General features: G+C 52.8%; 54 protein-coding genes, 1 tRNA gene and 1 riboswitch (1 of these 56 running past the window's edge). Of the genes, 34 read left to right on the plus strand and 21 right to left on the minus strand.

What is annotated here, in order from left to right; all coding sequences use genetic code 11:
• Positions 1-150 precede the first annotated feature (150 nt).
• The 3 genes from ald to B5G10_RS06780 form a co-directional block, all read right to left on the minus strand.
• A complete protein-coding gene (ald, locus tag B5G10_RS06770; protein WP_087423979.1) occupies positions 151-1,251 on the minus strand; it encodes an alanine dehydrogenase in 1,101 nt (366 codons plus the stop codon).
• A gap of 162 nt (positions 1,252-1,413) precedes the next feature.
• A complete protein-coding gene (locus B5G10_RS06775; RefSeq protein WP_087423980.1) occupies positions 1,414-1,689 on the minus strand; it encodes a putative quinol monooxygenase in 276 nt (91 codons plus the stop codon).
• A gap of 182 nt (positions 1,690-1,871) precedes the next feature.
• Positions 1,872-2,255, minus strand: coding sequence for a DUF3127 domain-containing protein (locus tag B5G10_RS06780; protein ID WP_087424082.1), 384 nt, complete (start codon positions 2,253-2,255; stop codon positions 1,872-1,874).
• Positions 2,256-2,476: 221 nt separating this feature from the next.
• Between B5G10_RS06780 and rsfS the strand changes: the two genes are divergently transcribed.
• The 7 genes from rsfS to B5G10_RS06815 all read left to right on the plus strand — a co-directional run bounded on the left by rsfS (position 2,477) and on the right by B5G10_RS06815 (position 10,054).
• Positions 2,477-2,833 carry a ribosome silencing factor gene (gene rsfS / locus B5G10_RS06785; RefSeq protein ID WP_087424083.1) on the plus strand — a complete coding sequence of 119 codons (357 nt, stop codon included), beginning with the start codon at positions 2,477-2,479 and terminating at the stop codon, positions 2,831-2,833.
• Between the two features lie 52 nt (positions 2,834-2,885).
• Positions 2,886-4,946 (plus strand): ATP-dependent zinc metalloprotease FtsH, encoded by a 2,061-nt coding sequence (ftsH, locus tag B5G10_RS06790; RefSeq protein WP_241147730.1) that lies wholly within the window; start codon positions 2,886-2,888, stop codon positions 4,944-4,946.
• Between the two features lie 298 nt (positions 4,947-5,244).
• Positions 5,245-6,090 (plus strand): phosphatidate cytidylyltransferase, encoded by an 846-nt coding sequence (locus B5G10_RS06795; protein ID WP_087423981.1) that lies wholly within the window; start codon positions 5,245-5,247, stop codon positions 6,088-6,090.
• Positions 6,091-6,152: 62 nt separating this feature from the next.
• Positions 6,153-7,322: an AIR synthase related protein gene (locus tag B5G10_RS06800; protein WP_087423982.1), complete on the plus strand. Its 1,170-nt coding sequence runs from the start codon at positions 6,153-6,155 to the stop codon at positions 7,320-7,322.
• 30 nt (positions 7,323-7,352) lie between these two features.
• Positions 7,353-7,964 carry a uridine kinase gene (udk, locus tag B5G10_RS06805; protein WP_087423983.1) on the plus strand — a complete coding sequence of 204 codons (612 nt, stop codon included), beginning with the start codon at positions 7,353-7,355 and terminating at the stop codon, positions 7,962-7,964.
• 4 nt (positions 7,965-7,968) lie between these two features.
• A complete protein-coding gene (locus tag B5G10_RS06810; protein ID WP_087423984.1) occupies positions 7,969-9,363 on the plus strand; it encodes a transglycosylase SLT domain-containing protein in 1,395 nt (464 codons plus the stop codon).
• Between the two features lie 133 nt (positions 9,364-9,496).
• Positions 9,497-10,054 (plus strand): DUF3332 domain-containing protein, encoded by a 558-nt coding sequence (locus B5G10_RS06815; protein WP_087423985.1) that lies wholly within the window; start codon positions 9,497-9,499, stop codon positions 10,052-10,054.
• Positions 10,055-10,181: 127 nt separating this feature from the next.
• On the opposite strand, the gene B5G10_RS06820 is transcribed toward B5G10_RS06815, so the two are convergent.
• Positions 10,182-11,639, minus strand: a complete 1,458-nt coding sequence (locus B5G10_RS06820) for an aminoacyl-histidine dipeptidase (RefSeq protein ID WP_087423986.1) — start codon at positions 11,637-11,639, stop codon at positions 10,182-10,184.
• A gap of 316 nt (positions 11,640-11,955) precedes the next feature.
• Here B5G10_RS06820 and B5G10_RS06825 point away from each other — a divergent pair, with 316 nt between their 5' ends.
• From B5G10_RS06825 to B5G10_RS06835, 3 genes are all read left to right on the plus strand, one after another.
• Positions 11,956-12,147, plus strand: a complete 192-nt coding sequence (locus B5G10_RS06825) for a hypothetical protein (RefSeq protein ID WP_087424084.1) — start codon at positions 11,956-11,958, stop codon at positions 12,145-12,147.
• Between the two features lie 29 nt (positions 12,148-12,176).
• Positions 12,177-12,776 carry an OmpH family outer membrane protein gene (locus B5G10_RS06830; protein WP_087423987.1) on the plus strand — a complete coding sequence of 200 codons (600 nt, stop codon included), beginning with the start codon at positions 12,177-12,179 and terminating at the stop codon, positions 12,774-12,776.
• Positions 12,777-12,847: 71 nt separating this feature from the next.
• Positions 12,848-13,708: an SGNH/GDSL hydrolase family protein gene (locus B5G10_RS06835; protein WP_087423988.1), complete on the plus strand. Its 861-nt coding sequence runs from the start codon at positions 12,848-12,850 to the stop codon at positions 13,706-13,708.
• 27 nt (positions 13,709-13,735) lie between these two features.
• On the opposite strand, the gene radC is transcribed toward B5G10_RS06835, so the two are convergent.
• The 3 genes from radC to efp form a co-directional block, all read right to left on the minus strand.
• Positions 13,736-14,437, minus strand: a complete 702-nt coding sequence (radC, locus tag B5G10_RS06840; protein WP_087423989.1) for a DNA repair protein RadC — start codon at positions 14,435-14,437, stop codon at positions 13,736-13,738.
• Positions 14,438-14,439: 2 nt separating this feature from the next.
• Entirely contained in the window at positions 14,440-15,435 is a 996-nt protein-coding gene (locus B5G10_RS06845) for a glycosyltransferase (protein WP_087423990.1), read from the minus strand.
• Between the two features lie 147 nt (positions 15,436-15,582).
• On the minus strand, positions 15,583-16,146 hold the full coding sequence (gene efp, locus B5G10_RS06850) for an elongation factor P (RefSeq protein ID WP_087423991.1): 564 nt from the start codon (positions 16,144-16,146) through the stop codon (positions 15,583-15,585).
• 191 nt (positions 16,147-16,337) lie between these two features.
• Between efp and rpmH the strand changes: the two genes are divergently transcribed.
• Entirely contained in the window at positions 16,338-16,493 is a 156-nt protein-coding gene (rpmH, locus tag B5G10_RS06855; protein ID WP_008862477.1) for a 50S ribosomal protein L34, read from the plus strand.
• Positions 16,494-16,567: 74 nt separating this feature from the next.
• On the opposite strand, the gene B5G10_RS06860 is transcribed toward rpmH, so the two are convergent.
• The 3 genes from B5G10_RS06860 to B5G10_RS06870 all read right to left on the minus strand — a co-directional run bounded on the left by B5G10_RS06860 (position 16,568) and on the right by B5G10_RS06870 (position 21,595).
• Positions 16,568-17,899, minus strand: coding sequence for a phosphatase PAP2 family protein (locus tag B5G10_RS06860; RefSeq protein WP_241147731.1), 1,332 nt, complete (start codon positions 17,897-17,899; stop codon positions 16,568-16,570).
• A gap of 86 nt (positions 17,900-17,985) precedes the next feature.
• Positions 17,986-21,240: a UvrD-helicase domain-containing protein gene (locus B5G10_RS06865; RefSeq protein ID WP_087423992.1), complete on the minus strand. Its 3,255-nt coding sequence runs from the start codon at positions 21,238-21,240 to the stop codon at positions 17,986-17,988.
• Positions 21,241-21,250: 10 nt separating this feature from the next.
• Positions 21,251-21,595: a translation initiation factor gene (locus B5G10_RS06870; protein ID WP_087423993.1), complete on the minus strand. Its 345-nt coding sequence runs from the start codon at positions 21,593-21,595 to the stop codon at positions 21,251-21,253.
• A gap of 355 nt (positions 21,596-21,950) precedes the next feature.
• On the opposite strand from B5G10_RS06870, the gene porU (B5G10_RS06880) reads away from it, so the two are divergent.
• The 13 genes from porU (B5G10_RS06880) (at position 21,951) to B5G10_RS06940 (ending at position 40,608) form a co-directional block, all read left to right on the plus strand.
• Positions 21,951-25,304, plus strand: coding sequence for a type IX secretion system sortase PorU (gene porU / locus B5G10_RS06880; protein WP_158098793.1), 3,354 nt, complete (start codon positions 21,951-21,953; stop codon positions 25,302-25,304).
• 203 nt (positions 25,305-25,507) lie between these two features.
• Positions 25,508-26,155 (plus strand): redox-sensing transcriptional repressor Rex, encoded by a 648-nt coding sequence (locus tag B5G10_RS06885; protein ID WP_087423996.1) that lies wholly within the window; start codon positions 25,508-25,510, stop codon positions 26,153-26,155.
• 9 nt (positions 26,156-26,164) lie between these two features.
• The gene (locus tag B5G10_RS06890) at positions 26,165-26,782 is read left to right on the plus strand and encodes a fumarylacetoacetate hydrolase family protein (RefSeq protein WP_087423997.1); all 618 of its coding nucleotides are present in this window, start codon (positions 26,165-26,167) and stop codon (positions 26,780-26,782) included.
• A 15-nt stretch (positions 26,783-26,797) separates the two neighbouring features.
• Positions 26,798-30,205 carry a type IX secretion system sortase PorU gene (gene porU / locus B5G10_RS06895; protein ID WP_087423998.1) on the plus strand — a complete coding sequence of 1,136 codons (3,408 nt, stop codon included), beginning with the start codon at positions 26,798-26,800 and terminating at the stop codon, positions 30,203-30,205.
• A gap of 52 nt (positions 30,206-30,257) precedes the next feature.
• Positions 30,258-31,466, plus strand: coding sequence for a type IX secretion system outer membrane channel protein PorV (gene porV / locus B5G10_RS06900; protein ID WP_087423999.1), 1,209 nt, complete (start codon positions 30,258-30,260; stop codon positions 31,464-31,466).
• Positions 31,463-31,939: a 2-C-methyl-D-erythritol 2,4-cyclodiphosphate synthase gene (gene ispF, locus B5G10_RS06905; RefSeq protein ID WP_087424000.1), complete on the plus strand. Its 477-nt coding sequence runs from the start codon at positions 31,463-31,465 to the stop codon at positions 31,937-31,939. The genes porV and ispF overlap by 4 nt, the downstream gene beginning before the upstream one ends.
• 505 nt (positions 31,940-32,444) lie before the next feature.
• Entirely contained in the window at positions 32,445-33,563 is a 1,119-nt protein-coding gene (gene mnmA, locus B5G10_RS06910; RefSeq protein WP_087424001.1) for a tRNA 2-thiouridine(34) synthase MnmA, read from the plus strand.
• Entirely contained in the window at positions 33,560-35,167 is a 1,608-nt protein-coding gene (locus B5G10_RS06915) for a S8 family serine peptidase (protein ID WP_087424002.1), read from the plus strand. The genes mnmA and B5G10_RS06915 overlap by 4 nt, the downstream gene beginning before the upstream one ends.
• Positions 35,164-36,429 (plus strand): exodeoxyribonuclease VII large subunit, encoded by a 1,266-nt coding sequence (xseA, locus tag B5G10_RS06920; protein WP_087424003.1) that lies wholly within the window; start codon positions 35,164-35,166, stop codon positions 36,427-36,429. Before B5G10_RS06915 ends, xseA begins: the two co-directional genes overlap by 4 nt.
• 8 nt (positions 36,430-36,437) lie before the next feature.
• The gene (xseB, locus tag B5G10_RS06925; protein ID WP_087424004.1) at positions 36,438-36,641 is read left to right on the plus strand and encodes an exodeoxyribonuclease VII small subunit; all 204 of its coding nucleotides are present in this window, start codon (positions 36,438-36,440) and stop codon (positions 36,639-36,641) included.
• Positions 36,642-36,750: 109 nt separating this feature from the next.
• Positions 36,751-38,268, plus strand: a complete 1,518-nt coding sequence (gene gltX / locus B5G10_RS06930) for a glutamate--tRNA ligase (protein WP_087424086.1) — start codon at positions 36,751-36,753, stop codon at positions 38,266-38,268.
• The gene (locus tag B5G10_RS06935; RefSeq protein WP_087424005.1) at positions 38,268-39,347 is read left to right on the plus strand and encodes a hypothetical protein; all 1,080 of its coding nucleotides are present in this window, start codon (positions 38,268-38,270) and stop codon (positions 39,345-39,347) included. Before gltX ends, B5G10_RS06935 begins: the two co-directional genes overlap by 1 nt.
• A 25-nt stretch (positions 39,348-39,372) precedes the next feature.
• Entirely contained in the window at positions 39,373-40,608 is a 1,236-nt protein-coding gene (locus B5G10_RS06940) for a glycosyltransferase N-terminal domain-containing protein (protein ID WP_087424087.1), read from the plus strand.
• A 70-nt stretch (positions 40,609-40,678) separates the two neighbouring features.
• On the opposite strand, the gene B5G10_RS06945 is transcribed toward B5G10_RS06940, so the two are convergent.
• Positions 40,679-41,170, minus strand: coding sequence for a low molecular weight protein-tyrosine-phosphatase (locus B5G10_RS06945; protein ID WP_087424006.1), 492 nt, complete (start codon positions 41,168-41,170; stop codon positions 40,679-40,681).
• A gap of 205 nt (positions 41,171-41,375) precedes the next feature.
• Between B5G10_RS06945 and B5G10_RS06950 the strand changes: the two genes are divergently transcribed.
• Positions 41,376-43,589: an Ig-like domain-containing protein gene (locus tag B5G10_RS06950; RefSeq protein ID WP_087424007.1), complete on the plus strand. Its 2,214-nt coding sequence runs from the start codon at positions 41,376-41,378 to the stop codon at positions 43,587-43,589.
• A 193-nt stretch (positions 43,590-43,782) separates the two neighbouring features.
• On the opposite strand, the gene B5G10_RS06955 is transcribed toward B5G10_RS06950, so the two are convergent.
• The gene (locus tag B5G10_RS06955) at positions 43,783-44,553 is read right to left on the minus strand and encodes a glycerophosphodiester phosphodiesterase family protein (protein ID WP_241147732.1); all 771 of its coding nucleotides are present in this window, start codon (positions 44,551-44,553) and stop codon (positions 43,783-43,785) included.
• A 399-nt stretch (positions 44,554-44,952) separates the two neighbouring features.
• Here B5G10_RS06955 and B5G10_RS06960 point away from each other — a divergent pair, with 399 nt between their 5' ends.
• The 4 genes from B5G10_RS06960 to B5G10_RS06975 all read left to right on the plus strand — a co-directional run bounded on the left by B5G10_RS06960 (position 44,953) and on the right by B5G10_RS06975 (position 49,572).
• Positions 44,953-45,579 (plus strand): hypothetical protein, encoded by a 627-nt coding sequence (locus B5G10_RS06960; protein ID WP_087424009.1) that lies wholly within the window; start codon positions 44,953-44,955, stop codon positions 45,577-45,579.
• A 28-nt stretch (positions 45,580-45,607) separates the two neighbouring features.
• Entirely contained in the window at positions 45,608-46,174 is a 567-nt protein-coding gene (locus tag B5G10_RS06965; protein WP_087424010.1) for an RNA polymerase sigma-70 factor, read from the plus strand.
• Between the two features lies 1 nt (position 46,175).
• The gene (locus B5G10_RS06970; protein ID WP_087424011.1) at positions 46,176-47,141 is read left to right on the plus strand and encodes a FecR domain-containing protein; all 966 of its coding nucleotides are present in this window, start codon (positions 46,176-46,178) and stop codon (positions 47,139-47,141) included.
• A gap of 121 nt (positions 47,142-47,262) precedes the next feature.
• Positions 47,263-49,572: a TonB-dependent receptor gene (locus B5G10_RS06975; protein ID WP_241147733.1), complete on the plus strand. Its 2,310-nt coding sequence runs from the start codon at positions 47,263-47,265 to the stop codon at positions 49,570-49,572.
• Between the two features lie 99 nt (positions 49,573-49,671).
• Here B5G10_RS06975 and B5G10_RS06980 read toward each other — a convergent pair whose 3' ends face one another.
• From B5G10_RS06980 to B5G10_RS06990, 3 genes are all read right to left on the minus strand, one after another.
• Complete coding sequence (locus B5G10_RS06980) at positions 49,672-49,851, minus strand: DUF4250 domain-containing protein (RefSeq protein ID WP_087424013.1); 180 nt, start codon at positions 49,849-49,851, stop codon at positions 49,672-49,674.
• A gap of 215 nt (positions 49,852-50,066) precedes the next feature.
• Positions 50,067-50,705, minus strand: a complete 639-nt coding sequence (locus B5G10_RS06985) for a hypothetical protein (protein ID WP_087424014.1) — start codon at positions 50,703-50,705, stop codon at positions 50,067-50,069.
• A complete protein-coding gene (locus B5G10_RS06990; protein WP_087424015.1) occupies positions 50,693-51,205 on the minus strand; it encodes an NAD(P)H-dependent oxidoreductase in 513 nt (170 codons plus the stop codon). The genes B5G10_RS06985 and B5G10_RS06990 overlap by 13 nt, the downstream gene beginning before the upstream one ends.
• 385 nt (positions 51,206-51,590) lie before the next feature.
• On the opposite strand from B5G10_RS06990, the gene B5G10_RS06995 reads away from it, so the two are divergent.
• From B5G10_RS06995 to B5G10_RS07005, 3 genes are all read left to right on the plus strand, one after another.
• Positions 51,591-51,920: a metalloregulator ArsR/SmtB family transcription factor gene (locus B5G10_RS06995; RefSeq protein ID WP_087424088.1), complete on the plus strand. Its 330-nt coding sequence runs from the start codon at positions 51,591-51,593 to the stop codon at positions 51,918-51,920.
• A 72-nt stretch (positions 51,921-51,992) separates the two neighbouring features.
• Positions 51,993-52,253, plus strand: a complete 261-nt coding sequence (locus B5G10_RS07000) for a thioredoxin family protein (RefSeq protein ID WP_087424016.1) — start codon at positions 51,993-51,995, stop codon at positions 52,251-52,253.
• A gap of 74 nt (positions 52,254-52,327) precedes the next feature.
• Entirely contained in the window at positions 52,328-53,296 is a 969-nt protein-coding gene (locus tag B5G10_RS07005; RefSeq protein WP_087424017.1) for a permease, read from the plus strand.
• Positions 53,297-53,353: 57 nt separating this feature from the next.
• Here B5G10_RS07005 and B5G10_RS07010 read toward each other — a convergent pair whose 3' ends face one another.
• From B5G10_RS07010 to B5G10_RS07020, 3 genes are all read right to left on the minus strand, one after another.
• A complete protein-coding gene (locus tag B5G10_RS07010) occupies positions 53,354-53,713 on the minus strand; it encodes a DUF190 domain-containing protein (protein ID WP_087424018.1) in 360 nt (119 codons plus the stop codon).
• 1 nt (position 53,714) lies between these two features.
• Positions 53,715-54,092: a fluoride efflux transporter CrcB gene (gene crcB / locus B5G10_RS07015; RefSeq protein ID WP_087424019.1), complete on the minus strand. Its 378-nt coding sequence runs from the start codon at positions 54,090-54,092 to the stop codon at positions 53,715-53,717.
• Between the two features lie 22 nt (positions 54,093-54,114).
• Positions 54,115-54,177: riboswitch (Fluoride riboswitch) on the minus strand.
• A gap of 115 nt (positions 54,178-54,292) precedes the next feature.
• A complete protein-coding gene (locus tag B5G10_RS07020) occupies positions 54,293-54,640 on the minus strand; it encodes a helix-turn-helix domain-containing protein (RefSeq protein ID WP_087424020.1) in 348 nt (115 codons plus the stop codon).
• Between the two features lie 155 nt (positions 54,641-54,795).
• Between B5G10_RS07020 and B5G10_RS07025 the strand changes: the two genes are divergently transcribed.
• Both B5G10_RS07025 and B5G10_RS07030 read left to right on the plus strand, forming a co-directional pair.
• Positions 54,796-55,179, plus strand: a complete 384-nt coding sequence (locus B5G10_RS07025) for a nuclear transport factor 2 family protein (protein WP_087424021.1) — start codon at positions 54,796-54,798, stop codon at positions 55,177-55,179.
• 18 nt (positions 55,180-55,197) lie between these two features.
• On the plus strand, positions 55,198-55,737 hold the full coding sequence (locus B5G10_RS07030; RefSeq protein WP_087424022.1) for a flavodoxin family protein: 540 nt from the start codon (positions 55,198-55,200) through the stop codon (positions 55,735-55,737).
• Positions 55,738-55,917: 180 nt separating this feature from the next.
• Here the strand turns inward: B5G10_RS07030 and B5G10_RS07035 are convergent.
• From B5G10_RS07035 to B5G10_RS07045, 3 genes are all read right to left on the minus strand, one after another.
• Positions 55,918-55,990 (minus strand) — tRNA-Lys (locus B5G10_RS07035).
• Between the two features lie 98 nt (positions 55,991-56,088).
• Complete coding sequence (locus B5G10_RS07040) at positions 56,089-57,246, minus strand: AI-2E family transporter (protein WP_087424023.1); 1,158 nt, start codon at positions 57,244-57,246, stop codon at positions 56,089-56,091.
• Positions 57,247-57,299: 53 nt separating this feature from the next.
• On the minus strand, positions 57,300-57,671 hold the 3' portion of the coding sequence (locus B5G10_RS07045) for a thymidine kinase (protein ID WP_087424024.1). The gene runs 231 nt beyond the window's last position; 372 of the gene's 603 nt are visible here — the last part of the coding sequence; the start codon falls outside the window, past its right edge; its stop codon occupies positions 57,300-57,302.

Below are 57,671 nucleotides of genomic sequence, written 5' to 3' on the forward strand. Positions count from 1 at the left end.
TACTTTTTTATGCTGTAAAACATACTTTTTCTCCAACTCCCCCATTTTCACCCTATTATACACCAATATTTTTTTATAAAATTTTCGTCCCTGCCTCGTTTCTTCGCGACAGGGACGATAATAGGGGATATAATTAACCTGAGGTTGTGACTAAATTTTCTCGCAAGGCAACCCGAAGGCTTCGGCTACGGCCGGATAGACGACTTTCCCATCGACTACATTCAAACCTTTGTATAGGGCTTCGTCTTCGGCACAGGCTTTTTCCCAACCTTTATCGGCCAACTTGATGGCATAGGGAAGGGTGGCATTGGTCAGAGCCAAGGTCGATGTGGCCGAAACGGCTCCCGGAATATTGGCTACGCAATAATGAATGATGCCATTGACTTCATAGACGGGCTCGGAGTGCGTAGTGGGATGCGAGGTCTCGAAGCATCCGCCTTGATCGATAGCGACATCGACCAGAACCGATCCTTTTTCCATCAGGCCCAACATATCGCGGGTAATGAGGTGCGGTGCTTTGGCTCCCGGGATGAGCACGGCTCCGATAACCAAATCGGTCGTGGGAAGCTCGGCGCGTATATTGAACTCAGAGGAGTAGAGTGTCTTGATGTTGGCCGGACGGACTTCGTCGATATAACGCAGGCGCGCCAGCGAGAGGTCGGTAATGGTGACATCGGCTCCCATGCCGGCAGCCACACAAGCGGCAGCATACCCCACGACTCCGGCTCCGATTACCAGCACTTTGGCAGGTTTCACACCGGGTACACCACCCATCAGTTTGCCTTTACCGCCTTGGGGACGTTCCAGGAAACGGGCTCCTTCTTGTGTAGCCATGCGACCGGCTACCTCGGACATGGGGATGAGCAACGGCAGGCTGTGGTCTTTCAATTCGACCGTTTCATAGGCCAGGCAGGTGGCTCCGCTGGCCAACATGGCGTCGGTGAGTTTGCGATCTGAAGCAAAATGGAAATAGGTGAACAACAATTGCCCTTTGCGAATGAGGGGATACTCGGGCTCGATAGGCTCCTTGACCTTGACAATCATTTCGGCCACTGCATATACATCGGCTATCGTGGGCAATATGTGGGCACCTACCCGCTCGTATTGCTCGTCGGGGAAGCCGCTATTTTCGCCTGCACCTTTCTGCACATACACGGTATGACCTCTCCGTACCAGTTCGTTCACTCCGGCGGGAGTCATTCCCACACGATTCTCGTTGTTCTTGATTTCTTTGGGGATTCCTACAATCATAGTTTAAGATTTATTAGATTAGATTAATTCGGTTGAAAGATAAGAAATTTATTCGTTAAATCCTCATGCCCAAGCCGATTTTTCGACAAAAAAAGACAACAGACACCGGTACATACCGACGCCTGTTGTCTGTGAAGTCATTTACCCGAGGCAGGTCGAGAGTCAGAATTCAAATTTCTCTTGTTTCATCTCGGCCATGGCATGCATCTGCCCCACATAGGTAACAAAATGAGGAGTCTGCTCGTGCGTGTGCAGGGCATCGGCATCTTTCCAGGTTTCGCAAATCATCAACACATCGCTGCGGGTGGCACTCTCGAAGATATCGTAGGCTACACAGCCGGTCTCTTTCAACGAACATTCGGTCAGTTTTTTAGCAATCTCGAGGAATTGGGCCCGATGAGCCTCATCGACCCTCACAAATACATTCAATCTAATCATCGTTTTTCTGTTTTTACAAGATTTCTTATCACGGGGTAAAAATAGTCTTTTCCTGCTCAATAACAAAGAAGCCGAGCAATAATACAAAAAGAAAAGGTTGTGCCTGTTGCAGACACAACCTCTCGAACAAAATTTTACGCGTCGTTTCCCCGGATATCGACACCCGGCCCTACGCAGTCCCTTTAGAAGGGCAGATCGTCGGTCGAAGAGGGAGCCAAATCGGGGGCTGCCGAAGCCGGCGGAAACGGAGGTATATCGTTGGGCATAGGCGGCATATCGGGTACAGACTGGGCTGCGGGAGCCACCTTGTCTATTTTCCAGGCTCTCACGTCGGTGTACCAACGGCCGTTGAACTCGCGGCTTTCGAGATCGAAGCTGACTACTACGTCATCGCCAATGGCTGCCGGATATTGATCGACCTTATCGCCAAAAAGATTGAAGCAAACTTTTCGAGGATATTGCTCCTCGGTCTCCAACACATACTCTTGTTTCTTCCACGGGTTACCGGCCTTGGATACTCCCTCCTGCAACGGCAACACATGAATGATTCTTCCTTTGATTTCCATACTGAATTTTACAAAATTATTTGGCAACAAATATAACAAAAGCAATCGGACCTCGGGGTCAAACTTTTTCATTTTTTATCTGTTATTCTGCAAAATGCTATTATGCCTGCACTTAGCAAAAGGAGATTTTAACTAAAGGCTTAATTTTATAACAAAGCTCTTTCCTCGTATTCGGAAAAATCGCATTATCTTTGCAAAATGAGAATATATACATTAAACAAATGAAAGAAAAGCAATTAATCGACACTATCATAGAAGGTATTCAAGAAAAAAAAGGAAAGAAGATCACCACTGTAGATTTATCGGATATAGAATCGGCCGCCGCCTCGTACTTTGTGATATGCGAAGGGCAATCGACCACCCAGGTGGCCGCCGTTGCCGACAGCATAAGAGAGTATGTACAACAACATACCGGCATAAAACCTTTTGGATATGACGGATACCAAAACAGCCAATGGATCATTATCGACTATGGCAGCATACTGGCACACGTTTTCCTGCCCGAATACCGGGACTACTACAAACTTGAGCAACTGTGGAATGATGCCAAATTGACAGAAATTCCCGATGTGGAATAATTTTTGATACACTCTTTGCACATTATATAATTGAAATATGGGAAACAACAACATGTCTCCATTAGGTCCTAAAAAGAAACGGATTCGGTTCAATCTCTATTGGATGTATGCGATTATCGCTCTGCTCCTTTTTGGGTTGTACTATGCCAATGATCCTTCGATGAAAAAAGAGGTGAACTGGTCGGAGTTTGAAAAAATAGCCAAGGAGGGCGGCATGACCAGTGTCACGGTTCACGCCAAGAAAGACTATGTCGAGGCTCAGCTCAACGACAGTACGGCCAAGGCGGTTTTCAAGACCGACAATATCACCGGCAAGCCCATCATATCGACCAACATACCGTCGGGCGACAGTTTTGCCACTACCCTCGAAGGGTGGAAAAAAGACAACGGCTTCAAAGCCGAAGTCAACTACGAAAACAGCAGCGACTTGACCAACATCCTGTGGACGTTTGGCCCCATCGTATTCTTTATCATATTCTGGATTTATCTGGCTCGCCGAATGACCAACCAAGGCGGTGGTGGCGGCGGTGGCGTATTCAATGTGGGCAAGGCCAAAGCGCAGCTCTTCGATAAAGACGGTGCGGTAAAGGTAACCTTCGACGACGTGGCCGGGCTGTCGGAAGCCAAACAGGAGGTCGAGGAGATTGTAGAGTTCTTGAAACACCCGAGCCGATATACCGACCTGGGTGGCAAGATACCCAAGGGTGCGCTGCTGGTAGGCCCCCCGGGAACGGGTAAAACCTTGCTGGCCAAAGCCGTAGCCGGCGAAGCCAACGTACCGTTCTTCTCGCTGTCGGGTTCCGACTTTGTCGAGATGTTCGTAGGCGTGGGAGCTTCGCGTGTGCGCGACCTCTTCCGCCAGGCCAAGGAGAAAGCCCCCTGTATTGTCTTCATCGACGAAATCGATGCCGTGGGCCGGGCCCGTGGGAAAAACCCCAACATGGGTTCCAACGACGAACGCGAGAATACCCTGAACCAACTGCTCACCGAGATGGACGGGTTCGGATCGAACAGCGGCGTGATCATTCTGGCTGCCACCAACCGGGCCGACATTTTGGACAAAGCTCTGTTGCGGGCCGGACGTTTCGACCGCCAAATCTATGTCGAGCTGCCCGAGCTGAACGACCGTAAGGCCATATTCAAGGTACACCTGCGCAACGTGAAGATAGACGACTCGGTCGATGTCGATTTGCTGGCACGCCAAACCCCGGGCTTCTCGGGTGCCGATATCGCCAACGTGTGCAACGAAGCCGCCCTTATCGCAGCCCGCAAGAACAAGAAGAGCGTACAGCGCCAAGACTTCATGGATGCTGTCGATCGCATCGTAGGTGGTCTCGAGAAACGTTCCAAGATTACTACTCAGGAGGAGAAACGCTCCATTGCCATACACGAAGCCGGGCATGCCTCGATCAGTTGGTTGCTGCAATATGCCAACCCGCTTATCAAGGTAACCATCGTGCCGCGTGGGCGAGCCTTGGGTGCCGCCTGGTATCTGCCCGAAGAGCGGCAAATCACCACCCGCGAGCAGATGCTCGACGAGATGTGTGCCACCTTGGGTGGACGAGCCGCCGAAGAGGTATTCCTCGGGCGCATCTCGACCGGTGCCTCGAACGACTTGGAACGTGTCACCAAACAAGCCTACGCCATGGTCGTCTATTTTGGCATGAGCGAGCAGCTACCCAACCTCTCCTACTACGACTCCACGGGACAGGAATATGGTTTCACCAAACCATATAGTGAAGATACGGCCAAACTCATCGACAAGGAGGTGAGCCGAATCGTAAACGAACAGTACGAACGCGCCAAATCGATTCTGCGCGAAAACGCCGAGAAACATGCCAAACTGGCCGAGGTCCTGATTACTCGCGAAGTAATCTTTGCCGAAGACGTGGAGCAGATTTTCGGGAAACGCCCGTGGATATCGCGTACCGAAGAGATTCTGCAAGACGAAGAAGAGGCCAAGAAAGAAGAAGAGGCCGCCAAGGCCGAAGGCAAACAGGAAGGCTCGACCGGCGAAAAGCCGCAAGAAAAGGCCGACCACACAGCTACCACACAAGAGCCGGATCAAGAAAAGAAGGAGCCGAAAAAAGGCACCTCCGAGGCTGGACAATAGTTCATGTCCACTGGCTCAATGCAATAGCCCCATTCAAGAGATACCGTTCTTTGCAACGGTATCTCTTTTTTTATGAAGTCCGGCAAAAAAGAGGACCGAAGAAGGACCGTCTTTAGGTGATAATAACTATATTTGTAGGTCATATAAGGCGACTGTCATAGTTCAATTGAGTTCCACCGGATTCTCATGAACCAGAACTTTCACCTTACATATATATAAGAGAGACAAGCAAGAGATTGAGCCTGGCTCTTTACATTGCCTCTCACTTGTATTAATTATTCATCAAAAATAAGAGACCGTGAAAAATCTACTGACCCGAACCTTTACCGGTATTTTATTCATCGCGATCGTCACGGCAGCAGTCCTGACAGGCGCCTATGCCTTTTTATGTGTATTTGGTATCATTGCCCTGTTGGGGTATGTCGAGTTTCTCAACCTCACCCGATTCGGACGACCTTTCGACCAATTACTATTTGTCATCGACCTGGCAGGAGCCTGCGCTCTCTTCCTCTCGACCTTCACCTTTTCGGGACAATTCCCCGAGTCACTGCACAAAGCCTCGATACTCACCTACCTGATTTATCTGATTGCCCGCCCCATCATCCAACTCTATATCTCGCCCGAGAAATCGCCCATCGCCAGTTGGGCCTACAGCATACTGGGGCACATCTACATCGTACTGCCCCTCGCATTGCTGGGCGTGTGGGGATACAACACCGAGTACCAATTGCTATACGGGCACCCCGAATACATACTGATGGCTCTCTTTGCCTTCATCTGGATCAACGACACCGGTGCCTATGTCGTAGGCAGTACTCTGGGACGCCACCGGCTCTTCGAGCGCATCTCGCCAAAAAAATCGTGGGAGGGATTCTTCGGCGGTCTGCTCTTCTGTATCATCCTCGGCCTGTGCCTCAACTACATCATACCCGGCATGCTCACCACTATACAATGGGTTGTCATGGGCGTGCTCACCTCGGTATTCTCGACCTGGGGTGACCTGTGCGAATCGCTGCTCAAGCGCACCGCCGGAGCCAAGGACTCGGGCAAACTGCTCCCCGGCCACGGTGGTATCCTCGACCGGTTCGACAGCGAGCTGCTGGCCTCACCCATCATATACATCTTCTTGACATTCGTTTTATAATACAGATACTTGCACCGATATCTTTTTTACACTAATTTTGTAATCGACAATTACACACACCTATGAGCGACCAACGTTACAACCTGCGCGGCGTATCGGCTTCGAAAGAAGATGTGCACAACGCAATCAAGAATATAGACAAGGGTATCTTTCCCAAGGCTTTCTGCAAAATCATCCCCGACATACTGGGAGGCGACCCCGAGTACTGCAACATCATGCATGCCGACGGGGCCGGCACCAAATCGTCGCTCGCCTACATGTATTGGCGTGAAACCGGCGATCTGAGCGTGTGGCGAGGCATTGCCCAAGACGCCCTCATCATGAACATCGACGACCTGCTCTGTGTAGGAGCCACCGACAACATACTCGTCTCATCGACCATCGGGCGCAACAAGCTGCTGGTTCCCGGCGAAGTCATCTCGGCCATCATCAACGGCACCGAAGAGCTGCTTGCCGAGCTGCGCAGCCTGGGTGTAAATGCCTACAGTACCGGTGGCGAAACCGCCGATGTGGGCGATCTGGTGAGAACCATCATTGTCGATAGTACCGTGACTTGCCGCATGAAACGGAAAGATGTGGTATCGAACGAACACATACGTCCCGGCGATGTTATCGTAGGTCTATCGTCCTACGGCAAAGCCTCTTACGAGAAAGAGTACAACGGCGGTATGGGCAGCAACGGGCTCACCTCGGCCCGCCACGATGTCTTTGCCAAATACCTGGCCGAAAAATACCCCGAGAGCTACGACAACGCCGTGCCCGAAGAGTTGGTTTACTCGGGCAAACTGAAACTCACCGACCAGATAGCCGAGCTGGGTATCGACGCCGGCAAGCTGGTACTCTCACCCACCCGCACCTACGCCCCCGTCATCAAAAAGCTGCTCGACGAGATGCGTCCGCGCGTACACGGCATGGTACACTGCTCGGGTGGAGCCCAAACCAAAGTAATGCACTTTGTCGAGAACATGCGGGTTATCAAGAACAACCTCTTCCCCGTGCCCCCCTTGTTCAGTATCATCCAAGAGCAATCGGGTACCGACTGGCACGAGATGTATAAAGTATTCAACATGGGTCACCGCATGGAGATCTATGTCGATGCCGAAGATGCACAGCGCGTGATCGACATCAGCCGGTCGTTCGACATCGACGCCCGCATTATTGGATACACCCAGGCAGCCGATCACAACGAATTAATTATCGAATCGGACAAAGGCCGGTTTGAATACAAATAAAAATCGTTTCACCCTTCAAACCAAACCATTATGTTGATCATAGGAATAGCCGGTGGAACCGGGTCGGGCAAAACCACCGTCGTAAGAAAAATCATCGAAAGCCTGCCTCCCGGGCAAACAGCCGTTATTCCGCAAGACTCCTATTACTGGGATAGCAGCGACGTACCGGTAGAGGAACGCCAGAATATCAACTTCGACGAGCCGGCCGCCATCGACTTCGACCTGTTGGTCAACCACCTCAAGGAGCTGAAGGCAGGCCGTCCCATCCAACAACCCATCTACTCGTTTCTCACCTGTACCCGGTCGAAAGAGACGATTACCGTCGAGCCACGCGATATCATCATCGTCGAGGGTATCCTCATCCTCTGCAACGAAGAGCTGCGCAACATGATGGATATGAAAGTCTTTGTCGATGCCGATGCCGACGATCGCCTCATACGGGTAATCAACCGCGACATCATCGAGCGGGGACGCACCGTCGAGATGGTCATCGATCGCTACCAGCGAGTACTCAAACCCATGCACCTGCAACACATCGAGCCCACCAAACGCTATGCCGACATCATCATCCCGCAAGGCGGCCACAACACGGTGGCTATCGAGATTATGACCAACTTCATCTCTCACAAGCTCAACGGGTAAGCCTATGTCGAGGACCCTATCCCGCTGGATATACACGCTTCTTGCCCTCTGCCTGGTCACAGCCTGCGGCGGGAAAAAGCAGCACACCTCAGAAGATGTGCCCAACGACTTCGACTCCATTTGTGAACGGGGCGAACTGCGGGTCCTCACACTTTACAGCTCGACCTCCTACTTCCTCTACCGGGGCGAGGAGATGGGTTATGAATATGAACACATCAAACAATTTGCCGACCACTACGGGCTGAAAACCACCGTCATCGTGGCCGACAACATCAAGCACCTCACCGAGATGCTGCAACGGGGCGAAGGCGATATCATCGCCTACGAGATGCCCATCATTGGCGATGCCAAAGACGAATGGATCTATTGCGGCGCCGAAAACATCACCCACCAGGTGCTCATCCAACCCCGCAAGCCCAAGAGCGAGATGATCAACGACGTGGTCGATCTCATCGGGAAAGACGTCTATGTCGAAGCCGGGTCGAAATATGAGGAGCGCATCAACAACCTCAACAACGAGTTGGGCGGCGGCATACACATACACCACATCAACAAAGACACGGTGGTGACCGAAGAACTCATCGAGATGGTATCGACCGGCGAGATTCCCTATACCCTGGCCGACAACAACCTGGCCCAGTTGAACCGCACCTACTACAACAACATCGACATACACCTGCAGGTGAGTTTTCCCCAACGGGCATCGTGGGCCGTGCGCAAGAGCTCGCCGGCCCTGGCTCAAGCCATTGACCAATGGGTCAAGGAGAACCAAAAGTCCGACTCCTACCGCAGCATCTCACGCCGTTATTTCGAGTTGAGCAAATCGTTTCCTACCTCGGCCGTGCTGTCGGTATCGAAGGGTCAGATATCAATCTATGACCACCTGTTCAAGAAATACGCCCGTGAAATCGATTGGGATTGGCGCATCCTCGCCGCCCAAGCCTATAACGAGTCGCACTTCGACACGCTGGCCGTATCGTGGGCTGGAGCCCGGGGACTCATGCAACTGATGCCCCGCACAGCCCAAGCCTTCGGGGTGTCGCCCCAAGAGATTACCAATCCCGAGAAGAACCTGAGTGCAGCGGTCAAAAGCATCCAATCGCTCAACAAGAGCCTTGCAGCCATACAAGACAAAAACGAACGGCTCAAGTTCATCCTGGCCGCCTACAACGCCGGGCTGGGACACGTGCTCGATGCCATGGCCTTGGCCGAAAAGTATGGGAAGAATCCCTATGTGTGGGACGACAACGTGAGCGAATTCATCCTGCTCAAGAGCAACCCCGAATATTTCAACGACGAAGTGTGCAAATTCGGCTATTTCAGAGGACGTCAAACCGTAGCCTATGTACACGAAGTGTTACGATATTACAAAATATACCGAGAAAAAATACCTTTATAAAAACTATTTTCTCCAAAAATTTTTATCTTTGTATAGATGAATTGCTGCACGGCCTCTCTTCGAGTGCCATGCATTTCTCTTCACACACTGAATTTTGTACATTACATAATTTTCTAACTAAAAATTTAAAACGATGAAAAAGAACAAACTGAACATGGCCATGGCCCTTACATTAGCAGCTACTCTTTGCTTCTCTTCCTGTATCGGTTCTTTCAGTCTCACCAACAAAGTTCTCAGCTGGAACGAAGGCGTAGGCAATAAATTTGTAAACGAACTCGTGTTTATCGCATTCCATATCATCCCGGTTTATGAGTTAACCGTGGCAGCCGATGTCATCATCCTCAACTCCATTGAATTCTGGACCGGAAACAACCTCGTAGCCAAATCTTCGACTAAAGAGGTGAAAGGCGAAAACGGCGATATCTATCTGGTAAAGACCGACAAAGACGGCTACACGATTACCAACACGGCCGACAACTCGACCATCGGTTTCGTATTCGACAGCAGCGACAACTCGTGGTCTGTATCGGCCAATGGCGAAACGACCAAATTCATGACCTTCGTCGATGAGAACCATGTAAAATTGCCGGGGGTTGACGGTAACGAAGTAGTGGTTGAACTTTCTCAAGCCGGCGTAATGGCCTATCAAGAAGCAGCCCAACACTGCAATCTCAACCTGGCTCTGAAATAAGACCTTATAGATTCCATAAAAAAGGGGAGGCAATTGCCTCCCCTTTTTTATGCTTGACCGCGGCTCCAAAACCGTTGGGCAGCAAACGAAGGAGATCAACCTCCTCCGCTCACCAAACCCCTTTCGATTACTCGGCAGCCACCTTTTCCAAAATCAATACCAGGTGATTCCAGAACTTCTCTACGGCCGGGATATGCATCATCTCGTCGGGCGAGTGAACACCCCGCAGTGTGGGACCGAACGAAATCATATCGAGTTGCGGATACTTCGTCAGGAACAGGCCGCACTCGAGACCGGCATGGATAGCCTTGATAGCCGGTGTCTGTTGATACAACTCCTCATAGGCAGCCACAGCCACATCCTTGATGTGAGAGTGCATATTGGGTTTCCATCCAGGATAGCCATCGCCATGCGTAGGCTCGGCACCAGCCATGCGGAAGAGACACTCGATTTGATAGGCAATATCGTATTTCTCCGACTCTACCGAGCTGCGCTGACTCGTAGCCACCACAATCTTGCCCGGCTCGGTCATCTTCACCGAGGCCAGGTTGGTCGAGGTCTCTACCAGCCCCTCGATATCGTGACTCATGGCAATCACCCCGTGAGGTGCGGCATAGAGCGCGCTTATCAATGAGCGAGCCACCCGGTCTTCAATCATAAACTCGGGGGTATCGGCCGTAGCCACATCGACTGTCACTTGCGGATCTACGCTACTCAATTCGGCAGCCACGTCGGCAGCAAAATGGTTCACCTCGGCACGAATCGTCTCCTTATCCTCGGGGTTCACGGCAATCACGGCCATCGCCTCACGCGGGATGGCATTGCGCAAGTTACCACCGTCGATGGCACACAAATGCATCTCGTGACGTTGCATGCACATCCACAAGAAACGCGCCAGCAACTTGTTGGCATTGCCACGTCCCAGGTGAATATCGCCACCCGAGTGACCACCCAACAGGTTCTTCACCTCGACCCGCAAAAAGAACTTGCCGGCCGGAACAGGCTCCTGTTTGTAGGTAAAAGTCGAAGTAGTGTCGATACCACCGGCACACCCAATAAAGATCTCGGCCTCATCTTCCGAGTCGAGGTTCAACAGATACTTGCCATCGATCATGCCGGCTTCCAACCCGAAAGCTCCAGTCAGGCCCGTCTCCTCATCGACGGTAAACAGAGCCTGTACACGGCCATGCTTCAGCTCCTTGTCAGAGAGCACAGCCAACGAGGCAGCTATACCTATACCGTTGTCGGCACCCAGGGTCGTACCCCGAGCCTTCACCCACTCGCCATCGACATACGTCTCAATGGGGTCGTGCTCAAAATCATGTTTCACATCGCCGTTCTTCTCGCACACCATATCCATGTGAGCCTGCAAGATAACCGTGGGGGCACCTTCGCAACCGGGCGTAGCCTCTTTGGTAATAACCACATTGCCCGTTTTATCGACCCGGGCATCCAGATTTTGCTCCCGAGCGAAAGCCAACAGGAACTCGCGGATACACTCCTCCTTTTTCGAAGGACGAGGAACTTTGGTAATGGCATCAAAATAGTGCCAAATTGATGATGGTTTCAGTTCTTTAATCTCCATATTCTTCTATTTTAGTTACAATCTGTTCATTGCTAAACTATCTGTACTCAAAAAAAATTATGTTAAAATTCCCGTTTTTACCGATTCTATCGTCAAAATATTTCTATTCTTCGACCAAATTCACATTTTCCTTTCCTATATTTGCACAGCAAAGACAACCGTAAGGCATACACAACCAAGCCGTTTGTTATTACCCTGCCGAGAGTCTTTGTTTTTACTATACAAATATAGTGAAAGGAGTGTGCAAAGACAAATGAAAACCAAGTTTTCAAATGCCTGCACCCAACCGGCTCCTATATTTTTAAGTACAATAAGGATGTGGAATATTTTACTTTTTACCGCAGGATTTCTTGCATTGGCTGTAGCTCTTTTGGGGGTAAGAGTTTTCTTTGTAAAAGGAGGTCGGTTTCCCAGTATGCACATCGGCGACAACAAATATCTGCGTAAAAAAGGGATCTCCTGCGCTGTCTCTACCGATGCTCAGGAGAGGAAGGAGAAAGGTATATAACGATATAAAATTTTAGACTGATAAATAACATGAAGACTTTTACCCTTGCAATCCGGACTACAGCTGTGATTGCCATTTCTTTACTGATGGTACAATGTGGTAACAAACAAAACACATCCAATCAACCCTCCAACGATGCCGCTTCGGCTACTGCCCTCGAGGGAACATTACCCATCGCCTACATCAACGTGGACTCGTTGCTCTCTAAATACAACTTCGCCAAAGATCTCAACGAGAAGATGATCAACAAACAGGAAAATGCCCGTGCCTCAATCAACGAAAAGGCAAGACAGCTGAAGAAAGAGCAGGACGATTTCCAACGGAAATATCAAAACAATGCCTTCCTCTCGCCCGAAAGAGCTCAACAAGAGTACCAACGTCTCGAAAAGAAAGCTGCCGATTTGCAAGAGTATGCCCAACGTCTCGACAACGAGAATATGCTCGAGCAACAAAAAATGCTCATGCAAATGAACGACTCGATCAACACCTTCATCAAAGAATACAACCAAGACAAAAAATACGAGGCTATCTTCAACAACGCCAGCACCCTCTACATCAACCCCGCCTACGATATCACCAACGAGGTTGTCGAGTTGCTGAACAAACGTTATGCCGCAGCCAAGAAATAAGGAATATCCTTGATTTATTTATAATAAAAAGCCTGTTACTTTTTGGATAACAGGCTTTTGCATATAATCCTATGAAACGCCACTCGATTATCATCTCCATTGCCATGTTTGCTTTTGCACTTGTCGCTTGCCAATCGCACGACAACGAGCAACCCTATGAAAAACCTCTGTCACTCGCTGGTAAACAAATGGTTGCAATGGGCAACAGCATCACCTCGCCATCCAACTCGTGGGCCTGGGTCACAGCCCGGCACTTCGACATGGAACTGACCAACCTGGCCGTACCGAGTGCCTGCTGGGCCGACTATCCCTACACGGCCGTCGATACCAATCCCGACCCCCGATACAATGGCAACAATACCAACAACGTCATATCCAACCAGGTATTTCGGTTTCTGCAAATGGTAGTACCCGAAGGGACCGTTATTCCCGAAGCCGAAGGCAAACCGTTTCATAGCGAAACACCTTCGCCTCTCACGGGCCGCAAGAGTGCCGACTCTACATTCGACCCCTTCCTGGTAATCATCTCGTGCGGCACAAACGACTCGGGCAGCGGAACTATCGGCGACATTTCCGAACTGGAGAAACCCTACGACGAAGCCAATCGGGAGACACTCTACGGGGCCATCAACTGGGCCGTATCGGTCATTCGCAAATACTGCCCTTCCTCCCAAATAGTCCTGCTCACCCCCATACAACGCTCGCCCCTACCGCCACGACTGCCCCTGTTTGTCGAAGCCATACAACTGGCCGGAGAGAAACTGGGCTGCCCCACGATTGATATGTATAACGAGTCGGGAATTACCGAAGCCGAAGAGGCTCTGGCACACAAATATCTCTACGACGGACTACACCCCACAGAAGAAGGGAGTATCTTGATGGGCAACACCGTTATCCGTCACCTCGAAATCTTATACGGTATAAGCCAATAGACGATATCACCAAAGGGAGAATGGGAGTCACAAGCGACCCTCGTCGGCATAGCTGAAATAGCCCTCCTCGCCCACGATAATATGGTCGAGCACGGCAATATCGAAAAGCGAGGCAGCCGCCTTGATCTTGCTGGTTACCTTATCGTCGGCACCACTGGGAGCCAGGTTGTTCGACGGGTGATTGTGGCATAGAATAAGAGCCGAGGCCAACTGCTGCAAGGCCGACCGCATGATCAGCTTCACATCGACCACCGTCGCCGAGGTACCGCCCTGGCTCACCCGCAGCGTATCAATTACCCGGTTGGCCCGGTTGAGCAAAAGGACCCAGAACTCCTCGTGAGGCAAATCGATCATCTGCCCACGCAACAGATTATACACATCGGCACTGTGATTGATTGCCGGTCGTTTAGGCACCTCCTCGTCGCGCCGGCGCCGACCTATCTCGAGAGCCGCCATAATCGTAATGGCTTTGGCCTCGCCTATTCCCTTGAAAGGCTTCACAAAATCGTCTATTCCATATTTCCCCAACTTGTTCAGACTGTTGTCGGCAGCATTGAGAATACGCTGCGAGAGCTCGACAGCCGTCTCGTCCACGTTACCCGAGCCAATGAGAATCGCTATCAACTCGGCATTACTCAACGACCGGATGCCATGCAGCATCATCTTCTCGCGCGGACGGTCCTCGGCCGCCCATTCGGCAATAGTCAACTTCTCGCGGTTACGACCCATGGCTACTTGCCTTTACGCAGACGCACCTCCTCGGCCTCGTCTCGACCACGTCCCAATACCACTTTCAGGAAGAAGGCTTTCAAGAAACCCAAGCCGTATCCGCCCAGCTGTATCACACTGGCCACGACCGAGAGAGCTGCAATCTTGAGCCGCTTGTTCACACACCACGAGACTACAAAGATAGCCAGCAGATAGGCCACCAGCGGCAATATGGCCGGCCACCAGAAACAGGCCCCCACAATCATCGCCAGCGACCCCACCACAAAACAGGCCGGGAGCCAGTGCACCAGCTTCAACGTATCGGGATAGAGCAGATAGAGCGAGATGCGCGACATTCCAAAAATATAGATCTGACGGAAAAAGAGCCGCAAGTTTACCCTACGCTTGTGATAGACAAAGGCCTCGCGGATGAGCGAGATACCGAACCCGGCCTGCCGGATACGGGTACTCATGTCAATATCTTCGCTGAACATCTCGCGGAAACCGCCTACCCGCTCATAGACCTCGCGCGAAAATCCCATGTTGAAGGTGCGCGGCGTGAACTTCTCGAGCTGCACCTTTCCACCCCGGATACCCCCCGTAGTGAGAAACGAAGTCATCGAATAGTTGATGGCCTTCTGCACATCGCTGAAGGAGTCGTGAGCGGCATCGGGCCCCCCGAAGCAATCGGTATAGTGCCGTTGCAAAGCCTTGCCCAACACCTCGAAATAACGCTCGGGTATCACGCAATCGGAGTCGAAGAAGATGAAATAGCGACCCGAAGCCCGCTCCATCCCATAGTTGCGGGCGATACTACGCCCCTCGTTCTCCTTGTAATAATAGTGTATATCGACCGCCGACTCATAGCGAGCTACCGCATCGGCACACCGCACCGTCGAGCCATCCTCTACCAGGATAACTTCAAAATCCTTACAAGTCTGCTGTGACAAACTCTTGAGCAGGTCATTCACTTCGTCGGGCCGATTATACACCGGCACTATAATCGAGAAATAGGGCATAGCGACAAATATTCTGTTTTGTACAAATATACATTTTTAATTTCAAACCGCCACCAAATTGCCCGGGCTAAACTTGCCGGGAGAAAAAAGCGGGTACTATCCATTGGTAGTACCCGCTTTTTATCGTTATCTCGTTTGACGTTACAATTATTTGGCACGCTCGATATACGAACCGTCGCGAGTATCGACAACGATCATCTCGCCCGTCTCGATAAAGAGAGGCACACGCACCGTGGCACCCGTCTCTACGGTAGCCGGTTTGGTCGTGTTGGTTGCGGTATCGCCTTTCAAGCCCGGCTCGGTGTAGGTAACCTCCAGTTGAACTTTCACCGGCAGTTCGGCAAAGAGTACCGTATCGGTCGAAGCGTCAGAAACTACCTCGACAACCATACCCTCTTTCAGGAAATCAACGCCCGTGATGAGGTTTTTGTTGATAATCAGGTCGTCCCAAGTCTCTTGGTTGAGGAAGTGATAGTGCTCACCCTCGTTGTAGGAATATTGATACGGACGACGTTCTACCCGTACATCTTCCAGTTTCTCACCAATGTTGAAGCGGCGCTCAATCACACGACCCGATACCACATCCTTGAGTTTGGTACGCATAATCGTGTTGCCCTTACCCGGTTTTACATGCAAAAATTCTACACAGAAATAGAGCTTTCCGTCCAAACGGATACAGGTCCCGTTTTTAATGTCTTGCGAGTTAATCATACTTTATCTTATATTATTATTTCGATTATATTATTCTTTGTCTCTGAAGTTTCGGCCTACAAAAGTAAACTAAATCAATAAAATCTCAAAAAGAAATTCCCCAAAAATAGGTTTTCTCTTGGTTTATTAAAAAAAAGTATCTATTTTTGCAGTCCGAAAATAAAGAATAATAACGATAAAATATAACGGCAATGAAAAGAACATTTCAACCTTCGAACAGAAAAAGAATTAACAAACACGGATTCCGTTTGAGAATGTCAACTGCAAACGGTCGTCGCGTATTGGCCAGCCGTCGTGCAAAAGGTCGTGCCAAACTGACGGTTTCGGACGAAAGACATCCTTTCTAAAAAAATTTATCCGACATATGAAAAGGGGCTGTATCGATGATACAGCCCCTTTTCATATAGTATTACCAACAGAATTAAAAGAGTATATTGGCCGAAGCACCCCAGGTGAGTGCATGAATCGCGCTGTTGCCCGAGCGAGCGGTCTGTATGCCCAGTTCCTGCGAAGGCAACAGGCTGTACGACGTCGAAGTCGAGGTATAGTCGCAAAAGAAACGAGCACCCAAATTGCGCTTCATCATGTATCCTATCGACACGCCGGCACTCCACACAAAACCATTGCGATTAAAATCGATCTCGTCGCATCCCAAGGTATGCGATGGGATGTAATTATAACCGGCCAATGCCTTGCAGCCTACCGACCAACGGCTCGTACAGGGATACTGCAGATAGGCCCCCGCCATGGCCCGGCCTTCGTCAAGAGGCTCGAGAGCGGCATCGGGTTGGGTATTGAGCGATACCGGTATGTTCGAGACCGTAGCCAAACCTCCGCACCCGATATATTGGTTGAAGAAATAGGCACCCTCCACACCTATGCGGCTACCGATACCGGTATTGAGCCTCATCCCCTGACCCAAATCTATACGGCCAAGCCCCGACGAAAATCCCATGTAAAGGCCTACAAACGAAGGCTTCTCGAGCAACGGATAATAAGTAGGGTCGAAGTTCAACCCCTTATCCTTAAATATCAAGTCGGCCAAATAGTAACCCAACTCGGTCGAAAGAATACCTATACCGGCTCCGGCCAGCACATCAGATACCCAGTGACGGTTGTTCAACTGGCGGCTCACACCGGTCACAGCCGCTACCGTAAAGGCCGAGATACTGTACCACGGACTGCGGTCGCCATACTCCTTGTGCATCATCATTGCCGTCATAAAGGCGGTAGCCGTATGGCCCGAGGGGAACGACTTGTAGTTGCTGCCATCGGGGCGCTGCACATGTGCCGTATATTTTATGGTGTTGACCACCGTAGCCATGATGGCTGCCGAAAAGGCATCGGAGACCAGCATGCGGCCCCACGAGCTGCGGCTCTCCACGCCAAAGCCCTTCAATCCCAGCATCACCACGGCCGGTGCATATTGCAGATAGTTGTCATACTCATATTTAAATCGGGGGACGTAGTCGTTGCGCAACTGGCGAAAACGCTCACGCCCCGGTATGGTGGAGACTCCGGCCACGACGAGCGGCACACCCACATAGGTCATCTGGAACCACTTCGACGAAGTGGCCTTATCGACCTTCTGGTTGAAGCGCTGCCACGAGTTGAGCGGGCGCAAATCGACTGCCGTATCACGAGAATCGGCCACCGTATCACGGGCAACCGATCGCAGAGTAATCTCTCCCCGGCTCGGGAATACCGAAGTAATCAACAGAGCGACTGTCAAGAATCGTATAATGTGTCTCATTGGTCAAAAAAAAACTTTTAGCATAGTGTATGGTTCGGCAAAGGTCCGGCAATTATTCGGGATATCCAAAAAACGGCTCCCTATATTTATTCAACCGGTACTATCTTTCCCAAAGAGAGATACCAGATAAAACCGGTTACCCGGGCATATCCCATCCCGCCGATAAGCTCCATGTAGGTACGCACCTGCCGCTTGTAGGACGACCGTTCGACGGCTCCGAACTTATAGTCGATAACCGCCACACCATCGGGGGTTTCGACTACCCGGTCGGGACGATAGAACGAACCGTCGGCTTGCAAAATCTCACGCTCGGTCCACACCTTTGCCCCGAGCGAGAACCACGGCTTCACCCGCTCGTCGCCCAGCCACTCTTCGAGCTTGCCGAGCGTCTCTGTGGCTTCGGCCACCGACAATTCGCCGGTCTGTACAAAGGAGGCCACCGTATCGTCCAGCCGGTCGAGGGTATCGACCTCGCTCAAGATACGGTGCATGAGGGTACCGTAGGCCCGGTCGTTCCCCTCGCCGAATACTCCCTTGCCCTGCAACCGCAAGTGCAGGCGGTTGCCCGGCTCGATAGAGCGATACACTCCCGAGGCGATGGTATGCCCCGCAACCTCGCTCACCGGCCTGTCGCCAGCCCGCCAGTCGCTGCCGGTCTCGTAATGCAAATCACCGCCGTCGCCACCCTCGGGGAAAAGTATCTCGTTCAACAACGCCGATATACTGCCTGCGCTCTCTCGCTTCGCCCGGTTCTTCTGTGCCGGTGCAAAGATATGTAGCTCTTCGCCGGCCCGGGTAAAAGCCACATAGGCCACATTGAGGTTATCGATGTAAGCGTGCATCTTCTCGTCGAAATATTCGGTAGCATAATAGGTCTGAGCCAGACGACTGCTGTATCGTAAGGGAAGCACGGGAATCTGCGAAAAGGGCTCGCCCTGCGTGCGGCACCAGATAAAGTTGGTCTTGTCGGAACGATGATCGAGTTTCCAGTTACAAAACGGGATAATCACCACCTTGAATTCCAACCCCTTCGACTTGTGAATCGTCATCACCCGCATGGCATCCTGTTCCTGCGGGGTTGTCACCGAGAGCTTCTCCTCGTTGTCGTCCCACCAGGCCAGGAACGAAGCCAAATCGGCCGTGTGGGTGCGGCAATAGTCCAGCACATAATCCTGGAAAGCCTGTATATACACCCGTTCGCCCCGATCGTTCCCTACCCGGGTAAAGCGGGCAATGATGCGTTCGCACATTTCATACAAAGGCTCCTTGCGCACACTGTCGATAAAGTGCAGGAAATCGTCGTCGAGATGCTGCCCCATGTCGCCGCGATGTTCGAAATAGGAGAGTAGCACCGCCTCGTCGCTCCCGGCCGACTTCTGCCGGTTATACTCATAAACCGCCATCACCCGGTTCAGTTCGTCGGATGGGTTTTGGATGTATCGCAAGATTCCCACCAGCAACCCGATAACCGGCGAGTTCTTGATGAGCAGCGACTCGCTCGAAATGACATCGTAGCGATAGCGTGGGTCGCGATTCTCGTCGTTGAGCCGCAACAAGAGATCGACCAGTAGGGTACCCTCGCGAGCCGTTCGTGTGAGAAAGGTGATATCGCCTGGCGAATAGCCCCGGTCTTGCAGGTCGCGCAACAGGTCGGGGATGCGCGACAAGGCCTCGTCGCAGAAATCGTCGCGGGTATCGGCCTCCCACAGGGTCACTTCTACCCGACCGCCCCGCGAGAGATTCGAGTCGCACACCTTCTGCTCGATATCGGCATAAGCCTTGCGCACCTTCACCTCAAAGTCTCCATCGACCAGAGCCGACTCCTGCACCTCGCGTTCCAACTCCTGCTGAAGCCGCTCGGCCGCCTCGCCGAAGATGCGGTTGTTGAACTCGACAACCCGGGCACAGCTGCGGTAATTCGTATCCATGGACCGCTCGCTATACTGCGACGGTCGGAAACAGGACTGAACCCCCTCATTGAGCAGCGACCAGTCGGAGTTTCGCCACCGGTATATACTCTGCTTCACATCACCCACAATCAGGTCGGTATGGTCGTGACTGAGACTCTCGCCGATGAGCGGAGCGAAATTGCGCCACTGCAGATTCGAGGTATCCTGAAACTCGTCGATCATAAAGTGATTTACCCGCGTCCCTATCTTCTCATAGATAAAGGGGGCATCGTTTTCGTTGATGACCTCGTTGAGGATACCGGCCGTATCGGAAAGCAGCAGCACGTTGTGCTCGCGTTCATACTCCTCGATGCGGCGGTCGATATCGACCAGGATACCCAGCGCATAGATATATTTGGCACTTTGCAAGGCCGTATTGTAACGGACATAGGGCTCCCCGAAGGCAGTCACCACCTCCTGCATCACCGGGTTTAGCTCGGCATACAGCGAGTCGATGCACTCGGGGCGGTCGCTTTTGGCAAACCAGTTGTCGCGATTATCGACATTGTCCCTGAAGGTCTGGGTAGGCGGGTCATACTTGCCATCGGCCAACTTGCCAAAGTAGAGTGCCCACGAGCGGCTCTTGCCCTTGAATCGGTCCATCGGCACGCCATGTCTCTCGATAATCGACCGGGCCGTCTCGCCCAGTTGGCGCAAAAGCGATTCAAACTCGCTCTTCAGGCGGCGCATCTCGCGCAGATAGCGGTCGAGCACTGTCTTGTCCTTGATTTGGGTCAGAATCGATTCGCGAAACAGTTTGTAATTCTCCTTCGACAACTCGCCGGCCAACTCTCGCAAGTCGTCCTTGCGATCGGCCCGGTTGCCCAGGCTCCACCAGTTGCCCGACTCGATGCGCTCCTGGGCATAATGCACCAGCCAGTTGAGCAAGCCCTTCTGGTCGTCGTCCGAGAGATCGGAGTACATGCGGTCGATAGCCGAGGCGGTCACGAAATCGTTGTCCATCTCAACCTCGAAACTGCCCTGCAACCCCACCTCGCGGGTGAAATTGCGCAACACCTGCTGAAAAAAGCGGTCGATAGTACTGATATTAAAATAGGAAAAGTCGTGCAGCAACACATAGAGCGTCTCGGCAGCCGTAGCCTGTACCTGCCCGGGGTCACAGCCAAAAAGCCGTGTAAGCGTATCGAGGTAGGGCGACTGGTCGGGGTGGTGAGCCAACAAGTCGAGCTGAGCCACAATGCGGTGCTTCATCTCCTCGGTAGCCTTGTTGGTAAAGGTCACCGCCAGGATGCGCCGATGCGCCGAGTCGTTGCGACGGTAAATGCGATAGCGGCCCTCCTCGTCGCGATAACCCAACAACAGTTTGATATACTCGAGTGTGAGTGTATAGGTCTTTCCCGACCCTGCCGATGCCTTGTAGATGTGTAACATACAGCCCCCCTCAGATTATGCGTGCCTTGTACCCGTCGGCCAACAAGAGTTCCAATACCTTCTGGCGGAAATCGCCCTGAATCAGAATCTCGCCATCCTTGTCCGAACCGCCCACGCCACACTTGGTTTTCAACTTCTTAGCCAAGGTGTGCAGGTCGTCGTCCGTACCTACGAAACCGGTCACGAGCGTGACCGACTTGCCGTTGCGGTTACGCTTGTCGAGCGAGACGCGCAACTGCTGTTTCGCCGGGGGCAAAGTTTCAACCTCTTCCTCCTCGTCCACTTCGAATTTGAAATCGGGATTGGTCGAATAGACCACATTCAATCGATCTTTCCAGTCGTTATTTTTTTTCATTGCGGCTTTTCTTGGGTTCATTTTTGTGTAACAAAGATAGGCAAAGTCGAAAGTAGAAAAACAAGCTTGCTTGATTTTTATACTGAGACGCATCCTATTTTATCCAAAGATAGGCAAAGTCGAGTGCAGTGACAAACAGAAAACAAAGTTTTCAAAGTTTGACTATGCCAAACCGAATTCTATCTTCTGTAAAGATAACGAAAAGAGCGTGAAAAACAAAAACCGACTCTCCCGTTTCTCTTTGCAATAATCGGGCAAATTCCACGTTATATAGGATACAATGAAGACGAACGCTACACACTATATATATACAAAAAGAACTTTGATGCGCTTGTGCATGGGAATATTTCTATGCATGATAGCATTGATATACAATCCATTGCAGGCTCTCAACGCCAGCCATTACGCCTCGCGGTCGCAACTGGCCGAGGGGTTATGGGTCAAAGTATCGGTGGGCGAATCGGGCATTCACCAAATCACCTACCAGGAGTTGAAAAAGTGGGGATTCTCCAACCCCGCAGCCGTCACGGTATATGGCTACGGTGGTGCCATACTGCCCGAGACCTTCTCCGACGACGACATCGACGACCTCAACCAACTGCCCGTTCTCGACACCGGCTCCAAGATACTCTTCTATGCACAAGGGCCCGTATCGTGGAGTTACGACGAGAAGAGCCAGGAGTACAAGCACACGCAAAACCCCTACTCTACGGCCGGATACTACTTCCTCACCGACAGTAAAAGCCGCACGGCCACCCTCACCGACCGCACCACGGCGAGTGTGGCAGGAGCGACCGACATCACCTCGTTCGACGAACATGCCGTCTATGAGCAAGACCAGTATTCGCCCGGGGCCACGGGTCGCACCTTCCTGGGCGAGGATTTCCGCTATACCACCTCGCGCAACTTCACCTTCGAGCTGCCCGGTGTGGACAACTCCGAACCGGTAAAACTGCGCACCGTATTTGCCGCAAAGGTAGTGGGGGGAACCAGCAAGCTGGTGTTTACCTACCAGGGAGAAACAATGCCCGAAAGTTCGACCGACAATATCTCGGCCGGATCGGAGAGTTCCTACGAATTCTTCAAGAATACCTCGACCCTCAAGGAGTTCAACCTCGACAGCGAAGAGCTCGCCTTCTCACTGCTCTTCCGGCAAAACGGGGGGAGCCTCTCCCTGGCCCGGCTCGACTACTTCCGGTTCAACTACAAGCGCAAGCTGCAGCTCTACAACGGCAGCATCCAGTTCAGGCTGAAACAAATGCCACAGAACGGCTGCTATGCCCTGCCCGGCTACACGACAACCACGCACATTTGGGACATATCGAATCCTCAAAACCCCGTCAACATCATCCCCAGCGTCGAGAACGGAGTGGCACGTTTCGGCATTACCGCAGCCCATGAAGAGTATGTGGCCTTCGACACCCAGGCAAGCGTAGGCTCGGTTACCTTTGTCGAGACCGTAGCCAATCAAGACCTGCACGGCATGGCCACCCCCGACATGGTGATTCTCACCCCCAAGGAATATCTCTCCTACGCACAAAGCATTGCCCAACTTCACCAGGAAACCGACGGACTCGAAGTCGCTGTAATCGAACACACCAAGGTATTCAACGAGTTTTCGTCGGGTACCCCCGACGCCACGGCCTACCGCCGGCTGATGAAGATGTTTTTCGACCGCGAAGGCGGTATCGGGGGCAAACAACTCTATCTGCTGCTTTTCGGTAAGGGACTCTACGACAACCGCAAGATCGGCGAGACCGGCAAGTATGTGAAATATCCCACCCTGCTCACCTACCAGCACGGCTCCGGCAACGACGAGCGCGCCTCCTACACGACCGACGACTACTTCGGGTTCCTCGACGACGGCTCGGGCGTGCGCATTGCCTCCGACAAGCTGCGCGTGAGTGTAGGCCGCCTGCCGGTCAAGAGCGAACAAGAGGCCAAAGATGTGGTCGATAAACTGCTCAACTATGTAGCCAACACCGATAAAGGCTCTTGGAAAAACCAGGTATGCGTCGTAGCCGACGACGAAAACTATGCCACCCACATGAAACAGGCCGAGGATATCTGTAACATCCTCGAGAACAGCGATGCCCATTGCTTTGTCAATAAAATCTATACCGATGCCTACACGGCCGAGATTACCTCGACCGGCCGCACCTACCCCTCGGCCAAGAAGAAACTCTTCCAGGTACTCGCCGACGGAGTGCTCGTGGTCGATTACATCGGTCACGGCAGCACGGTAGCCTGGACTCACGAAAACCTGCTCAATATCACCGACATACAGTCGATGTACCTGAGACGGCTGCCCCTCTTCATCACCGCAACCTGCGACTTTGGGCGCTATGACCACGAAGATACCTCGGGTGGCGAAATCCTCTGCCTCAACCCCAGCGGTGGCGGCATCGCCCTCATCACCACCACCCGTGTGGTCTATATCAGCGACAACCACTACCTCAACAAAGGGGTAGCCCAAGAGATTTTCAAGAAAGACGAAAACAGCGGATATCCCCGGTTGGGCGACATCCTGCGCGAGGCCAAATGCAACATCCAGCAAACCGACAGCAACAAGCTCAACTACACGCTGTTGGGCGACCCGGCTCTGAAACTGCTTTACCCCGATTACCAAATCAAGGTAACCGAAATCAACGGCCAGGACATTACCCAAACTACCCCCACCATACAAGCCCGCGACTCGGTCGTTATCAAAGGCGAAATCTATACGCCACAGGGCGAGAAGGCAACCGACTACAACGGTATCATCTGCCCCACGGTCTATGATTCGGAGGTATCGGTAGTGACCCACGGATATGGCGAGGAGGGTGAAGTCTTTGAATTCTCGGAACGAAGCAACCGCCTCTATGTGGGGAAAGACTCGATTGTGGGCGGGCAGTTTGAAATCGCCTTCAAAATGCCGCGTGAAATCAACTTTGCCGATGACCGAGGATTAATAAACCTCTACTGCTACAACGACCAGGATCAGGAGGGCAGCGGCAACGAATCGAACTTTATCATAGGCGGGTTCAACGACAACTCGAACGACGACTTCGACGGGCCCGAAATTTACTATGCCTTCCTCAACTCGCAGGACTTCCAGAACGGCGACGAAGTAAACGAGTCGCCCATGCTCATTGCCGAAGTCTATGACCCCTCGGGCATCAACATCTCCGACGCCGGGATAGGCCACCAGATGACTGTCACGATCGACAACCAGACGCTATACACCGATGTGGCATCCTATTTCGATCCCGCCATCGGCGACCCCGGCCGTGGATTTATCAACTACCCCCTGAGCGACCTGAGCGAAGGAAACCACACCTTGAAACTGAAGGTATGGGATACCGAGAACAACTCGTCGGAAGTGGAGTTGGCCTTCACCGTAAAAGCCGGACTCAAGCCCGTCATCTACGACCTGTATGCCGACCAGAACCCGGCCAGTACATCGACCAATTTCTACCTCAGGCACAACCGCCCCGACGCCATCATCAACGTCACCATATCGGTCTATAACCTCATGGGTATCGAAGTATGGCGCTACACCGGCCGAGGGCTCTCAGACATGTATCGCTCCTACCCCATCAGCTGGGATTTGACCGACAGCAGCGGCCGACGGGTGCCCGGTGGTATCTACCTCTACAAAGCCCTCATCTCGACCGACAACGAGCACGAAGCCACCCGCTCGAAAAAACTTTGTGTCACCGGCCAGTAGCCGCGATACACCAGCCTAACGCCCGTCTCGACGAGACAACCGGGAGAGAGAAAAGCAGAGGAGCCGAAAAATATTTGTCTCAAAATTCGGTATTTTATTATATCTTTGTAAATCAAATGAAACAAGCCTCATCCGGCCAGGCGGGCGAGCTTGTCAGTACCGGAGGTTTGTTGTAAATTTGTATCGTCAAAACAGACAAAAAGATGGAAAGCTCTGAATCAAAATCTACCGTTAAGTTACCGGAGCCCTCGCTTCGCCGGCTCCCCTGGTATTTGGCTTACATCAAACTGCTGCAAACCAAAGGAGAGGAATATGTATCCTCGACCCAAATAGCCAAAGAGATAGGCGTCGATTCGTCAAAAATAGCCAAGGATCTCTCGTTCATCAACATCTCGGGAAAGACCCGTGTAGGATACGAAATCAATTCGCTGGTAGCCGTGCTCGAGGAGTTCCTTGGGTTCACCTCCATGCACAAGGCCTTTATCTTCGGGGTGGGCAGTCTGGGAGCCGCCCTCATGCAAGACTCGGGTCTGTCGCAATATGGACTCGAGGTTGTCGCCGGCTTCGACATTAAGCCCGAGCTGGCCGGCACCTTTGTCAACCACATCCCCATCTATCACCTCTCCCAGTTTGCCCAAAAGCAAAAGGAGCTGGGCGTGCAGATCGGTATCCTCACCGTGCCCATCGACAAAGCACAAAGCGCCACCGAAGAGATGATTGCCGGCGGTATCAAGGCGATATGGAACTTCACCCCCTATCGTATCCGAGTGCCCAAGCACATTGTTATCCAGAACACATCGATCTATGCCCATTTGGCCGTCATGTTCAACCGGCTGAACAACCTCAAATAAATCGCACGTATGAAAATTATTGCCGTCGGCTGGAATTATCAATCGCACAATGCAGAGATGGCTCAGAAAGAGCTGCCCAAAGTCCCCGTCGTATTTACCATGCCCGAGACCTCCCTGCTCAAAGACGGAAAACCCTTTTTCCTGCCCAACTTCTCCAACCGCATCGAATACGAAACCGAACTGGTGTTTCACGTCTCCCGCCTGGGCAAGAACATTGCTCCCAAATTTGCCCACCGTTACTACGACGCCGTGACCGTAGGCATCGACTTTACCGCCCGCGACATCCAGGCCGAAGCCCGGCGTGCAGGCAACCCCTGGGACATCTCCAAAGGGTTTGACTACTCGGCCCCCATCGGCCGGTTCCTCCCCCTGCCCGAGCTACCGCCCAAGGCCGACAACATCACCTTTTCCATGTCGATCAACGGCACCCAAGTGCAACAAGGCAACAGCAGCGACATGATTTTCCCTATCGACCAGATTATCGCCTATGTGAGCCAGTTCTACACCCTCAAGATAGGCGACATCATTTTCACCGGCACCCCGGCCGGTGTCGGCCCGGTGAAGATAGGCGACCACATCGAAGGATTCATCGGCAACACCCAGGTGCTCGATTTTTTTGTTAAATAGCCATTTGTCAAACCAATGCCCCATACAATCGACTTTGTCAAAAAAAACACGATAACACTTCTCCTGTCGGCCATATTCATGCTCATGGCCTCCGCAACCTACGGGCGGGCAAGCAGCGACTATGCCGCCAACTCGGTGCTGGCCGACGGAAACTGGATAAAAATATCGACCACCGAAGCGGGTATCTATCAAATTACCGACGATTCTCTGCGGGCCTGGGGATTCTCCGACCCGTCGAAAGTCAAGCTCTTTGGCTACGGCGGCCGTGTCATCGACGAACTCTTCTCCAACAGCGACGGCTACATCGACGACCTGCCACAAATCCCCCTCTGGCGGCAAAACGGCCGACTCTATTTCTACTCCACGGGGACGACCCTTTGGGAGTTCGACGACAACAGTCTCGAGTTTACCCACCGGCTGCAACCCTACTCGACCCATGCCTGCTACTTTCTCACCGACAAGGAGGTGACGCCCGCCCAGTTTACCACCCTCGACGGCACCCCTTCGGGCAACGAGACAACGGTCTCGACCTTCGACGACTACACTGTGCACGAACAAGAACTTGTCTCGGTAGGCAATACGGGACAAAACTTCTTTGGCGAGGATTTCATGACAAACTCCAGCCAAGATTTCACCTTCCACCTCACAGGAGCCCAACCCGAACCCATCAAGATACGAGTGGGATTCGGAGCCCGGATAAGCGGCAGCGAGGGCTACATCTACATCTCGTACAACGGGACCGAACTCACCACAAGCACAGCCAACCGCATCTCAAAATATTACGACTCGCACGAGTTTCTGCGCCAGGCTACCCCCTTGCGCACCTTCGGGCAAGCCGCCGAAGAGAGCACCATAGGACTTCGCTACGAGTGTAGCGGGACAACCGAGCGTGCCTACCTCGACTACATCAGGCTCAACTACCGGCGCGCACTGCAACTCTACGACGGGCAGGTGTCCTTTCGCTTTATCAATCGCACGGCCAACGACTGTTACCAGATAAGCCACACCACCGATTCGACCCTCGTGTGGGACATCACCACGCCCCATGCCCCTCGTCTCGTCTCGAGCTCTTTCGAAGGGGGAACAACCCGCTTCACCCCAAGCGACACTCAATTGCGGGAGTATGTAGCCTTCGACCCAGGCCAAGAGTTCCCCTCCCCGGTCTTTGTCAAGCGGGTCGAAAACCAGAATCTGCATGCCTCGACCTCGCCCGACCTCACCATCATCACCACAGCCGCCCTGCAAAGCGAAGCCGAGCGGATAGCCCGGCTGCACCAGACCGAAGGGCTCACCACCCTCGTGATCGATCAGGAAAAGATATTCAACGAATTTTCGTCGGGGACCCCCGATGCCACGGCCTACCGACGGCTGATGAAGATGTTTTACGACCGCGCTTCCAACGATAGCGAGCGGCCTCGATACCTGCTGCTTTTCGGCAATGGATCCTACAACAACCGCAAAGCCATGGAATCGTTGTACGCCCCCGATTGCTGCATGTTGCTCACCTACCAGTCACCGGGCAGTATCGACGAACGCGAGTCTTTTGTTCTGGAAGACTACTTCGGATTTCTCGAGGACAACTCGGGCACAGAAATCAAAAAAGACAGAGTGTGCCTGGGCATCGGCCGATATCCCGTCACCTCACTCCAAAGCGCCCGCACGGCTGTGGACAAGCTCTACCGTTATGTACAAAACACCGACCTCGGTCCGTGGAAAAACATAGTCTGCCTGGCTGCCGACGACGGCGATGAAGCCGTACACACGAAACAGGCCGACCAGGGAGGCGACACCCTGTTACTCAAAAACACCAGTACCCCCAGGCTGGGATTCAGAGTCAACAAACTCTATGTCGATTCATACTATCTGGACCCCGATACCAAGGCCTGCCCCGAAGCCAATCGTGCCCTGATGAAGGCCTTCGACGAAGGGATGCTCGTCTTCAACTACATCGGCCACAACGACCCCGAGGAGGGATTCACCGGCGAAAAGCTCTTCTCGCGATATGAGATGGAGAGCCTCACCAACAACCGGTTACCTCTCTTCATTGCCGTCACCTGCGGATATACCCGTTTTGACGAAAAAGACATCACGGCCGGCGAAAGCGTACTACTCAACCCCACGGCCGGTGCCATCGCCCTCATCACCACCACCCGCGTGGTCTATACCGACGGGAACGACAAGATGAACCGGCGGCTCATGAGCCGGCTGTTGTCGCGCGACGACAACGGTAACCCCTTGCGGCTGGGCGATGTGTTGCGGCTGGCCAAACGCGACTTCGGGACCGAAACCGACAAAAACAAACTCAACTTCGTCCTCTTGGGCGACCCGGCCCTGCAGCTCCTCTATCCGCAAAACGAAATAGAGGTAACCCTCATAAACGGCAGTCAAGGGCTATTCTCGACAATCATGACCGCAGGTAAGAGCTACACGGTCGAGGGCGAAATTCACGCCTACGGAGGGGAGCTCCTCGACGACTTCAACGGCGAAATCTATTACTCGCTCTACGACGAAGAAAAGAGTTTTACCACGCTGACCCACCAGGACAAAAAGACCTACACCTATGACTACCGGCCCAACTTGCTCACAACCGGCAAAGGTACGGTAACCAACGGAAAATTCCGTATCAGCCTCACTCTGCCCATCGAAAACTCCCATTCGGGCAAATCGGCTCTGCTCAACCTCTACGCCTGCGATCCGTCGTCGGGACGTGAGGCCAACGGATATACCGAGAAGCTGCTCATCGGCACCACCATCGTGGACTCGACAACCGACACCCAGGGACCGGCAATCGAGTTTGCCGGCATCGAGAGCGACCACTCTGGCGAGGGAACGGCCGTCACAAACCCGGCCACTTTCATAGCCCGGCTCTCCGACCCCTCGGGCATCTATACCGGTACAGCCTTGGGCCGACAGATGGTTCTGCTGCTCAACGGAACCAGCCTCGACGACAATCCGGCACGATACTACCAACCCTCGAGCGACGATTCGTCGAGCGGACAATTCACATACCCGCTGACCCAATTGAGCGAAGGATTCTACACCATTACCCTCAAGGTATTTGACAACATGAACAACTCGTCAGAGGTTTCGACCACCTTCGAAATTCGCCCGGCCGATGCAGGCTATACCCTCTCGATCGACGAAGAACCCGCCATCGAGCAGGCTACCCTCTCGTGCTTCGACAGTGAAGGTCGTACCCCCGAAGGGGTGAAACAGGCCCGCATCTCCATCACCAACGGTCTGGGTCAGGAAGTATGGTACCGCGAGACAACCGGCAGTACCCCCTTCCCCATCACCTGGAACCTGCTCGACAACAACGGCCAACGGGTACCCGCCGGGCAGTACGACTGCCGGGTCTATCTCGAAACCGCGGCCGGAACCACCGTCACCCCGGCTAAAAAAATCGTGGTCATCACGCAATAATCGGGGGTAATCTCTGTTTATTATATACATATAATTTGTAACACAACGCACGATGAAAAGAGTCTCGTTTTATATCATAGCCATTACTCTTGTGTCGATACTCTTCCCGGTTGGCGCCTGGGCCGCCGACGGGGGTACGACCAAGAACGAATTCAACCCCATCAACACCGGCGTTACCTCGCTGAGCATCACGCCCGACTCGCGCGGTGCATCGCTGGGCGACCTGGGTGCCGCTACCGACCCCGACGTCAACTCGCAATTCTGGAACCCTGCCAAATATGCCTTTGCCTATAGCCAGGCCGGAGTATCGCTATCATACACCCCGTGGCTGCGCAAGTTGGTCAACGACATCTACCTGGCCTACCTGGCTGGTTACTGGAAACTGGGCAGCAGCGACTTGCAGGCATTAAGCGCCTCGTTGCGTTACTTCTCACTGGGCGAAATCGTCCTCACCGACAACCAGGGTAATGCCCAAAACAGCATCACCCCCTACGAGATGGCCTTCGACGTGGGCTACTCGCGCAAACTCTCCGACAAGTTCTCGATGGGTGTCGTATTCCGTTACATCTACTCCGACCTGGGATTCCACTACGACGAGACAAGCGTATCCGATGCCTCGGGCGCCTCGGCCTTTGCCGCCGACGTAGCGGGTTACTACACCACCTATCCCATCATTGGCCGCAGCGAATGTCAGTGGTCGTTGGGTTTCAATATCTCCAACATCGGTACCAAGGTGTCGTATGACGGCGGTAACGAGAGTGCATTCCTCCCTACCAACCTGAAGATAGGGACCTCGTTCCTCTTCCCGTTGGCCGACTACAACACGCTGTCGCTCAACCTCGACTTCAACAAGCTGCTGGTACCCTCGACCCCTCAGGTAGCCAACTACGAGACCGATGCCGAGTATGAAGAAGCCAAAGAAAAATGGCAAAATACCTCGCCCATCTCGGGTATATTCCAGTCGTTCAGCGATGCCCCGGGCGGCTTCAAGGAGGAGTTGCGCGAAATCAACTTCTCGATTGGTGCCGAGTACTCCTACAACCAGCAGTTCTTCCTGCGGGCCGGATACTTCAACGAAAACAAATACAAGGGTAACCGCAAATATTTCTCCTTCGGAGCCGGCTTTTCGCTCAACGTGCTCAAAATCGATGCCGCCTACATGGTGGCTACGGCACAAACGAGCCCGCTGGACCAGACCCTGCGTTTCACCCTCTCATTCGATATGGACGGGCTTAAGGAACTCATAGGACATCGCCGATGAAAACCCGGGTAGGATTTGGATTTGACGTGCACCGGCTGGTCGAAGGCCGGGAGCTGTGGCTGGGCGGCATACGCATCGAACATTCGCTGGGCCTGCTGGGCCACTCCGATGCCGACGTGCTCATTCACGCCTTGTGCGATGCCCTGCTGGGTGCGGCCAACATGCGTGATATCGGGTTTCACTTTCCCGATACGGCCGGCGAATACAAAGGCATCGACAGCAAAATTCTTCTGCAAAAGACAGTCGAACTGATTCGGGAGAAGGGTTACTCCATAGGCAATGCCGATATTACGGTCTGTGCAGAACGTCCCAAACTCAACCCTCACATCCCGGCCATGCAACAGACCCTGGCGGCCTGCATGGGTATCGACCCCGACGACATCTCGATCAAAGCCACCACTACCGAGCGGCTGGGCTTTACCGGTAGAGAAGAGGGTATCTCGGCCTATGCTGTAGTCCTCCTCGAAAAATAAGCGAAGGGAAAGCCTTTTGTTCGGCCTCCCCTTCGCACTCCTCTGCGAACAAGCAAACCAAACAATATGACAGGGATACGAACTATGACCCAATAAGTAGTTCATATACCTTATTCGTTTATGGCTTTTCGCAGAAAAAATAATCGAGAATCCCCTCTTGCAGTCCCACCTGAATATAGCTCAACGAGCTAAAAAAAATAAAGAAGCGTGAGCTCGATGGTTTATCCTATTCGAGGTCCAGCAAAAACCTTAGGTGGACAAACAACCAGCCCACGCTTGTTTATAACAAGCGCAGGCGTTTAGCTGTTGATTACCTCACCTAAAAAGAATTTTGCTGATTCCGAATAGAGGTAATATTCTAAACGCTTATATTTCCAATATTTTTTCAAAGATAATCCTTTTTTGCCGAGATAGCCAAAAGCTCCCCCACTTTTAACATTTTGGCGTTATATGTTTTTTAGAATATATTGCTCCCCGCCTCATAAAAGTTAGTTATTTTTGTATTATGAAACGTATCGAATCCAACAAACGAGTATTGATAGGCATGAGCGGTGGTATCGACAGCTCGGCTGCCTGCATGATTTTACAGGAACAGGGCTACGAAGTCGTGGGGCTTACCATGCGCATGTGGGACCTCCCCCGGCACTTTCCCCGCGAAGGTCAAACCATCCCCCAGTTTGCACTGGAGGCTCGCGAGCTGGCCGAAAAGATAGGCATCGAGCACCACATTCTCGATGTGCGCGAGGAGTTCAAGGGGTCGATTATCAAAGGCTTTATCGACGAATATCTCAAAGGCAACACCCCCAACCCGTGTGTCATGTGCAACCGCCAGTTCAAGTGGCACTACCTCTTGCAGGAGGCCGACCGCCTGGGCTGCTCATGGGTGGCTACCGGCCACTATGCCCGCATTATCGACCGCGACGGCTACCGGGTGCTGGGTCGGGGAGCCGACAAGAAGAAAGACCAGTCGTACTTCTTGTGGCGACTGGGTCAGGAGGAGCTCTCGCGCACCATCTTCCCGCTGGGCGAGATTACCAAGGAGGAGATAAAGAAATATGTCGAAGGGAAAGGCTTCCACGAAAAGGTCGAGAAGAAAGAGAGCATGGAGGTGTGCTTCATCCCAGGCGACTATCGCGACTTCCTGCGGGAGCAGCTCCCCCAGCTCGACCAACAGGTGGGTGGAGGCTACTTCATCGACGCCACCGGCCGCAAGTTGGGCCAGCACAAGGGATTCCCCTTCTACACCATCGGCCAGCGCAAAGGGCTCGAGATTGCCTTGGGCAAACCCATGTTTGTAACCCGCATAAACCCGATCAAGAACACCATACGCTTGGGCGAGCGTGACGAACTGCTCACCCTCCGGATGGTCATTACCGACACCCTCGAGGCCATACCCGGTATTTTGGAGACAGCCGGCCCCGTCGATGTGCAGATACGCTACCGCAGTGCCGCTATACCGGCCACGCTCCAAAAAGGCGACACCCCCGGCGAGTGGATAGTCTGCTTCGAAAGCGACGCCTCGGCCGTAACCCCGGGACAGTCGGCCGTCATCTATCGCGACAACACCGTCATCGGCGGCGGCATCATCGCCGACCAGCGGCTTCTGAAAAAATACAAAGCATGAAACTACGCCTCTATACCGCCATCATGCTACTCGCGACACTCCTCGGCAGTAGGGCTCAGGAATCGAAAGAGCAGCACTACCGCATCTGGTTCGACGACAAAGGCGAGTCGGCCTGTTCGATTGAAAGGCCGCTCGAGTTCCTTTCGCCCCGCGCCATAGCCTATCGCGAGAAGTTTGGCATTGCCATCGACTCGACCGACCTGCCCATAGCCCCGGCCCGGCTGCAACAGCTATCGGCATTGGGGGCCCGCATCCTGGCCGTGTCGAAGTGGCTCAACACCGCCACCATCGCCCTTGACGACCCGTCACGGCTCACAGCCATCGAGCAGTTGCCATTTGTCGAGCGGTATGACCCCCTGGGCTCTCCCACCCAAGCGGGAGGTACCGTTGGGCCCCATCTGAAAAAACTCGAAAACGACTCGACCTCGCCCTACGGCGATGCCGCCTGGCAAATCGCCGTCCACAACGGCGACCGGCTGCATCGGGCCGGATTCTCGGGCGAAGGCATGACCATAGCCGTTATCGACGGTGGCTTTCTCAACGCCGACCGCAATCCCCGTTTCGACCAAAACCAGATAGCCGGCTACCACGACTTCATCGACGAGACGATGGATTTTCGCAACGGAAACAGCCATGGGTCGTCGGTACTCTCGACCATGCTGGTCAACGACAGTAACCTGTTCATAGGCACGGCACCCCGGGCCTCCTACTGGCTGCTGCGGTCGGAAGATACCGCCACCGAGTACCCCACCGAAGAGGATTATTGGGCTGCGGCCCTCGAATATGCCGATAGCCTGGGAGTCGATGTCGTTGTCTCGTCGTTGGGATATACCCGGTTCGACGATTCCCGATTCGACCACACCTGGGCCGATCTCGACGGCCGCACCTCGTTCATCTCGCAGGCAGCTGCCCGGGGCGTGGCCAAAGGGATGCTCATTGTCGTGAGTGCCGGCAACGAAGGGAGCAACGACTGGAAAAAGATAACCGTGCCCGGCGATGTCGATGGGCTCCTCACCGTGGGCGCCATCACCACCGAACGGAAACCGGCCTACTTCACCGGCTGCGGCCCGACGGCCGACGGCCGCATCAAACCCGATGTGGTAGCCCTGGGAGCCGCGGCCGCCACCATCTCGCCCGAAGGCAATCTGCAGCCCAAGGACGGCACCTCGTTCTCGACACCCATCATTGCCGGCCTTACGGCCTGTCTGCGACAAGCCTTGCCCCAACTCTCGGCGCGAGAAATCATCGAGCTTATCCGGCAGAACAGCTCGCAATACCTCACCCCCGACTCGCTCATGGGTTATGGCATCCCCGACTTCTACGCCGCCTATCGCCAGGGGGCAGGCATCTCGACGGTACGGCCCGACGATTCGCCCCTGCGACTGACCTATCGCGGGGGAAGTCCCGTCGTCACCATCGGCACCCTCCCGCCCGACGAAGAGAAGATCACCCTCAGCATCTACACCCTCGAGGGGGCGATAATGGCCGAATACCGCCTGCCCGAAGGAGCCGAACTGGCTCTTACCGATTTGGGGAAAGGCATATACCTGCTGTCGGCACGCAGCCGGCAACACTGTTGGACCCAAAAGATACAACGCCTATGACCACTGCAAGAAAAGAGCTCTCGCTTCTCGAACTGAACGCCCGGGTGCGTGAAGCCGTGCAGGAGTCGCTACCCGAGCGCTACTGGGTACGGGCCGAAATCAGCGAAGCCCGCATACACCCCTCGGGGCACTGCTACCTCGAGCTCATCGAAAAAGAGGAGGCTACCGGGCGCACTCTGGCCAAAGCCCGAGCCACGATATGGGCCACCACCTTCAGGCTGCTGCGTCCCTGGTTCGAGCAATCGACCGGACAACTCTTCACCGCCGGCATCAAGATACTCATTCTCGTGAGCCCCACCTTCCACGAGCTCTATGGCTACAGCCTCACCATACACGACATCGACCCGGCCTATACGCTGGGCGACGCCGCCCGTCGGCGTGCCGCCATTCTGCAACAGCTGCGCGACGAGGGGGTGGCCGACATGAACAAGGAGCTCTCGTGGCCGGCCCTGCCGCAACGTTTCGCCATCATCTCTTCACCCTCGGCCGCCGGGTATGGCGACTTCATGAACCAGATACAGAACAACCCCTACGGCTACCGGGTCTATACCGCACTCTTCGCCGCCTCGATGCAGGGCGAGCAGACCGAGAGCTCCATCATCGAAGCCCTCGACCGCATTGCCCGTCACGAGAGTCTGTTCGACGGAGTGGTCATTATTCGGGGTGGAGGTGCCACCTCCGACCTCAACAGCTTCGACAGCTACGCCCTGGCGGCCAACGTCGCCCAGTTTCCCCTGCCCGTCATTACCGGTATCGGCCACGAACGCGACGATACCGTCATCGACCTGGTGGCCAACACCCGGGTCAAGACCCCCACGGCTGCGGCCGAATGGATCATTGCCCGCCTGCACGAAGCCGACCTGCATGTCGCCGGCCTCTCCCTGACGATAAGTGACGAGGTGCGCAACCGCATCCAACGCGAGAAACAGAACCTGCAACGCACCACCTCGGCCCTTCCGCTGCTGGTCGAGCGGCGCATCTTGAACGAACGGCACAAAAACGAGCTTTGGCTCGAACAGATAAAACACGCCCTGCGCTCCCGGCTCGATGCCGAGCGCTCCCGACTCGACACCCTCGAGACCACCGTCACCCTGGTATCGCCCCAGTCGCTGCTGCAACGGGGATACAGCCTCACCCTGCACCAGGGACGAGTGGTCAAAAGCGTGGCCGAAATCGCACCCGGCGAAATCGTCGAAACCCTGTTGGCCGACGGCTCCGTCACCAGCCGGGTCGAAACCATACAACCCACCGAAACCAAATAGATAACGATATGCCCCAGAAAAAAGAACTCTCCTACGCCGAAGCAATGGCCGAGCTGGAATCGATTGTCACCAAGCTGCAAAACAACGAATACGAAATCGACGAGCTGCAAAAGTGTACAGCCCGCTCGCTCGAGTTGCTCAAATTCTGCAAGTCGAAACTCTTTGAGACCGACGAGGCTTTGCAAAAAATACTGAACGAACTGAACGATTAGCCCCGCCGGTCAGTCCCATAAGGAGTAGCCCGATAGAGAATATATGGCGGGCTTATAGGCTAAATCAAAAAAAATGTTTAATTTTGTCGAGTTTTTCAACATCAAGAATATGACCGAAAGAAAAGTACGGGTGCGTTTCGCACCAAGCCCGACAGGCGCTTTACACATTGGCGGAGTCCGTACCGCTCTCTATAACTACCTGTTTGCCAAGCAACACCATGGCGAAATGATTTTCCGCATCGAAGATACCGACTCCCAACGTTTCGTGCCGGGAGCCGAAGCCTATATCATCGAGGCCCTCGAATGGCTGGGCATCCACTTCGACGAAGGAGTGAGCTACGGAGGCAACTATGGTCCCTACCGTCAATCGGAACGAAAAGAGATCTATCGCCAATATGTCGATCAGCTGCTCGATGCCGGCAAAGCCTACATCGCTTTCGACACCCCCGCCGAGCTGGAGGCCAAACGCAAGGAGATACCCAACTTCCAATACGATGCATCGACCCGCATGCAGATGCGCAACTCGCTCACGATGAGCAAAGAGGAGGTCGATCGCCTCATCGCCGACGGCACCCAGTATGTGGTGCGGTTCAAAATCGAACCGGGCGAAGACGTGGTCGTGCACGACCTCATCCGGGGCGACGTCACCATCAACTCGTCGATTCTCGACGACAAGGTGCTCTACAAGTCGGCCGACAACCTGCCCACCTACCACCTGGCCAATATCGTCGATGACCACCTGATGCTCGTCTCGCACGTCATCCGCGGCGAAGAGTGGTTGCCCTCGGCCCCCCTGCACGTTCTGCTCTACCGGGCCTTCGGCTGGGAAGACACGATGCCCTACTTTGCCCACCTGCCGCTGCTGCTCAAACCCGACGGCAAAGGCAAACTGAGCAAGCGCGACGGCGACCGGCTGGGATTCCCCGTATTCCCCCTCGAGTGGCACGACCCCAAGACGGGAGAAGTCTCGTCGGGATACCGCGAATCGGGCTACCTGCCCGAAGCCGTGGTCAACTTCCTCGCCCTGCTGGGCTGGAATCCCGGCAACGACCAGGAAATCATGTCGATGGACGAGCTCATCCAGCTCTTCTCGCTCGAGAAGTGCAGCAAGAGCGGTGCAAAATTCGACTACGAAAAAGGCAAATGGTTCAACCACAAATATATCCAGGCCAAGAGTAACGAAGAGCTCACCACACTCTTCATGCCCATCCTCAAAGAGAAGGGCATCGAAGCCGACCCCGCCACCGTGGCCCGCATCATTGGGCTGGTAAAGGGACGCGTAAGTTTCGTCAAGGAGTTGTGGGACCAGGCCGCCTTCTTCTTTGTCGCTCCCACCAGCTACGAAGAGAAATCGGTGAAAAAACGCTGGAAAGAGGATACCCCCGCCATCATGCGCGAGCTCATCGAGATTCTGCGTAACCTCGACGACCTCTCGTCGGCCCACGCCGAGAAAGTGGTTCTCGACTGGATCGAGCGCAACGGCTATCACCTGGGCAACGTGATGAATGCCTTCCGCCTGGCCGTAGTAGGCGAGTGCAAAGGCCCCCACATGTTCGACATCACCGAAATCATGGGTAAGGAAGAGACTATCAAACGCATCGAGAGAGCCATCGAATATTTGGGTTGATGAACCATCGTCACATATATACACTGCTGATTGTCGCACTCACAGCCGCTCTGCTCCCCGCCAAGGCGCAGCAAGTGGCATGGAGTGTCGATATGACGGCATTTTTCGACAACCGGGAATACAGCTACAACAAGGTCGAGTCGCAAACCTTCTTCGGCACACGACTCTCGCCCGAGATAGGTTTGCGCATGGGCCACAGCGCCATCATGGCCGGAGCCTCGTGGGTACAGCCCATCGACGGCTCTACCGACAACGCCCGCATACACCCCACGGCCTATTACCGCTACACGTCGTCGCGATTCCGCATGTCGATGGGTATGTTTCCCCGCACCCAACTGATTGAGAATGTACCCGCCATCCTGCAGTACGATTCGCTCACCTACTTCAGGCCCAACATCGCCGGTGCCCTCTTCCAGTACATACACCCCAAAGGCTTTGCTGAGCTTTATGCCGACTGGCGTCAGGTACAGACCGAAGTAAAACGCGAAGCCTTCATGGTCGTATTCAACGGACGGTGGCAACCGCTGCCCTACCTCTTTGCCGGTGGGCACCTGGTGATGAACCACCTGGCCCGGCCCCGCAACTCGGACGACCGCTACACCGTGACCGACGACCTCATCGCCAGCCCCTACGTGGGAATAGACCTCACCCCTTGTACCCCGCTCGACACGCTCACCCTCAAGGTGGGCTATCACATCAGCCTCGAGCGGCTGCGCAACGTGGGCACCTGGCATCACCCGCAGGGCATCCTCATCGACCTGTTGGCCGAATGGCGATTCCTGGGACTGCGCAACACCTTCTACAAGGGAGGAGCCCAAATGCCGTTCTATCCCCAACTGGGTGCCCAGCTCAACCAGGGCGACCCCTTCTACCAGTCGCCCACCTACAACCGCACCGACATCTATGCCTATATCTTCCGCAAGAGTTACCTCAACTGCATGGCCTCGATCAACCTGCACTACACGCCAGGCAACTTCGACCTGCAACAACAGCTTATCGTGCGGTTCTATCTCGATGACCAAGCGTGGAAAAACCGGGGGGACGAAAAGAAACGGGAATATCTGAAAAACATCTTGTAAACCTGACACGAGAATTTGGTTGGCTATGAAATGTATCTATAACTTTGGAATATATTGCTACAAACAACTGGTTGCCCTGGCCGGCATACGCAACGCCAAGGCTCGCAAACTGACACAGGGACAAAAAGGCATCTTCGACTACCTGGAACAGAAGGCACGGCCACAAGGCGGATACCTGTGGATACACGCTTCGTCGCTGGGCGAGTTTGAGCAAGGCCGACCGCTCATCGAGGCCATCCGCAAAGCCCGCCCCGAGACCCGCATCCTGCTCACCTTCTTCTCCCCCTCGGGCTACGAAGTGCGCAAAAACTACGACGGGGCCGATCTCGTGTGCTACCTGCCCTTCGACCTGCCGGGCAACGTGAAACGATTCCTCGACATCACCCGCCCCACCGAAGCCATATTCATCAAATATGAATTCTGGGCCAACTACCTCAACGAACTCAAACGACGGAATATCCCCACCTACATCATCTCGGCCATATTCCGTCCCAAACAGATATTCTTCCGCTTCTACGGCGGCTACTTCCGCCGCATCCTGCGCAACTTCACCCACCTCTATATCCAGAACGAACAGTCGCGCCAACTGCTGGCCGGCATTGGCATCACCAACGTGTCGGTCGTGGGCGACACCCGCTTCGACCGCGTGAGCGACATTCGCCGCTCGGCCAAGGATCTGCCCCTCATCGAACGCTTCGCCCAAGGGAAAAAGGTACTCATTGCCGGCAGCTCATGGCCCAAAGACGAAGAGTTTATCATCGACTACTTCAACCGTCGCAACGATATCAAGCTCATTCTGGCTCCGCACGAGATTCACGAGTCACACCTGCTCTTCATCGAAAGCCTGCTGAAACGTCCCTCCCGGCGCTATACCCAGGCCACCGAGGACGAAATGGCATCGTGCGACTGCCTCATCATCGACTGCTTCGGACTGCTCTCGTCGATCTACCGCTACGGCACTCTGGCCTATGTAGGCGGCGGATTCGGAGCCGGCATCCACAACATTGCCGAGGCAGCCGTCTATGACCTGCCCGTCATCTTCGGGCCCAACCACCAGCGGTTCAAAGAGGCCCATGAGTTGATAGCCTGCGGCGGCGGATTTGCCATCGCCTCGGGTGAGGAGTTCGACACCACGGCCAACCGCCTGCTCGACAACCCCGACACTCTGGCCACAGCCAGCCACAACGCCGGTCATTACATCGCCTCGCACACAGGTGCCACCCGCCTCATCCTCAAGGAGCTTTTTAACATCGAGGCCTGACCTCTCCAGACAAAAAACAATCGCCCCCGCCCACGACAGGCGAGGGAAAGAATAAAATATGTCTGCACGGTTAATCCTCTGTAAACGAATCGATCAGCCCCTCACAGGCATCCTCGAGCACATTCAGCACATTTTCAAAGCCATCGGCCCCACCATAATAGGGGTCGGGGATACAATCGACCGGATAGTGACGGCAATAGTCGGTCATGCGCTGCACCTTGGCCGTCTGTTCGGGCGTATCGGCCATCGAGCGAAGCGTATCGATGTTATAGTCGTCCATGCCCAGAATCAAGTCGAAGCGATCGAAATCGTCGGGCTGCACCTGACGGCTGCGATGCTCCAGCAGGTAGCCCCGCCGGGCAGCATGCGCCCGCATGCGAGGGTCGGGCAAATCACCCGCATGACCGCCGTAAGTCCCGGCCGAATCGACCTCGAAACCATCGGTCACCCCACGTTCACGCGCCAGGTGCAGAAACACCCCTTCGGCTGCCGGCGATCGGCAGATATTACCCAGGCATACAAACAAAATTTTCACCGGTTTCTTTATCTCTTCTTTTTTCATTATGCTATTTATTGGGTCTAATAGATATTGCAAAATAAATAAAAAGCGGGCAAACTCAAGGAGCCATATGACATTTTCATTAAAAAAAGAAAGATTCTCCCAAAAAACCTTTTACTTTCAAGAACGATTTTATATTTTTGTTATCCCTTAGCTAATAGACTAAAAACAAATCATCTAGGATACGAGAACTCTAAATATTATATCTATGAAGAAAAATTACTTTTTACGCACAGCTATCTTGTTGGTAGCTCTGTTGTGTGGAGTCAGCACCGGTTGGGCTGCCACCTATACCAAAATCTCCACCCTCGAAGAACTGACCGACGGCAAATATGTGATTGCCTATGGCACAACATATGCCATGGAAAATGTTGCAAACGGAACTCGTATTGCCGCTACGACAATTACAGTTAGCGACAATAGTCTCCTTAATCCCGACGCCTCAATTGTTTGGGACATCACAACGACAGATAATGGAAGAAGCATTATGAGCGGAAACGTTTATGCAGGATTCAATGGTAGTAAAAACACTGCCACCTTATACAAAACTTTTACCGCTCAAAATTGCGAATTTACATTTTCGGCTAACAACGATGGCACTTTCAAATTGTTAAATGTAGCTTCCCCCACTTTTTATCTTCAATACAATACAAGTTCAAAGTGGTTTGCCTGCTACGCTGCGTCGAGTAATCAAAAAGATGTTACTCTCTATAAGCTGGAAGAATCAGGTAAATCAGATCCCAACCTGGCCTTTACGGGCATCACGGGCGATGTAACCAAACAGTTGAGCGAAGGCAGCTACAGCAGTGTGGCCACTACGGCTTCCGACGCCACCATCACGTATAGCAGCAGCGACCAAGAGGTTGCCACCATCGACCAAAGCGGTCTCGTTACACTGGTTGCCGGTGGTACAACGGTTATCAAAGCCGAAGTCGCTGAAACAGCTACCTACGATGCTTCTTCCGTAGAATATACCTTGACCGTTGTTGACCCGGCTCTGATTAAGACCTTTGCCAAAGTAACCAGCGGTGCCGTAACCGATGGCAAATACATCATCGTATATCAGAACGGAAATGACGCTACCTCGGTAATGGCCATGAACTCCACCAATACAAAAGATTATTTCGAGTATTCGGAAATCAACCTCACCGACGGTAAAATCGTAACCGATAACCAATCGATTATCTGGGACATCACCACCGAGAGCGATGGCAACTATTCAATCTCCAACAACGGCATCTATGTAGCTTATAACGGCTCAACTTCGACCAGTGGCGGAAACAATGCTTATGCCGATTCGGAATATGCTACCGAAAGAGCCGGGTGGAGAATTGAGTACGATGCCGAACAAGATGTATTCCTCTTCAAGAATGCGGAAGTCGAAGCTCGTATATTACAATTCAATACAAACGCAAACCAAGGGAGATTTGCTTGCTACCGCAGCGAACAAGGTAAAATCACCCTCTACAAACTCGAGAGCGGTAAACAGGCTGTAACCGTAGCTTTCAACGAGGTTAGCGGCGACAAAGAGTTCTTCTTTGCCGAAGGTATTACCTACAACAGCGCCGCCACGGCTACTCCCGAGCGTCCCATCACCTACAGCAGCAGCAACCAGGGCGTTGCCACCATCAGCACCGAAGGTATCGTAACGGTAGTAGGTCCCGGTACGACAATCATCAAAGCCATTGCCGCAGGCGATGACACCTACGAAGAGGGTGCCGCCCAATACACCTTGACGGTACGGGCCTCGTCGGTTACGCTGCCCTACTCGACCGACTTCAAGTCGGGCCTGGGCGACTGGCTCACCTTTGTAACCTACGGCACTACCGAATGGGGCTCGACCTCTTACGGTGCACAAGCCAACGGCTATAACAAGGGCGACGGCGAGACTTACCTCGTTTCACCTGCCGTAAGTGCTTCCAGCATCGTGCTCTCCTTCGGTAGCGAAGTGGCTTTCACCGGTCCCGATATTCAACTCTTCTACTCGAGCAATTTCGATCCCAACTCGATGACGCAACCCTCCGAGGCTACTTGGACCGAAATTACCGACATGGCCACTTGGGCATCGTCGCAAGAGACTACCCCCTCGGGCGACATCGAACTGAAGAATCTCACCGCTCCTATCCGCTTTGCCTTCAAATACACCTGCTCCGCAGAGGATGGTGCTGCCCGCTGGACCATCACCGACCTCAGCATTAAAGAGGGTGTTTCTTCGGCTATCGAAACGGTAGAAGCCAACGGCATGAAGATCATCAACGGTAAAGGCCAGGTAACCATCGAAACAGCCGAGGCTGCCCGGGTTGCCGTGTATGCCCTCACCGGTGCACAAGTGCGTCAACTCAACCTCACCGAGGGTACCAATGTCGTAGAGTTGCCTGCCGGCATCTACGTAATCGGTCGCCAAAAAGTAGTGGTATTCTAATCGAATACAGCAATCAATCATCATACACAGGAGACGGGCTCGCGCCCGTCTCTTTTTTTATGCCCGAAGGTAGGTGAGAGTACACACAGAGGTATTTCGCCCAACAGCCTCTTCTCCCCCAAAAACAGTTCACCCCGAGGAGAGTCTCCCTCGGGGTGAACTTGATTACCCGACAACTAACTTGCTGTCGGTTCTATTTCTTCAACAGGTCGAGCAGCGACACCGGCTCGTTGGTTGTAATAAAGTCGGCCTTGTGGTCGATGAAATATTGCAAATCGCGCGGTTTGTTGACCGTCCACACATTCACGGTGAGCCCCAGGCGATGCGCCTCGTCGATCCACTGGCTATTCTTTTTCAGCACCCCCGAAGCATAGTCGAGCCCCGTATAACCCAGCTTCTTGAGTTCAGCCGGACTCTTGTCGCCATTGAGATAAGCCACTTTGGCATCGGGTACCAGACGAATCAATTCGGTTCCCACCCGGTTGCTGAAAGCGATATACTCCACTTGGTCCTCCATCGCCTTGGCCTTCACCATAGCCACCACCTTCCGGGCCAACTCGTCGTTGCGTTCGGAGGTCGATTGGGTTTTCAGTTCCAACACCAGAATCATGGGCGACAACTTCTTGCCAGCCTCGAGATAGGCATCGAGCGAAGGGAGAGTTTCGCCATTCTTCAGTTTCGATTGGGTGAGCCGGGCAAAATCGCTCTTTTCGATTTCCAACCCATCGAGTGTGTGGGCATCGTGATTCACGACCAACTGTCCGTCGGCTGTGAGCCATATATCCAGCTCCGAGCCCCAGCAACCGGCCTCATAGGCCTTTTGCAACGAAGCGAGCGAATTTTCGGCCGAGCCTTCGCACTTCCAATACCCGCGATGAGCCACCACCTTTGTAGCGTGTTGAGCACAAATCCCCTGCGAAAGGGCTATGCACACCGCCATGACCATACCTAATTTTGTTTTCATAATCCCATTGTTTTATATAGGTTTCATACTTTGAAATTCAATCAAATAGTTTCGACTCCTGCCCAAACGGCAAGTCTCACACGGGCGGGATAATCGTGACTCTCCCCCCTGCTTACTGGCAAATATAGAAGTTTTATCCTGTCCGACTTATTTCAAAAAGAATAAAAAACGAGCCGCCGCCAATTTTTTTATTCTGTTGACAATGAACACGATACAGAAAATTATCAAAATTTTTTTCAAGACAGGTAGGGGGATTTTCAAAAACAGACGTTATAAGGTCAAAATCACATAGCTAAGTGAAGCGAACGGGAAAGCAAAAGCAGCCGGCTTCCCACCCCGCCCAAGTTGCGGAGAGAACAAAACGGCTCAAGTTTATTCACCGAAAAAAATTAACAAGTTATGAAAATCAAATTTATTGCATTACTTTTGTGCGCAGCCGTAAGCAGCAACGTAGTAAAAGGAGAAGAACCCACCAATACCGCCCAATCAATGAACCGACACGAAATACGCATCTCGGCCAGCGACGGTCTCACCCTCGGACTTGCAAACATCTTTGGCATGGGTCTCTCCGATGCCGTAACCGGCAGCAAGCGCAGCGACGAGAAATCGAGCCTGGTATATGGCTTGGGCTACCGCTACTCGATCAGCCGTTTCAGAGTAGGTGCCGACCTGGGATTTGTACAATCGACCAGCAAACTGACCCTGATTGGCGAAACGGCTCCCTCCTTAAAAGAGAAAGATCTCAACTTCATGTTGTTGCCTACCGTCGAATTTGTTTACTTCAAACGTGGTGTCGTTGAACTGTATGGTGGAGCCGCAGCCGGCGTGAACCTGGTAAACCACAGCGAAACCAGCCTGACCAAAACAGCCAACGCCAATGCGAAGAAAAACGATCTCTCGACTACATTTGCCTACCAGGTGAACCCCATCGCCCTGCGAGTTGGCAACCACCGCATCGGCGGATTCCTCGAAGCCGGCCTCGGATACAAAGGATTCCTCACGGCCGGAGTCAGCTTAAGATTCTAATCACCCCCATAAACAGCGAGTGCTACATATGCAAGAGAATAGAAAAGAAGTCTTTAAAGGCCTGTTCCAAAAACACTATCCCTGCCTATGCCATATCGCCTATGGGTATGTGTTGGACCGAGACGAATCGGAAGACATTGTACAGGAACTCTTTATCAATGTCTGGGACAAAGGCAAAGACACCTTGCCCGAGAAAGAGTTTGCCGCCTACATGACCACTGCAATAAAAAACAGCTGCATCTCTTTCTTGCGCAAGAAACAGGGAAACTTCGTCTCTATCGACGACTATCCCACCACTGCCATCGATCAACCGGATGAAATCTACGATGAAGTCGATGAGGCGAAATCGCCCGAAAATCTCCTGCAGGTAGCACTCGCTTCTTTACCTCCCAAATGCAAAGAGGTCTTTTTGATGGCCAAACTCAAAGGGATGAAATACCGCGAGATTGCCGAGAAACTGAACCTTTCGGAGAAAACCATAGAGAATCAAATGACCCGAGCCATCAGGCTCCTACGCACCTATGTGGCAGAATACAATTCCTTGCGAATTGCCATTATCACAATCGTTTTATCAATCCTCTTAAACTACAAGTAAAATGGGAAACCACGATGACATAGACGAACTGTTGGCCAAGCACTTTGCCCACGAACGGCTCACCGCCGCCCAACAGGCCAGACTGGATCAATGGAAAGCTGCCTACCCCGAAGAGAGCCAACGATTGCAACGGCTTATCGATATGCCCATCTTCAGCGATACTTCGTTCAAGGTCGATACCGAAAAGGCCTGGGCCAAAATCGAACCGCAACTCAAGGAGCACTCGCTCAAAATCGGATTCCTTGGTAAAAAAGCCTGGTTCTACTCTGCGGCGGCCGCCATTGCCCTGATCCTGGTAACCACACTGTTACTTCTCTCTCGCGAGACCGATACTCAAACTGTACGCTACGCCGATATAACCCAAACCGAAAACGTTCTTTTGCCCGATGGGTCGGAGGTAACTCTTTACCCTCATGCGACCCTCACATTCCGATATGCCGACGACGGGACCGCCCGCCAGGTAGAGCTCTCCGGGAAAGCCTTCTTCCACGTAAAGAACCGCGACAACGCTCCGTTCAAGATCTCTACCGCCAAGATGACGGTCGAAGTCCTGGGAACCTCGTTCCTCGTCGATGCCGTTCACGACAACAAGGCTGGCGTGTTTGTCAAGAGCGGCCGGGTAAAGGTCTCGACCTCATACAACAATGTCATCCTCGAAGCCAACGAAAAAGTCGAGGTGACCGACGGCCAAATGACTTTGGGAATTATCGAGGACCCCGACTCCTTCTTTGGCAGAAGCGACTCGATGCTGGTCTTCAAAAGCACTCCCATCACCACGGTCGTCCAAGAGGTGGAAAAGCAGACCGGTGTGAAAATCGAGTTGGGTAAAGGACTCGAAAACAACACGGTCACCACCAAAATCAATATGAGCGAGAAAGAGAGCATTGCAGCCGAACTGGCTTTTGTGTGCGGCTGCCAGTGCGACACCCTGGAAAAGGAGCGGTATTACAAACTATATTATGAATAAGCTACATCTCTTATTCTTTATATTAGCACTACTTTGGGGTCAATCATCGTTAGGTGAAAATACAAAAAGACCCGATGCGATAGCAGAAGAGCGGATCTCAGTTTCCGCCTCTTCTGCTACTGTGTTACAGTGGTTCGAACAAATCGAGGAGCAATGCCACATCACGCTCTCCTACAACCCGTCCGATATAGACCTCGACCAAGTCTGTACCTTCAAGACCTCGGGTACCACGACCGTGAGGAAACTGTTGAAGGAGATTCTGAGGGACTACTCGTTCAAGACCACAGTCATTCCACCCCGCAAACTGGTGATTCAAATAGGTAAAGAGAAATTCTTCACTCTCACCGGTACCATCTATGAAGAGGGCAGCAGCGAGAAGCTCTATGGAGCCATCGTCTCGCTCTACAACGAAAACGGGAAAAAACAATATACCTTCTCCGACGAAAACGGAAGGTTCAAACTGCCGTTACCCGAGGGAAGCTACTACCTCGGAATTACCTGCATGGGCTATACCCCTTACGAAGAAGAGATTGTCATGAACCGCGACCTCTCGCTGCAACCTCAGCTGAAGGCTCAACTTTTCGAGATCGAAGAAGTCACCGTCAAATCGCACAAGTTGGGCAACTCGCTCAACGAGCTGGCCCCTTCGAGCATGTTGTCGTTCAACAGCAACGACCTCTTTTCACAGATATGGATTCTGCCGGGCGTGACCGGCATCCCCACCGGCAACAACTTCCTGGTCGATGGCGGAGGATACGACGAAAACCAGCTCCTGCTCGACGGTGTACCGGTCTATCACCCGGGGCACCTCAACCTGATGCTGCCGGTATTCAACGGCGACGCCGTGAAAAATATCGTCTTTCACAAAGGTTTCTTCCCCACCAAGCTGGAGGGGAAACTCTCGTCGATTACCGAAATCAACCTCAAGGAGGGGAACAAGCAGGAACACATGCGCACCCTGTCGCTCGACATGCCCGCCGCATCGGTCATGCTCGAAGGCCCCATCGTCAAAAACAAGCTCTCCTATCTGGTAAGTGCCCGGCGCAGCTGGCTCGACCTGCTCGACGAGTTTCTGTCGGAAGAGGATCGGCTCAACCACTCGACACTCGACTTCAATGCCAAGCTGTCATACGACATCTCGCCATCGAGTTCACTCAAAGCCCTGGCCTACCATGCCCAGGATATCTACCGCCAACCCATAGGGCCCAAAGAAAAAACTACGGTGCTTCGATGGACCAACCAAATCTACCAGCTCTCCTACAATTTCTCCAAGGGGAAACTGAGCAACACCACCGCGCTCTTCTATACCTCGCACGAGAATGTCGCCAACGCCGGTATTCTGGGATTCGAAATCAACGACAACAACTACATACACAGCGGTATCAAGTCGTTAAACCTCTCGACCGAGTTCAGTTACAGCTACGACAACATTTATACTACCCGCTGGGGTGCGAAATATGCCCACGAGATTTACGACCTGGCCATCTTTGGCGACAATGTACGGGTGCGACACGAACCCATCGACCAGTTCTCAATCTTCTACGACAACCTCATACGCATCACCCCCCAGCTCTTCACCCAGGTAGGTGTCCACTTCATCGGCTATCTGCCCGAGAAACACCGCGACTATTACAGCATACAGCCCCGGTTCTCGCTCAAGTATTCGCCCAGGACCAACGACCTGTTCTACCTCAACTTCTCACGCATGGAGCAGTTCTATCACTACCTGCGATTCAACACCTTCTACCTGCCCACCGACTTCAGGATGCCCAGTATCGAAGCATACAAACCCCGCTCGTCGGAACACTACGAGATGGGCTGGAAACACAACCTGCCTAACGGAGCGCTCGAGATGTCGGCTTATTACAAAACCCGCCGCAACATCGTGGCACTGCGTCCCGAAACCTATGTCGAAGATACCGAGTGGGGGAATTATATCATGACAGGCGATGGCGACAGCTACGGTATCAAATGCTACTTCTACAACTACTGGAGTCACTGGCTGCTGCAACTCTCCTACACCTATGCCCGCAGCCGGGAGTGGTTCGACGAGTTGAAGGCCAACGGCAAGCTCCCCTCGCTTTACGACATACCCCACCAACTGAACGGAGCCCTCTCCTATACCCTCAACACACACTCCACCTTCTCGGTGGGCGGACTGCTGCGGTCGGGCAAAGTGCTCGAGATCGACGAGACCACATTCGATCCCTTCACCAAAGACAAGTTCCGCAAAAAACGGGCGCCGCTCAATTACCGGGTCGATGCCGGCTACTCCTTCAAAAAGACTTTCGGTGACGACAAATTGCTGTTGCTCAGGGTAGGACTCTACAACATTGTGGGCAATCCGCCCGAAGAGGAGATTCTCGACTTCTATTCTGTACACTGGCCCTACAACTGCATGCCTTACGGCAGCATCAGTTTCAAGTTCTAAAAAAAAATCGCAGCACCAGGCTTTTCCCGGAACTGCGTTTCTCACAGGCCGTCGAGTTGCCCCCGACCACCTTACACGGAGCGGAATCACCCGCGCCGATTACCAGAACTTGTTCTGGCTGGGATTGTACTCAAAACCCACACTCCCCAACTTGGCTACCAAATCGGCCTTGCTGATGTGCATATCGTCACACAAAGCATCGAGCGAAGCGTAATTGTCGCGCAACTTCGTGTTGATAAACGAAAAAAGAATCATCGGATCCTCGGGTAATGTATTCATAATCTGTATCCTTTTTATTTCGGGGTGCAAAGATAGCGAAAGGTGAGCGTAGAGACAAACAGAAAACGAAAGTTTTCTACGTTTGGCTATACCGAACCGCATCCTTTTTTCTATACCAACAGCAATTTGCTCATAGGCACGGCAAGAGAGCAGAGATAAGAATCGTCCACCGGGTCTTCGAGAGAAAGACCGGGCCGACAACCGGGGCAACCGTCTCACTCTCCAGCCAAAGGCAGGTCGGGCAACCGCCCATCCTCGATTTGCATCGTCTGCATCCGGCTCTTCGATACCCCAAACTTACGCCCGAAGGCCGTCCAGTAATAGGTCGAAGCCCATATAAACAACCGCTTGCTCAATGGCATGGTAGCCTTTATCGTGCGATGCTCACCATGGGCAACCGACCGGGCCAACCGCTTGATGGCTCGCACGGCTACATACTTGAAGGGTGTCCCCAGAATAGCTTCACCGCTCCCCAACTCCAGAATCGAGCCCACCCGATAATCGTTCTTCCGGCAGAAGATATGCATCATCTCTATGGCAATCTCATTTTGGCTATATTCCAAAAAACCACAGTTAATCAAGATCGACACCATCGGCTTGCGGGCCGGCGGATTGGCCTCCAGTTCTTTCAAGAAATCGAGAAACCCCACCGGCAAGGCATCGGCATACAAGGGGAAAACAAAGAGCACATCGCTGTAACCCGCCATCAGTTCACACAACTGGCGGTGGTTCCGCTTCGTGAGGTTGTAGTAGTCGGTCTCGACCGGACAATACCGCGAAAAAAGCTCGGCATACCGTTTCGAATTCGATTTCGGTGCCCGAGGGCTACCGTTGATTATCATTATCCGTTCCATCGCTCCACAATCTTTTTTACACAATCATCCAATTCGGCCTCGGGGGTAAACACCACCTCATGGCTCTCAAAACTCATATTGCTCGCATTGCGGGCCACCAGCTTCTCAAAGAGAGCTCGCTCCTCGGCATCGATATCGCCATAGGCCACAATCGTCGCCCGCTTGGGCACCACGGCACGCTGCACATGATGCGTCTCGTTCTTGAAAATGCGAATAAAAGCCTGTTGCACAGGGATAGCACGCTCGAGCATACGCTTCATCACCGAGTCATACCCGCCATACTTCACACGGCTCACATAGAGCACCGTGTCGCTGGCCGCGATATAGGGATAGACCCGGGTGGCATCGTCGCGCATCACACACTTACCGGGCGTGCGGGTCCAGCAGCCAAAACAGCCGGTGCAGTTGGCAATCTTCAGCGAAGACAAGTCGATATACTTTATATCCGAATTGTCTCGAATGTTCACTTGAATAGGTCGGTCACACATTATCAGTTTCATAATCAATCGTTTTAAAGGTCAATTTTCCACAGCAATCTTACCGGCCGAGTTTATATCAATTCTAAATAACGCCCCAAAGAGGGGAGCAAAAATAGTTCATTCACAAACCACTGCCAAAACAAAGGCAACCGGTCTATTTATTTTTATGACTTTTTACTGTTTGTTTTCAACTGGCCACAGCAGCTCCCAACTCGAGCCTCTGTCAAGATACAAACACCCTGACTCCACCCTTTAGCAACCGCACCAAAACCTCATTTCATAGAAACATCCATCACCTACACACTGTTCATTCGGAGTAACTGCCCTACACAAATTTCTAAAAAAAAAGCTCAAGATTTTGTACGTTCACACAATGTTCGTATATTTGCGAACAATTATTTACCGCATGGACGAGAAGAGAGACTATACCCCCACCCAAGAGCAATTGGCCCGATATGCCAAGGCACTGGGACATCCGGCCCGGATAGCCATCCTGCATTTCCTGGCCCAACAAGAGACCTGTTACTTCGGCGATATTCACGAAGAATTACCAATCGCCAAAGCTACCGTGTCGCAACACCTCAAGGAGCTCAAGGAGGCGGGCCTCATCCAAGGCGAAGTCGAGACCCCCAAAGTGCGATACTGCATCAACCGCCAGAACTGGGAAAGAGCCCGCCAACTCTTCGGAGAATTCTTCGAGCAGTGCGTCGCCTCGTCGGGGAAATGCTGTAGATAACAGCCTCCCGATTTTTTTAATTTTATTGTTCGTTGTTTTGCGAATTACGTTTAACTTATAAATATCACCAAGATGGAAATTAAAATTTTAGGAACCGGCTGTGCCGGATGCAAAGCTTTGTATGAACGAGTAGAACAGGTAGTCAATGAACTGGGAATATCGGCCACCCTCACCAAAGAAGAGGACCTGATAAAAATCATGGCTTACAATGTGATGACACTCCCCGCCCTCGTCGTGGACGGCAAGGTGGTTGCCAAAGGCAAAATATCGACCGACGAAATTAAAGCTATCCTCACCCGATTCCTCCATACCGAGATGCTGGATAAAGATTAACCCCAATACCTTTTCTATATATAATTTTTTTAGCTTAATTGTTCGTATTATTACAAACAATATTCTCATTTATCATGATTCAACAACTGGCCGACTGGCTAATATACGGGTTACTGGGATTGAGTGCCGATACTGCACTCGGGAGTGCCCTCAACTTCTTCATCTACGATTCGATAAAGATTGTCCTGCTGCTCTTCCTCATCAGTGTAATTATGGGCATCGTCAATGCCTACTTCCCCATCGAGAGGCTGCGCAACTACCTCACCTCGCACCGGCTCTACGGACTCCAATATCTTTTTGCGTCACTCTTCGGAGCCATCACACCCTTTTGCTCCTGCTCGTCGATACCGCTCTTCATCGGATTCGTCAAGGGAGGTATTCCCCTGGGAGTCACCTTTGCTTTCCTCATCACCTCGCCACTGGTCAACGAAGTAGCCGTGGCCATGTTTCTCGGCACCTTCGGGTTGCGCATCACCCTCATCTATGTGGTGAGCGGCATCCTGTTGGGAATGATCGGAGGGTTCGTACTGGGCCGGATGAAACTCGAGCCCTATCTGAGTGACTGGGTAAGACAGATACAACAGAACGCATCGGCCGACTTCAACACCTGGGAACGCGAACACACCCCCTTTGTAAAACGACTGCCATCCATCCTGCGCGAGGCTTGGAGCATTGTAAAAGGTGTGCTCCTCTATATCATCATAGGTATAGGCATAGGAGCTTTCATGCATGGCTATGTGCCCGAAGGATTTTTTGAGCACTACCTGTCGCGCGACAATGTATGGGCCGTGCCGCTTTCGGTACTGCTGGCCGTGCCCATGTATGCCAACGCCGCCGGTATCGTACCCATCATCGAAGTGTTTGTAGCCAAAGGCATACCCATCGGCACCGCCCTGGCCTTCATGATGGCCGTCGTAGGGCTATCGCTACCCGAAGCTACCCTGCTGAAAAAGGTGATGTCCTGGCGACTTATCGGTATCTTCTTCGGGGTAGTCACCCTCATCATCATCCTCTCGGGATATCTGTTCAACGCCATTCTGTAATCGCCGTTTACAAAAGGAGACGAGTATAATATTCCCCGTTCACCAAGTCTGCCGTTGCTACTCAACGGCAGACTTTCCCTTTTTCAGGAAGAGTACCGCCGTATCCTGGCAGGTAACCAAGCAACCCTTGGGCAACGATTCGAGCCATGGAGTCACCTGCTCGACAAAGGCCTCTATCTGGCAAGCCTCATCCACAAACTCGACGATAACCGGCACCTTTTCGATTAGCTCCCAAAACTTGACCGGATTCAATTCACTACTGGCACCATAGCCCATAATCCCCTTATAGACTGTGGCCCCGGCCAGTCCAAACTGCTTGGCCTTATATGCTATCGTTTCATAGGCCGACGCATGATCTGCCTTATCGGTATTGCTCAAATAGATACGCAACACCTTATACGTTTTTCCCAAATCCATATCACAACCATTTTATGAGAGAGTATCCCAAATAGACCATAAAGAGCCCGACCAATAGACTCATACCCACATAGATAGAAAGGTAAAAGAAGTTGGCATCCTTAATCATCTGGAAACTCTCGTTGATAAACGTCGAAAAGGTGGTAAAGCCACCGCACAGCCCCACGGTGAGGAACAGGCGCAAATTCACATTCATCAGGTTGCTCCGCTCAAACAGCCCGTAAAAGAGACCTATAGCCAGGCAACCCAGTATATTCACCAAAAAAGTTCCGGCCGGGAAAGAGTGGAAACCCCAGTTTTGCACGACCTTAGACAGGAGATAACGCAGTATCCCTCCGGTAAAACTGCCAGCCCCTACAATCAGTAATGTCTTCAGCATAAAATGTCATTTTATTATTGTATCTCAAGTAGGGATCATCAGCACATAAAGGCGGTTAAAGGCTAATCCCATAGCCGGGACAAAGATAGCGAAAGGTGAGAGGAGAAGCAAACCGAAATGAAATTTCGAGTTTGATTATCCCGAACCGACTCCTGTAATTCCATAAAGGCAGAATACGGTCAATCGAAACACGGCTGGAATCACTTGCCATACTTCCGCTCAAACAGCGCTTTGTTTTTCGTGCCCCACTCGAGCATGGCATCGATAATAGGAATCAAGGTCATACCCAACGGCGTGATGGAGTATTGCGAACGTGGCGGCAACTCGGCATAGATGGTCTTTTCGACCAGACCATCCTCGACCAGCTCTTTCAACTGCAAGTCGAGTACCCGCGGGGTAGCTTCGGGCAACGCCTTGTGCAGTTCGCTGGGACGCATCGACCGGTAGCGGAGTTCGTCCAAGATACACGATTTCCACTTCGAGTCGATCAGACTCATGGTCAGCCGCAAGGGGCAATCCAAATCGACAGGTATTTTACGTTCATACATAATCGCACTCCTTTCTGGTTACAGTCACAAATGTACACATACTCCCCGAAAGAGTGGCATACCGAAAAAATTTTCAGTACTCGAATAATTTTACGGTACTTGTAAAAACCGCGATTACCCCATAGCTTTGCCTCAACCAATAAAACCAACCCATTATGAGAGCAAGTATTGCAGAGTACAAGGCAGTCGAAGCAGCTGCCATGAAGTTTGTCAAGAGTGTGGCAGAGGGCAACAGCCGCTATGCCAAAGAGTTGTTTGTCGATGAAGCCGTTCTCTTCGGCTTCCTGGACGGGAAACTGGAACACGGCTCTATCGAGCAGTTCTATCACAACGTCGATACGGTGGGAGCCGGCCACGACTTCGATGCCCGCATCGACATTATCGCCCTCGAAGAGACGGTGGCCGTCGTACGGGTGCTCGAGGAGAAGTGGGGTGGACGTATCGACTTTACCGACTATCTGCTCCTGCTGAAAATCGACGGCGAGTGGAAGTGCGTGGCCAAAGCCTATAACCAGAATTCCAATACGATTCAACAATAAGAAAGGAGAAAAACAACCATGAAAATAGTAGTAATCACCGGCAGTCCTCGCAAAAACGGCAACAGTTTTGCCATGACCGAAGCCTTTATCCACGAAGCCGAGCAACGGGGCCACACGATACGTCGCTTCGATGCCGCCTTCCTGAAGATAGGCGGTTGCCACGCCTGCATGACCTGTTACAAAACAGGCAAAGCCTGCTCGTTCGACGACGATTTCAACGACATTGCCCCGGCAATTCTCGAGGCCGATGCCGTGGTATTCACCATGCCGGTCTATTGGTATTCGATACCCGCACAGATTAAAGGAGCCATCGACCGCCTCTTCTCGCTCGTAGTCGGCGGCAAAGAGGTAGCCGGCAAGAAATGGGGCCTGATTGCCTGCTGCGAAGAAGACGATACCACCGTGCTGGATGGTGTACGCATCCCCATGGAGCGCACCGCCGCCCTGCTACAATGGGAGATGGTAGGCGAAGTCCTCATTCCCGGCGTGCTCAACGTCGGCGACATCGACCACACCGACGGTTGCAAACAGGCTGCTGCCCTGGCCGACAAATTCTGATTACCCTCTTCATTTACAAGCACCCCCCGAGCCCTTGCATCACCGCAGGGCCCGGGGCCTTTTTATAGTCCTACGAATCCCTCATTTTTTTACGTTGAGCCACACTCACCATCTGAGACAGAAGAAGAGAGGATATAAAAGAAAAGCGACCGCCTCATTGAGGTGGTCGCTCTCTTTCGGTGATCCGCCTGGGGCTCGAACCCAGGACCCCAACATTAAAAGTGTTGTGCTCTACCAGCTGAGCTAGCGAATCTAACCTTGGTGCTTTTTGGAAAAGCGATGCAAAGGTAATGCGATTTTTTGACTTTACAAAACAATACCTCCGCAAATTTATGTTAAAGAGCAGTTTTTTTACTCTTCCCCCGATTTTGCCTTCCTGCCAGATACCGATTCATCGGCCGGCGTTTCGGCCGCTGCCTGGGGCGGAGTTTCCGGATCGTTGCCTATCACATAGCGTTCGTAATACGACAGGCACAACGTGGTGAGCGGCAAGGCGATAATCATACCCACAAAGCCGAGCAACGTGCCCCATATCGAGAGCGAGAGCAAGATGATGGCGGGGTTCAACCCGGTAACCTTGCCCATCACCCGCGGTACGATGAAGATATCTTCGATGAGTTGCACCACGATAAAGACCAGCACACAGGCCCCGAAGAGAAGCCAGAAGTTGGTTCCCGTCTCCGATGCCGAGACGAGACACAGCAGGATGGTAGGGATGAACCCGACGAGTTGCAGATAGGGTACCATGTTGAGCAACCCGATGAAGAGCCCCAGCACGATAGCCATGGGCAGCCCTACAATGAGGAACCCGATACAGAAGAGTATTCCCACCAGACCGGCCACGACTGCCTGTCCGCGGAAATAGCGATTCATGCTCACCTCGACATCGTTGACAATCGAAAGCACCGTGGGGCGATACTTCTGCGGAATCATGCGCCGGAATCCCGACAAGATCTTGTCATAATCGAGCAGAATGAAAACGATATAAAGCAGCACGATGAGCCAGCTCACAATGTTGATAATCTCGCCTACCGACCCGGTAATGAACCCCCAGGCTCCCGAAAAACTCTCCTTGATCACCGAGAGCCATTGCTCTTGACTGAGCAGCCCCGACAGCTCGGCAAAGTCGATATTCTTTTTGATGAAATCGTGCACCGACTCGGGTACAAACGGTATGCTCGACGATTGATATACATACTCGCTCAACAACTGGCGCAACAGCCCTATCTCGTCGATAATCGACGGCACCACCAGCACACCCAGCAGACCAAGGGTCACCAGCACTTCGACAAAGGTGAGAGCGATGGCAACTACGCGCCCCTTCAACTTGAACACCCGCTTGTTATACACCACCAGCGGATTGAGCATATAGGCAATAATCCAAGCCACAAGAAACGGGAGCAACGCCCCACGAAGGATGTATATGAGATAAAACAGACCTACGACAAAAACGGCCCCGAACAAAATGCGGATGACCCGGTCGAAGGTATATGGCTGGCGTTCGGTCATAGCTATCGATTTTTGAACACTTATTCTTTCTAACAAATGCGAGGCTCAACGGTTTACCCCTCGTGAGCTCTCTCCTTGCGCTCCTGTATCTCTTGCAGGTAGCAACGGCGGCACAGGGGCTGATACTCGTTTTTCTCGCCCAGCAGTACCCGTTTGTCGTTATCGACCAAACGGTAGGAGTAGTTGGCCAGATGGCCACACTTCACACAGATGGCGTGTACCTTGTACACATCGTCGGCAATAGCCAGCAGCGCCGGCATGGGGCCGAAGGGGACCCGGCGGAAATCCATGTCGAGGCCGGCCACAATCACCCGGGTACCGTTGTTGGCCAGTTCGGAGCAAACCTCGATGATGCCGTCGTCGAAAAACTGGGCTTCGTCAATACCCACCACATCGACCCCCGAGGCCATGAGCAGGATGCTGTG

This window comes from Barnesiella sp. An55 (genome assembly GCF_002161555.1).
Lineage (GTDB): Bacteria > Bacteroidota > Bacteroidia > Bacteroidales > Barnesiellaceae > Barnesiella > Barnesiella merdipullorum.

Bases quoted from the DNA above. Each gene is read 5' to 3' on its own strand.
- ald (WP_087423979.1), bottom strand. From the start codon at position 1,251: ATGATTGTAGGAATCCCCAAAGAAATCAAGAACAACGAGAATCGTGTG.
- B5G10_RS06775 (WP_087423980.1), bottom strand. From the start codon at position 1,689: ATGATTAGATTGAATGTATTTGTGAGGGTCGATGAGGCTCATCGGGCC.
- B5G10_RS06780 (WP_087424082.1), bottom strand. From the start codon at position 2,255: ATGGAAATCAAAGGAAGAATCATTCATGTGTTGCCGTTGCAGGAGGGA.
- rsfS (WP_087424083.1), top strand. From the start codon at position 2,477: ATGAAAGAAAAGCAATTAATCGACACTATCATAGAAGGTATTCAAGAA.
- ftsH (WP_241147730.1), top strand. From the start codon at position 2,886: ATGTCTCCATTAGGTCCTAAAAAGAAACGGATTCGGTTCAATCTCTAT.
- B5G10_RS06800 (WP_087423982.1), top strand. From the start codon at position 6,153: ATGAGCGACCAACGTTACAACCTGCGCGGCGTATCGGCTTCGAAAGAA.
- udk (WP_087423983.1), top strand. From the start codon at position 7,353: ATGTTGATCATAGGAATAGCCGGTGGAACCGGGTCGGGCAAAACCACC.
- B5G10_RS06810 (WP_087423984.1), top strand. From the start codon at position 7,969: ATGTCGAGGACCCTATCCCGCTGGATATACACGCTTCTTGCCCTCTGC.
- B5G10_RS06815 (WP_087423985.1), top strand. From the start codon at position 9,497: ATGAAAAAGAACAAACTGAACATGGCCATGGCCCTTACATTAGCAGCT.
- B5G10_RS06820 (WP_087423986.1), bottom strand. From the start codon at position 11,639: ATGGAGATTAAAGAACTGAAACCATCATCAATTTGGCACTATTTTGAT.
- B5G10_RS06825 (WP_087424084.1), top strand. From the start codon at position 11,956: ATGTGGAATATTTTACTTTTTACCGCAGGATTTCTTGCATTGGCTGTA.
- B5G10_RS06830 (WP_087423987.1), top strand. From the start codon at position 12,177: ATGAAGACTTTTACCCTTGCAATCCGGACTACAGCTGTGATTGCCATT.
- B5G10_RS06835 (WP_087423988.1), top strand. From the start codon at position 12,848: ATGAAACGCCACTCGATTATCATCTCCATTGCCATGTTTGCTTTTGCA.
- radC (WP_087423989.1), bottom strand. From the start codon at position 14,437: ATGGGTCGTAACCGCGAGAAGTTGACTATTGCCGAATGGGCGGCCGAG.
- B5G10_RS06845 (WP_087423990.1), bottom strand. From the start codon at position 15,435: ATGCCCTATTTCTCGATTATAGTGCCGGTGTATAATCGGCCCGACGAA.
- efp (WP_087423991.1), bottom strand. From the start codon at position 16,146: ATGATTAACTCGCAAGACATTAAAAACGGGACCTGTATCCGTTTGGAC.
- rpmH (WP_008862477.1), top strand. From the start codon at position 16,338: ATGAAAAGAACATTTCAACCTTCGAACAGAAAAAGAATTAACAAACAC.
- B5G10_RS06860 (WP_241147731.1), bottom strand. From the start codon at position 17,899: ATGAGACACATTATACGATTCTTGACAGTCGCTCTGTTGATTACTTCG.
- B5G10_RS06865 (WP_087423992.1), bottom strand. From the start codon at position 21,240: ATGTTACACATCTACAAGGCATCGGCAGGGTCGGGAAAGACCTATACA.
- B5G10_RS06870 (WP_087423993.1), bottom strand. From the start codon at position 21,595: ATGAAAAAAAATAACGACTGGAAAGATCGATTGAATGTGGTCTATTCG.
- porU (WP_158098793.1), top strand. From the start codon at position 21,951: ATGATAGCATTGATATACAATCCATTGCAGGCTCTCAACGCCAGCCAT.
- B5G10_RS06885 (WP_087423996.1), top strand. From the start codon at position 25,508: ATGGAAAGCTCTGAATCAAAATCTACCGTTAAGTTACCGGAGCCCTCG.
- B5G10_RS06890 (WP_087423997.1), top strand. From the start codon at position 26,165: ATGAAAATTATTGCCGTCGGCTGGAATTATCAATCGCACAATGCAGAG.
- porU (WP_087423998.1), top strand. From the start codon at position 26,798: ATGCCCCATACAATCGACTTTGTCAAAAAAAACACGATAACACTTCTC.
- porV (WP_087423999.1), top strand. From the start codon at position 30,258: ATGAAAAGAGTCTCGTTTTATATCATAGCCATTACTCTTGTGTCGATA.
- ispF (WP_087424000.1), top strand. From the start codon at position 31,463: ATGAAAACCCGGGTAGGATTTGGATTTGACGTGCACCGGCTGGTCGAA.
- mnmA (WP_087424001.1), top strand. From the start codon at position 32,445: ATGAAACGTATCGAATCCAACAAACGAGTATTGATAGGCATGAGCGGT.
- B5G10_RS06915 (WP_087424002.1), top strand. From the start codon at position 33,560: ATGAAACTACGCCTCTATACCGCCATCATGCTACTCGCGACACTCCTC.
- xseA (WP_087424003.1), top strand. From the start codon at position 35,164: ATGACCACTGCAAGAAAAGAGCTCTCGCTTCTCGAACTGAACGCCCGG.
- xseB (WP_087424004.1), top strand. From the start codon at position 36,438: ATGCCCCAGAAAAAAGAACTCTCCTACGCCGAAGCAATGGCCGAGCTG.
- gltX (WP_087424086.1), top strand. From the start codon at position 36,751: ATGACCGAAAGAAAAGTACGGGTGCGTTTCGCACCAAGCCCGACAGGC.
- B5G10_RS06935 (WP_087424005.1), top strand. From the start codon at position 38,268: ATGAACCATCGTCACATATATACACTGCTGATTGTCGCACTCACAGCC.
- B5G10_RS06940 (WP_087424087.1), top strand. From the start codon at position 39,373: ATGAAATGTATCTATAACTTTGGAATATATTGCTACAAACAACTGGTT.
- B5G10_RS06945 (WP_087424006.1), bottom strand. From the start codon at position 41,170: ATGAAAAAAGAAGAGATAAAGAAACCGGTGAAAATTTTGTTTGTATGC.
- B5G10_RS06950 (WP_087424007.1), top strand. From the start codon at position 41,376: ATGAAGAAAAATTACTTTTTACGCACAGCTATCTTGTTGGTAGCTCTG.
- B5G10_RS06955 (WP_241147732.1), bottom strand. From the start codon at position 44,553: ATGAAAACAAAATTAGGTATGGTCATGGCGGTGTGCATAGCCCTTTCG.
- B5G10_RS06960 (WP_087424009.1), top strand. From the start codon at position 44,953: ATGAAAATCAAATTTATTGCATTACTTTTGTGCGCAGCCGTAAGCAGC.
- B5G10_RS06965 (WP_087424010.1), top strand. From the start codon at position 45,608: ATGCAAGAGAATAGAAAAGAAGTCTTTAAAGGCCTGTTCCAAAAACAC.
- B5G10_RS06970 (WP_087424011.1), top strand. From the start codon at position 46,176: ATGGGAAACCACGATGACATAGACGAACTGTTGGCCAAGCACTTTGCC.
- B5G10_RS06980 (WP_087424013.1), bottom strand. From the start codon at position 49,851: ATGAATACATTACCCGAGGATCCGATGATTCTTTTTTCGTTTATCAAC.
- B5G10_RS06985 (WP_087424014.1), bottom strand. From the start codon at position 50,705: ATGGAACGGATAATGATAATCAACGGTAGCCCTCGGGCACCGAAATCG.
- B5G10_RS06990 (WP_087424015.1), bottom strand. From the start codon at position 51,205: ATGAAACTGATAATGTGTGACCGACCTATTCAAGTGAACATTCGAGAC.
- B5G10_RS06995 (WP_087424088.1), top strand. From the start codon at position 51,591: ATGGACGAGAAGAGAGACTATACCCCCACCCAAGAGCAATTGGCCCGA.
- B5G10_RS07000 (WP_087424016.1), top strand. From the start codon at position 51,993: ATGGAAATTAAAATTTTAGGAACCGGCTGTGCCGGATGCAAAGCTTTG.
- B5G10_RS07005 (WP_087424017.1), top strand. From the start codon at position 52,328: ATGATTCAACAACTGGCCGACTGGCTAATATACGGGTTACTGGGATTG.
- B5G10_RS07010 (WP_087424018.1), bottom strand. From the start codon at position 53,713: ATGGATTTGGGAAAAACGTATAAGGTGTTGCGTATCTATTTGAGCAAT.
- crcB (WP_087424019.1), bottom strand. From the start codon at position 54,092: ATGCTGAAGACATTACTGATTGTAGGGGCTGGCAGTTTTACCGGAGGG.
- B5G10_RS07020 (WP_087424020.1), bottom strand. From the start codon at position 54,640: ATGTATGAACGTAAAATACCTGTCGATTTGGATTGCCCCTTGCGGCTG.
- B5G10_RS07025 (WP_087424021.1), top strand. From the start codon at position 54,796: ATGAGAGCAAGTATTGCAGAGTACAAGGCAGTCGAAGCAGCTGCCATG.
- B5G10_RS07030 (WP_087424022.1), top strand. From the start codon at position 55,198: ATGAAAATAGTAGTAATCACCGGCAGTCCTCGCAAAAACGGCAACAGT.
- B5G10_RS07040 (WP_087424023.1), bottom strand. From the start codon at position 57,246: ATGACCGAACGCCAGCCATATACCTTCGACCGGGTCATCCGCATTTTG.